The 57,671-nt window shown below is 55.2% G+C and carries 48 protein-coding genes, 1 tRNA gene and 1 other RNA gene (1 of these 50 cut by a window edge); 39 read left to right on the top strand and 11 right to left on the bottom strand.

Annotated features, from left to right (window positions below; translation table 11 throughout):
* Positions 1-121: 121 nt before the first annotated feature.
* A tRNA-Arg gene (locus tag KJS47_RS17220) sits at positions 122-196 on the bottom strand.
* A gap of 169 nt (positions 197-365) precedes the next feature.
* On the opposite strand from KJS47_RS17220, the gene KJS47_RS17215 reads away from it, so the two are divergent.
* The 14 genes from KJS47_RS17215 (at position 366) to KJS47_RS17150 (ending at position 18,869) form a co-directional block, all read left to right on the top strand.
* The gene (locus tag KJS47_RS17215; protein WP_249716474.1) at positions 366-914 is read left to right on the top strand and encodes a PCYCGC domain-containing protein; all 549 of its coding nucleotides are present in this window, start codon (positions 366-368) and stop codon (positions 912-914) included.
* A gap of 428 nt (positions 915-1,342) precedes the next feature.
* Positions 1,343-2,389 carry a sugar-binding transcriptional regulator gene (locus KJS47_RS17210; protein WP_213526290.1) on the top strand — a complete coding sequence of 349 codons (1,047 nt, stop codon included), beginning with the start codon at positions 1,343-1,345 and terminating at the stop codon, positions 2,387-2,389.
* Positions 2,390-2,510: 121 nt separating this feature from the next.
* Entirely contained in the window at positions 2,511-3,515 is a 1,005-nt protein-coding gene (gap, locus tag KJS47_RS17205) for a type I glyceraldehyde-3-phosphate dehydrogenase (RefSeq protein ID WP_213526289.1), read from the top strand.
* A 158-nt stretch (positions 3,516-3,673) separates the two neighbouring features.
* Positions 3,674-4,855 carry a phosphoglycerate kinase gene (locus KJS47_RS17200; protein ID WP_213526288.1) on the top strand — a complete coding sequence of 394 codons (1,182 nt, stop codon included), beginning with the start codon at positions 3,674-3,676 and terminating at the stop codon, positions 4,853-4,855.
* A 49-nt stretch (positions 4,856-4,904) separates the two neighbouring features.
* Positions 4,905-5,657, top strand: a complete 753-nt coding sequence (gene tpiA / locus KJS47_RS17195; protein WP_213526287.1) for a triose-phosphate isomerase — start codon at positions 4,905-4,907, stop codon at positions 5,655-5,657.
* 1 nt (position 5,658) lies between these two features.
* Positions 5,659-7,200 (top strand): 2,3-bisphosphoglycerate-independent phosphoglycerate mutase, encoded by a 1,542-nt coding sequence (gpmI, locus tag KJS47_RS17190; RefSeq protein ID WP_213526286.1) that lies wholly within the window; start codon positions 5,659-5,661, stop codon positions 7,198-7,200.
* A gap of 311 nt (positions 7,201-7,511) precedes the next feature.
* The gene (gene eno, locus KJS47_RS17185) at positions 7,512-8,804 is read left to right on the top strand and encodes a phosphopyruvate hydratase (RefSeq protein ID WP_213526285.1); all 1,293 of its coding nucleotides are present in this window, start codon (positions 7,512-7,514) and stop codon (positions 8,802-8,804) included.
* Between the two features lie 79 nt (positions 8,805-8,883).
* Positions 8,884-9,609, top strand: a complete 726-nt coding sequence (locus KJS47_RS17180) for a M50 family metallopeptidase (RefSeq protein WP_213526284.1) — start codon at positions 8,884-8,886, stop codon at positions 9,607-9,609.
* A 272-nt stretch (positions 9,610-9,881) separates the two neighbouring features.
* Positions 9,882-10,118: a preprotein translocase subunit SecG gene (secG, locus tag KJS47_RS17175; RefSeq protein ID WP_213526283.1), complete on the top strand. Its 237-nt coding sequence runs from the start codon at positions 9,882-9,884 to the stop codon at positions 10,116-10,118.
* A 157-nt stretch (positions 10,119-10,275) separates the two neighbouring features.
* Positions 10,276-13,008 carry a ribonuclease R gene (gene rnr, locus KJS47_RS17170; RefSeq protein ID WP_213526282.1) on the top strand — a complete coding sequence of 911 codons (2,733 nt, stop codon included), beginning with the start codon at positions 10,276-10,278 and terminating at the stop codon, positions 13,006-13,008.
* 78 nt (positions 13,009-13,086) lie between these two features.
* Positions 13,087-13,566 (top strand): SsrA-binding protein SmpB, encoded by a 480-nt coding sequence (gene smpB, locus KJS47_RS17165; RefSeq protein ID WP_213526281.1) that lies wholly within the window; start codon positions 13,087-13,089, stop codon positions 13,564-13,566.
* Between the two features lie 187 nt (positions 13,567-13,753).
* Positions 13,754-14,118, top strand: a transfer-messenger RNA (tmRNA) gene (ssrA, locus tag KJS47_RS17160).
* Between the two features lie 135 nt (positions 14,119-14,253).
* Positions 14,254-14,658 carry an HNH endonuclease gene (locus tag KJS47_RS17155; protein WP_213526280.1) on the top strand — a complete coding sequence of 135 codons (405 nt, stop codon included), beginning with the start codon at positions 14,254-14,256 and terminating at the stop codon, positions 14,656-14,658.
* 452 nt (positions 14,659-15,110) lie between these two features.
* A complete protein-coding gene (locus KJS47_RS17150) occupies positions 15,111-18,869 on the top strand; it encodes an FIMAH domain-containing protein (RefSeq protein WP_213526279.1) in 3,759 nt (1,252 codons plus the stop codon).
* Positions 18,870-18,991: 122 nt separating this feature from the next.
* On the opposite strand, the gene KJS47_RS17145 is transcribed toward KJS47_RS17150, so the two are convergent.
* Complete coding sequence (locus tag KJS47_RS17145) at positions 18,992-19,687, bottom strand: SGNH/GDSL hydrolase family protein (RefSeq protein WP_213526278.1); 696 nt, start codon at positions 19,685-19,687, stop codon at positions 18,992-18,994.
* Between the two features lie 385 nt (positions 19,688-20,072).
* On the opposite strand from KJS47_RS17145, the gene KJS47_RS17140 reads away from it, so the two are divergent.
* The 3 genes from KJS47_RS17140 (at position 20,073) to KJS47_RS17130 (ending at position 23,005) form a co-directional block, all read left to right on the top strand.
* Positions 20,073-20,765 (top strand): phytanoyl-CoA dioxygenase family protein, encoded by a 693-nt coding sequence (locus KJS47_RS17140; RefSeq protein WP_213526277.1) that lies wholly within the window; start codon positions 20,073-20,075, stop codon positions 20,763-20,765.
* Between the two features lie 32 nt (positions 20,766-20,797).
* Positions 20,798-21,643: an AraC family transcriptional regulator gene (locus tag KJS47_RS17135; protein WP_213526276.1), complete on the top strand. Its 846-nt coding sequence runs from the start codon at positions 20,798-20,800 to the stop codon at positions 21,641-21,643.
* Positions 21,644-21,742: 99 nt separating this feature from the next.
* Positions 21,743-23,005 (top strand): MFS transporter, encoded by a 1,263-nt coding sequence (locus KJS47_RS17130; protein WP_213526275.1) that lies wholly within the window; start codon positions 21,743-21,745, stop codon positions 23,003-23,005.
* Positions 23,006-23,136: 131 nt separating this feature from the next.
* On the opposite strand, the gene KJS47_RS17125 is transcribed toward KJS47_RS17130, so the two are convergent.
* Both KJS47_RS17125 and KJS47_RS17120 read right to left on the bottom strand, forming a co-directional pair.
* Entirely contained in the window at positions 23,137-23,532 is a 396-nt protein-coding gene (locus tag KJS47_RS17125; RefSeq protein WP_213526274.1) for a VOC family protein, read from the bottom strand.
* 100 nt (positions 23,533-23,632) lie between these two features.
* Positions 23,633-24,262: a YfbR-like 5'-deoxynucleotidase gene (locus KJS47_RS17120; protein WP_213526273.1), complete on the bottom strand. Its 630-nt coding sequence runs from the start codon at positions 24,260-24,262 to the stop codon at positions 23,633-23,635.
* Between the two features lie 515 nt (positions 24,263-24,777).
* Between KJS47_RS17120 and KJS47_RS17115 the strand changes: the two genes are divergently transcribed.
* Complete coding sequence (locus KJS47_RS17115; RefSeq protein ID WP_213526272.1) at positions 24,778-25,878, top strand: metallophosphoesterase family protein; 1,101 nt, start codon at positions 24,778-24,780, stop codon at positions 25,876-25,878.
* A gap of 509 nt (positions 25,879-26,387) precedes the next feature.
* Entirely contained in the window at positions 26,388-27,641 is a 1,254-nt protein-coding gene (locus KJS47_RS17110; RefSeq protein WP_213526271.1) for a mechanosensitive ion channel family protein, read from the top strand.
* A 420-nt stretch (positions 27,642-28,061) separates the two neighbouring features.
* Here the strand turns inward: KJS47_RS17110 and KJS47_RS17105 are convergent, their stop codons facing one another.
* The 3 genes from KJS47_RS17105 to KJS47_RS17100 form a co-directional block, all read right to left on the bottom strand.
* Positions 28,062-28,877 carry an alpha/beta fold hydrolase gene (locus KJS47_RS17105; RefSeq protein WP_213526270.1) on the bottom strand — a complete coding sequence of 272 codons (816 nt, stop codon included), beginning with the start codon at positions 28,875-28,877 and terminating at the stop codon, positions 28,062-28,064.
* Positions 28,878-28,906: 29 nt separating this feature from the next.
* Positions 28,907-29,218, bottom strand: a complete 312-nt coding sequence (locus tag KJS47_RS24420) for a DUF6220 domain-containing protein (RefSeq protein ID WP_374707043.1) — start codon at positions 29,216-29,218, stop codon at positions 28,907-28,909.
* Positions 29,219-29,312: 94 nt separating this feature from the next.
* Complete coding sequence (locus KJS47_RS17100) at positions 29,313-29,789, bottom strand: MarR family transcriptional regulator (protein ID WP_249716472.1); 477 nt, start codon at positions 29,787-29,789, stop codon at positions 29,313-29,315.
* Between the two features lie 298 nt (positions 29,790-30,087).
* Here KJS47_RS17100 and KJS47_RS17095 point away from each other — a divergent pair, with 298 nt between their 5' ends.
* From KJS47_RS17095 to KJS47_RS17070, 6 genes are all read left to right on the top strand, one after another.
* Positions 30,088-30,525: a LytTR family DNA-binding domain-containing protein gene (locus KJS47_RS17095; RefSeq protein WP_213526269.1), complete on the top strand. Its 438-nt coding sequence runs from the start codon at positions 30,088-30,090 to the stop codon at positions 30,523-30,525.
* A 13-nt stretch (positions 30,526-30,538) separates the two neighbouring features.
* Complete coding sequence (locus tag KJS47_RS17090) at positions 30,539-30,970, top strand: DUF3021 family protein (RefSeq protein ID WP_213526268.1); 432 nt, start codon at positions 30,539-30,541, stop codon at positions 30,968-30,970.
* Positions 30,971-31,150: 180 nt separating this feature from the next.
* Positions 31,151-32,476 carry an alpha/beta hydrolase family protein gene (locus KJS47_RS17085; protein ID WP_213526267.1) on the top strand — a complete coding sequence of 442 codons (1,326 nt, stop codon included), beginning with the start codon at positions 31,151-31,153 and terminating at the stop codon, positions 32,474-32,476.
* 211 nt (positions 32,477-32,687) lie between these two features.
* Positions 32,688-33,809, top strand: a complete 1,122-nt coding sequence (locus KJS47_RS17080) for a response regulator (protein ID WP_213526266.1) — start codon at positions 32,688-32,690, stop codon at positions 33,807-33,809.
* 430 nt (positions 33,810-34,239) lie between these two features.
* A complete protein-coding gene (locus KJS47_RS17075) occupies positions 34,240-38,004 on the top strand; it encodes an immunoglobulin-like domain-containing protein (RefSeq protein WP_213526265.1) in 3,765 nt (1,254 codons plus the stop codon).
* A gap of 81 nt (positions 38,005-38,085) precedes the next feature.
* Entirely contained in the window at positions 38,086-39,840 is a 1,755-nt protein-coding gene (locus tag KJS47_RS17070; RefSeq protein WP_213526264.1) for an S-layer homology domain-containing protein, read from the top strand.
* A gap of 114 nt (positions 39,841-39,954) precedes the next feature.
* Here the strand turns inward: KJS47_RS17070 and KJS47_RS17065 are convergent, their stop codons facing one another.
* Positions 39,955-40,224, bottom strand: a complete 270-nt coding sequence (locus tag KJS47_RS17065; RefSeq protein ID WP_213526263.1) for a hypothetical protein — start codon at positions 40,222-40,224, stop codon at positions 39,955-39,957.
* Between the two features lie 358 nt (positions 40,225-40,582).
* Here KJS47_RS17065 and KJS47_RS17060 point away from each other — a divergent pair, with 358 nt between their 5' ends.
* From KJS47_RS17060 to KJS47_RS17050, 3 genes are all read left to right on the top strand, one after another.
* Complete coding sequence (locus KJS47_RS17060) at positions 40,583-41,296, top strand: class I SAM-dependent methyltransferase (protein ID WP_213526262.1); 714 nt, start codon at positions 40,583-40,585, stop codon at positions 41,294-41,296.
* A 180-nt stretch (positions 41,297-41,476) separates the two neighbouring features.
* Complete coding sequence (locus KJS47_RS17055) at positions 41,477-42,403, top strand: DoxX-like family protein (protein WP_213526261.1); 927 nt, start codon at positions 41,477-41,479, stop codon at positions 42,401-42,403.
* Positions 42,400-43,080 carry a DUF4166 domain-containing protein gene (locus KJS47_RS17050; RefSeq protein WP_213526260.1) on the top strand — a complete coding sequence of 227 codons (681 nt, stop codon included), beginning with the start codon at positions 42,400-42,402 and terminating at the stop codon, positions 43,078-43,080. The genes KJS47_RS17055 and KJS47_RS17050 overlap by 4 nt, the downstream gene beginning before the upstream one ends.
* Positions 43,081-43,308: 228 nt before the next feature.
* Here the strand turns inward: KJS47_RS17050 and KJS47_RS17045 are convergent, their stop codons facing one another.
* From KJS47_RS17045 to KJS47_RS17035, 3 genes are all read right to left on the bottom strand, one after another.
* A complete protein-coding gene (locus tag KJS47_RS17045; RefSeq protein WP_213526259.1) occupies positions 43,309-44,835 on the bottom strand; it encodes a tripartite tricarboxylate transporter permease in 1,527 nt (508 codons plus the stop codon).
* A gap of 18 nt (positions 44,836-44,853) precedes the next feature.
* Positions 44,854-45,309, bottom strand: a complete 456-nt coding sequence (locus KJS47_RS17040) for a tripartite tricarboxylate transporter TctB family protein (RefSeq protein WP_213526258.1) — start codon at positions 45,307-45,309, stop codon at positions 44,854-44,856.
* Between the two features lie 74 nt (positions 45,310-45,383).
* A complete protein-coding gene (locus KJS47_RS17035) occupies positions 45,384-46,418 on the bottom strand; it encodes a Bug family tripartite tricarboxylate transporter substrate binding protein (protein ID WP_213526257.1) in 1,035 nt (344 codons plus the stop codon).
* 288 nt (positions 46,419-46,706) lie between these two features.
* Between KJS47_RS17035 and KJS47_RS17030 the strand changes: the two genes are divergently transcribed.
* From KJS47_RS17030 to KJS47_RS16980, 11 genes are all read left to right on the top strand, one after another.
* Complete coding sequence (locus KJS47_RS17030) at positions 46,707-48,308, top strand: ATP-binding protein (protein WP_213526256.1); 1,602 nt, start codon at positions 46,707-46,709, stop codon at positions 48,306-48,308.
* The gene (locus KJS47_RS17025; protein ID WP_213526255.1) at positions 48,305-49,000 is read left to right on the top strand and encodes a response regulator; all 696 of its coding nucleotides are present in this window, start codon (positions 48,305-48,307) and stop codon (positions 48,998-49,000) included. The genes KJS47_RS17030 and KJS47_RS17025 overlap by 4 nt, the downstream gene beginning before the upstream one ends.
* A 256-nt stretch (positions 49,001-49,256) precedes the next feature.
* The gene (locus KJS47_RS17020) at positions 49,257-49,691 is read left to right on the top strand and encodes an N-acetyltransferase (RefSeq protein WP_213526254.1); all 435 of its coding nucleotides are present in this window, start codon (positions 49,257-49,259) and stop codon (positions 49,689-49,691) included.
* A gap of 214 nt (positions 49,692-49,905) precedes the next feature.
* Entirely contained in the window at positions 49,906-51,699 is a 1,794-nt protein-coding gene (locus KJS47_RS17015) for an ABC transporter ATP-binding protein (RefSeq protein ID WP_213526253.1), read from the top strand.
* Positions 51,700-51,817: 118 nt separating this feature from the next.
* Entirely contained in the window at positions 51,818-52,330 is a 513-nt protein-coding gene (locus KJS47_RS17010; protein ID WP_213526252.1) for a hypothetical protein, read from the top strand.
* Positions 52,331-52,477: 147 nt separating this feature from the next.
* Positions 52,478-53,017 carry a hypothetical protein gene (locus KJS47_RS17005; RefSeq protein ID WP_213526251.1) on the top strand — a complete coding sequence of 180 codons (540 nt, stop codon included), beginning with the start codon at positions 52,478-52,480 and terminating at the stop codon, positions 53,015-53,017.
* A gap of 187 nt (positions 53,018-53,204) precedes the next feature.
* Positions 53,205-53,921 carry a sulfite exporter TauE/SafE family protein gene (locus tag KJS47_RS17000; RefSeq protein WP_213526250.1) on the top strand — a complete coding sequence of 239 codons (717 nt, stop codon included), beginning with the start codon at positions 53,205-53,207 and terminating at the stop codon, positions 53,919-53,921.
* A 209-nt stretch (positions 53,922-54,130) separates the two neighbouring features.
* The gene (locus KJS47_RS16995; protein ID WP_213526249.1) at positions 54,131-55,141 is read left to right on the top strand and encodes a LacI family DNA-binding transcriptional regulator; all 1,011 of its coding nucleotides are present in this window, start codon (positions 54,131-54,133) and stop codon (positions 55,139-55,141) included.
* 417 nt (positions 55,142-55,558) lie between these two features.
* Positions 55,559-56,629, top strand: a complete 1,071-nt coding sequence (locus KJS47_RS16990; protein WP_213526248.1) for an ABC transporter substrate-binding protein — start codon at positions 55,559-55,561, stop codon at positions 56,627-56,629.
* A gap of 108 nt (positions 56,630-56,737) precedes the next feature.
* Positions 56,738-57,667: a ribokinase gene (gene rbsK, locus KJS47_RS16985; RefSeq protein ID WP_213526247.1), complete on the top strand. Its 930-nt coding sequence runs from the start codon at positions 56,738-56,740 to the stop codon at positions 57,665-57,667.
* Positions 57,664-57,671: the beginning of an ABC transporter permease gene (locus tag KJS47_RS16980; protein WP_213526246.1), read on the top strand. It continues 811 nt past the right edge of the window; only the first 8 of its 819 coding nucleotides appear in the window; the start codon lies at positions 57,664-57,666; its stop codon lies beyond the right edge, outside the window. Before rbsK ends, KJS47_RS16980 begins: the two co-directional genes overlap by 4 nt.

Below are 57,671 nucleotides of genomic sequence, written 5' to 3'. Positions count from 1 at the left end.
AATTGTTTACCCTAAATACATGATAGCGAATAAATGGTCAAAGGTCAAGAAAGGTCAAACAGGAGAAAAAGAAAAATCAGTTCCGATGAACTGATCCGTTATTGTCGTTATAAAAACAAGATGGCGCGCCCGCGAGGAATCGAACCTCGATCTCAGGCTCCGGAGGCCTACGTCATATCCGTTGGACCACGGGCGCATAGTTCGCAATCGCTGCCGGCAGAAGGTTGTTCTGCGGAGCAAGCAAGAATTATTATATGACAGACCTCTTCAAAATGCAAGTGCCTAAATGAAGAAATAGAAATCCATGTTAAGGAAAGGTATAATGAGAGGCGACCTAAGACCAATACGCGCTAATGGAGGAACCGATGAAGCATTTCACCTATAAAAGATGGACCGCCCTTTCCGCTCTCTTGCTCGCGCTCGCGATGCTGACCGCCGCCTGCGGAGGCAAGCAGGCGGATAAGGAGGCGCACGCCGGGCACGAGCATGCCGCCGCGGCCTCCCAGACGCTCAAAGCGGGCCAGACCCGGCTGCCGAACGGGGACCTGCAGGAGACGACCGACTCGCTTAAGACGCTGCCGTCGTTCCTGAACGGCCAGCAGGCGGAGATTACGGCCGCCTACCGGGTTGCCGCCGCGACCGCGGACTTGCTGGATTATATTCCTTGCTATTGCGGCTGCGGCCAAAGCGCCGGCCACAAGAGCAACAAAAACTGCTTTATCAGCGAAGTGAAATCGGACGGCACGGTCGTCTGGGACGACCATGGAACCCGCTGCGACGTCTGCATCAACATCGCGGTGATGTCGGCCAAGATGAAGGAAGCCGGCAAGACGTACATGGAGATCCGGACAGAGATCGACAAGGCGTTCGGCAAAGGCTACGCAGCGCCGACCAAGACGCCGCTGCCGATGTAAGCCGCAAGAGGGAGAAGAACGAAAGGGAAGCCGGAGAGAAAGAGACGCGGGTGCGTCCTTTCCCCGGCTTTGTCGTTCTGCTTCCTCTTCAAGGCCGCCTTGCCGTTCTGCTTCCTCTTATATGGTAGTCTTGTCCGCTGATCCGCTCTGATGCCCCATTGCCGCCTCCTTTCTCACACCTTTGCCCCGGCAGTTATGTTACAGGAGCCGTTCCCTCGCCGGGACCAGGCCCGACAACTGAACCTGTCGAACGGTGGAGGAAACGAGCCATTCGTCAGTTGCAATTCCCTGTCAACTCCAGTACAATAATGGAAGAGGCGAATTCGCTTATTTTTTTTCACCGACCGGGACTTAAAATGTTTAACCGGGACATTTTCGGTCCATACTACCGGTTGAGAAGGAAAAGCCGTACCGCAGGAGTGATGGCTTTGCAAGCATTATTGGAAATTCAGAAGCAGCTGCTCCCTGACATGATCGACGTGCTGAAGAAGCGCTATACCATTCTTCACCACATTCAGGTGACCGGAATCGTAGGCCGCCGGACGCTCGCGTCCTCTCTGGATATGACCGAGCGGGTGCTGCGCAGCGAAGTGGACTTCCTTAAGGCCCAGGGACTGCTGGAAGTCGAGAGCTTCGGGATGCGGGTGAGCGAGGCGGGCAGCCGGCTGTTGGCCGAGCTTGAGCCGATGATCAAGGAACTGTTCGGGCTCTCCGATCTCGAGAAGACGATTCTCGAGACGTTCAAGCTCCAGCAGGTCATTGTCGTCCCAGGAGACTCCGACTCGTCGCCCTACACGAAGAAGGAGCTCGGCCGGGCAGGAGCAACGGCACTGCGGCGTATGGCCCAGGAGGCCGGCGTCATCGCAGTGACGGGCGGGTCGACGATGGCCGAGACTGCCTCGCATCTCGCACCGACCGGGCCGCTCAAGGCGAGCCTGTTCGTGCCCGCCCGCGGAGGGCTCGGCGAGAGCGTCGAAATGCAGGCCAACACGATCGCCTCGACGATGGCCAAGAAGACGGGAGGCCAATATCGGCTGCTCCACGTCCCGGACCATCTCGCCGAGGAAGCGTACCAGTCGCTTATCCAGGATCCGAACATCAAGGAGATTCTGGCGGTGGTGCGGGAAGCTCGTATCATCGTCCACGGCATCGGAGAGGCGATCGTCATGGCGAAGCGGCGCAAACTCGACGCGGAGACGACCCGCCAGCTGCAGGCCGACGGGGCGCTGGCCGAGGCGTTCGGCTACTACTTTGACCGCGAGGGGCGGGTCGTGCACAAGATGCCGACCGTCGGCCTCCGGCTCGAGGACATCCTCGGGACGAGGACGCTCGCCGTAGCGGGCGGCCGGAGCAAGGGCGAGAGCATCGCCGCGGTGCTCCGGTTCGGCCACCAGCACGTCCTGGTGACCGATGAAGCGGCGGCGGTGGAAATGCTGAAGCATGCCGGCCGCCGCGAGGACGGAATGTCCGGTTAGTCTTGGGCAAAACGTCCGATTTTGGGTAAGAATAGATTTGGGGTTTCATGCACCACTCGTGATCTTGATGTCCTCTATAGGACGTCTTGAGATATAAAGCGAAATATGGGAGGAATCATCAATGGTAAAAGTAGGTATCAACGGTTTTGGACGTATCGGTCGTAACGTATTCCGTGCAGCGTACAACAACCCGGAAATCGAAATCGTCGCCATCAACGACCTGACCGACGTGAAGACACTGGCGCACCTGCTCAAATATGACACGACGCACGGCAAGTTCCAAGGCGAAGTGAAAGCCGGCGAAGGTGCCCTGATCGTAGACGGCAAGCATGTAAAAGTATTCGCGGAGCGCGATCCTGGCAACCTGCCTTGGAGCGAAGTGGGCGCTGAGATCGTAGTCGAGTCCACTGGTATCTTCACCGCGAAGGAGAAGGCAGAAGCTCACCTGAAGGGCGGCGCGAAGAAGGTAATCATCTCCGCACCGGCTACCAACGAAGACATCACCATCGTTATGGGCGTCAACGAAGACAAGTACGATCCGGCTAACCATACGATCATCTCCAACGCTTCCTGTACGACGAACTGCCTGGCTCCGTTCGCCAAAGTACTGAACGACAAGTTCGGCATCGTGAAGGGCATGATGACGACCGTTCACTCCTACACGAACGACCAGAACGTACTCGACCTTCCGCACAAAGACCTGCGCCGTGCCCGCGCTGCCGCAGAGAACATCATTCCTTCGACTACCGGCGCAGCCAAAGCGGTATCGCTCGTTCTGCCGGAGCTCAAAGGCAAGCTGAACGGCATGGCCTTCCGCGTACCGACTCCGAACGTATCGGTAACCGACCTCGTGGTCGAGCTGAGCAAGGGCGTTACGGTTGACGAGATCAACAGCGCGCTGAAGGATGCAGCCGAAGGTCCGCTGAAGGGCATCATGAACTACTCCGAAGAGCCGGGCGTTTCGTCCGACTACAACGGCGATCCGGCTTCCTCGACGATCGACGCTCTGTCCACTATGGTCGTGGGCGACAACATGGTGAAGGTCGTTTCCTGGTACGACAACGAGTGGGGCTATTCCAACCGTGTCGTTGACCTGGCGATCTACGTCGCTGGCAAAGGCCTGTAAGACCTGCATCCATAGGGGAGAAGTGAGTGCTGCTTCTCCTCTTTTCAGTTTGCGGAGGCTGTGCGCCGCCGCAGGACAACCGCGCTGCCGGTAGAAAGCGGGAGCGGCGCCCGAGGCGCCGGCCTGACCGGCACGACGAACCAGAAGGAGGAGCTTGCATGAACAAGAAAAGCATTCGCGACGTCGAGGTCGCCGGCAAGAAAGTATTCGTCCGCGTCGACTTCAACGTGCCGCTCGAGAACGGAGCCATCAGCGACGACACGCGGATCCGCGAGACGCTGCCGACGATACGCTATTTGGTGGACAACGGAGCCAAGGTCATCCTCGCAAGCCATCTCGGCCGTCCGAAAGGACAAGTGGTCGAGGAGCTTCGCCTGACGCCAGCAGCGGAGCGTCTGTCCGAGCTGCTCGGCAAGCCGATCGCCAAGGCAGACGAGGCGACAGGCGACGCCGTCAAGGAGCAGATCGCCAAGATGAACGACGGAGACGTGCTTCTGCTCGAGAACGTTCGCTTTTATGCGGGCGAAGAGAAGAACGATCCGGAGCTGGCCAAGGCGTTCGCCGAGCTGGCGGATCTCTACGTGAACGACGCATTCGGAGCCGCTCACCGCGCACACGCCTCGACGGAGGGCATCGCCCACTATCTGCCTGCCGTGTCCGGCCTCCTGATGGAGAAGGAGCTCGACGTGCTCGGCCGTGCGCTCTCGAACCCGGAGCGCCCCTTCACCGCCATCATCGGCGGCGCGAAGGTCAAGGACAAGATCGACGTCATCGACAACCTGTTGAATCTGGCCGACAACATTATCATCGGCGGCGGGCTGTCCTATACGTTCCTCAAGGCACAGGGCTACGAGATCGGCAAATCGCTGGTGGACAACGAGAAGCTTGACCTGGCGAACGGCTTCCTGAAGAAGGCCGAGGAGAAGGGCGTCAACTTCCTGCTGCCGGTCGACGTCGTCGTCGCCGACGACTTCAGCGACAAAGCGAATACCCGCATCGTCGGCATTGACAGCATCCCGGCCGATTGGGAAGGCATCGACATCGGGCCGAAGACCCGCGAAAAGTATGCAGACGTCATCAAGAACTCCAAGCTCGTCGTCTGGAACGGACCGATGGGCGTATTCGAGATCGAGCCGTTCTCCCATGGCACCCGTGCGGTGGGCGAAGCATGCGCCGAGACGGCCGGCTATACGATCATCGGCGGCGGGGATTCCGCAGCGGCAGCCGAGAAGTTCGGTCTGGCGGACAAGATGGACCATATCTCCACCGGCGGCGGCGCGTCCCTGGAATTCATGGAAGGCAAGGCACTCCCGGGCGTCGTGGCGCTGAACGACAAGTAAACCGCCGTACGGAAACCGGAAACGAGAACGGAAGGAAGGGATGGCTCGCATGAGAAAGCCAATTATCGCAGGCAACTGGAAAATGTTCAAAACGGTGGAAGAGGCGAAGGCATTCGCGCAGGAGGTTAGAGGCAAGGCGGAGGTAGCGGGCGTGGATACCGTTATCTGCGCTCCGTTCACCCAGCTCGCTTCCCTAGTGGACGCTCTCAAGGGCTCTTCCATCGGCGTAGGCGCGCAGAACATGCACTGGGCCGAGAACGGCGCCTATACCGGGGAAATCAGCGGCACCATGCTGCAGGAGACCGGCGTGAAGTACGTGATCATCGGCCACTCCGAGCGCCGCGCGTATTTTGCAGAGACGGACGAGACGGTGAACAAAAAAGTGCTCGCCGCCTTCCAATACAATCTGACGCCGATCGTCTGCGTAGGGGAGAATCTGGAGGAGCGCGAGGGCGGACAGACCAAGGACGTCTGCAAGACGCAGACCGAAGCGGCACTTCAGGGGTTGAGCGCGGCGCAAGCGGCGCAGGTCGTTATCGCCTACGAGCCGATCTGGGCGATCGGGACGGGCAAATCGTCGACCGCCGAGGACGCGAACGACGTCATTGCGTACATCCGCGAGCTGGTCAAAGGCCAATTCGGCGAAGAAACGGCAGCGGCCGTGCGCATTCAGTACGGCGGCAGCGTCAAGCCCGGCAACATCCGCGAATACATGCAGATGAGCGACATCGATGGGGCGCTGGTCGGCGGAGCGAGCCTGGAGCCGGCTTCCTTCATTGAGCTGGTCGAGGGGGCGCGTTAAGATGGCTAGACCGAAACCGCTGGCGCTTATTATTCTGGACGGGTTCGGCCTTCGGGGCGATGTTCAGGGCAACGCGGTCGCTCAGGCGAACAAGCCGAACTTCGACAAGTACTGGGCGGAATATCCGCACACGACCTTGACTGCTTGCGGGGAGGCCGTCGGTTTGCCGGAAGGGCAAATGGGCAACTCCGAGGTCGGCCATCTGAACATCGGCTCCGGCCGGATCGTCTACCAGGATCTGACGAGAATCTCCAAGTCGATCCGGGAGGGCGAGTTCTTCGAGAACAATACGCTGAAGGAAGCCATGCTCCACGCGAAGAACAACGGCAAGAAGCTGCACCTGTACGGTCTCTTGTCCGATGGAGGCGTACACGCGCACATCGCGCACTTGTTCGCACTGCTGGAGCTGGCCAAGAAGGAAGGGCTGGACCAAGTGTATATCCACGCGTTCCTCGACGGACGCGACGTGGCGCCGGACAGCGCCAAGGATTACATGGCCCAGCTGCTCAACAAGATCGAGGAAATCGGCATCGGAAAAGTGTCCACCGTACAGGGACGCTACTACGCGATGGACCGTGACAAGCGGTGGGACCGCGTAGAGAAGTCGTATCGGTCGATGGCGTACGGCGAGGGACCGGCCTACACCGATCCGCTCAAGGCGATCGTCGACTCTTACGAGCACTCGGTCTATGACGAATTCGTCCTTCCGACCGTCATCGTGGATGAGGACGGCAAGCCGAACGGCCTCGTGGAATCGGGCGACTCGGTCATCTTCTTCAACTTCCGCCCTGACCGTGCCATTCAGCTGTCCCAGGTGTTCACGAACGAAGACTTCCGCGGCTTCGACCGTGGCGAGAACTTCCCGCGCGACATTCACTTCGTCTGCATGACTCTGTTCAGCGAAACGGTGGGCGGGTACGTCGCGTATAAGCCGAAGAATCTCGACAACACGCTCGGCGAAGTGCTGGCGCAGAACAACCTGACCCAGCTGCGGACGGCGGAGACGGAGAAGTATCCGCACGTGACGTTCTTCTTCAGCGGCGGCCGCGAAGCCGAGCTGCCGGGAGAAACCCGCGTGCTGATCAACTCGCCGAAGGTCGCCACCTACGACCTGAAGCCGGAAATGAGCGCATTCGAGCTCGCCGAGTCGACGGTGAAGGAGATCGAATCCGGCAAGCACGACGTCATCATCATAAACTTCGCCAACCCGGACATGGTCGGCCACTCGGGCCTGCTCGAGCCGACGATCCGCGCCGTGGAAGCGACGGATATCTGTCTCGGCCGCGTCGTGGATGCCGTACTGGCTCAGGGCGGCTGTGCACTCGTCACCGCCGACCACGGCAACGCCGATATCGTGCGCGACGAGCAGGACCGTCCGATGACGGCCCACACGACGCAGCCGGTGCCGTTCATCGTGCTGGACAAATCCGTATCGCTGCTCGAGGGAGGCATTCTCGCCGATATCGCGCCGACGATGCTGGACCTGCTCGGCGTGGGGCAGCCGAAGGAAATGACCGGACACAGTCTGATCGAACGCAAGTAAAGGCTGGTGCGGGGCTTGCCCCACAGCGGGAGAGTGACGTTCGGCGTCGCCTTAAGCGCGAACGGGGAGATTTTGGCCGCGTGAGGCAGGAGTTTGGGCCGGTGAAGGGGAAGTAAGATGGCAGGGCAATTCCTTCGCCGTCCGTCCCGTGACGGATCGGCCGACTCTCGACTGAGCCGGACTCCCCGGATCGAATGGGGGCCGATGCCGGCTGCGCCGCATACATGCGAGAACCGAACGATTGCGCAACAACCGAACGACTGTGCAAGATCTTAAGACAATCGAATAGAATAGAAGGAGAGCTGACTGCTATGACTATTATTGCTGACGTATACGCACGCGAAGTCCTCGACTCCCGCGGCAACCCGACCGTAGAAGTGGAAGTAACGCTTGAATCCGGCAACAAGGGGCGCGCAATCGTGCCGTCCGGTGCCTCGACCGGCGCTTATGAGGCGGTAGAGCTTCGCGACGGCGACAAGGACCGCTACCTCGGCAAGGGCGTACTGAAAGCCGTCCAGAACGTGAACGAAATCATCGCTCCCGAGATCATCGGCCTCGACGCCATCGAGCAAGTGGCGATCGACCACAAAATGATCGAGATCGACGGCACACCGAACAAAGGCAAGCTGGGCGCGAACGCGATCCTGGCGGTCTCGATGGCAGTTGCCCGCGCGGCAGCGGAAGCGCTGGACGTGCCGCTCTATACTTATCTCGGCGGATTCAACGCCAAGACGCTGCCGGTTCCGATGATGAACATCGTCAATGGCGGCGCCCATGCCGACAACAACGTCGACGTGCAGGAGTTCATGGTGCTGCCGGTAGGCGCTCCGACCTTCAAGGAAGCGCTCCGCATCGGCGCCGAGATCTTCCATAACCTGAAGTCCGTCCTGAAGGAAAAAGGACTGAACACCGCAGTAGGCGACGAGGGCGGCTTCGCACCGAACCTGAGCTCCAACGAAGAAGCGATCACGACGATCATCGCCGCGATCGAGCGTGCCGGCTACAAGCCGGGCGTCGATGTCTTCCTGGGCATGGACGTGGCATCCACCGAATTCTTCAAGGACGGCAAGTACCACCTCGAAGGCGAAGGCAAATCGTTCACCTCGGCGGAATTCGTGGACCTGCTCGCTTCGTGGGTCGACAAGTACCCGATCATCACCGTCGAAGACGGCTGCGCCGAGGACGACTGGGATGGCTGGAAGCTCCTCACCGACAAGCTGGGCGGCAAGGTTCAGCTCGTAGGCGACGACCTGTTCGTTACCAACACCGAGCGTCTGTCGCAGGGCATCGAGAAGGGCATCGGCAACTCGATCCTCGTTAAAGTGAACCAGATCGGTTCCCTGACCGAGACGTTCGACGCCATCGAAATGGCGAAGCGCGCCGGCTACACCGCCGTCATCTCGCACCGCTCCGGCGAAAGCGAAGACAGCACCATCGCCGACATCGCCGTTGCGACCAACGCCGGCCAGATCAAGACCGGCGCACCGTCCCGTACGGACCGCGTAGCGAAGTACAACCAGCTGCTCCGCATCGAGGACCAGCTCGGCGCCCGTGCAATCTATGCCGGCAAGAGCGCCTTCTACAACCTCAAAAACTTCAAATAAACCTTCAAAAGAAGCAGAGCCTCGGGACGGGCGGCGGCAGGCCGTCCGTCCTTGGGCCGCTTAAAAGGGGAGAGCCTTTATGGGAAAATGGATGATGACGATTCTGTTTCTGATCGTGTCTGCATTTTTGACGAGGGTTCTCCCTTTTTCCGATTATTTTCGGAACGTCGACACGATGATACACGAGTTCGGGCATGCGGTCGTGACGCTGCTTTTGTCCGGCAAGGTGTACTCGATCTCCCTGTTCTCGGACCACAGCGGCGTGACGCAGTCGGCGATCACGCGGGGGTGGGCGCTGATTCCCGTCGGGCTGGCCGGCTATATGACGGCTTCGCTCACCGCTTGGCTGCTGTTCCGCCTCGACGCCAAGGGACGTGAGGGCATGGGCATGAAGGCCGTGCTTCTCGTCGCCATCGTCTCGCTCCTCCTCTTCGTGCGCAACCAGTTCGGCGTGCTGTGGCTGCTTGGCTTTATCGTGCTGACGGCTCTCATCCTGCTGTTCGCCGGCCGGACAGTGGGCCGGATCTATTATCTGATCGTCGCCTTCCTGACGCTGGAGGAATCGGTGATGGGCCCATTCTCGCTCGTTCTGTACGCGCTGGAGAATCCGGCGCAGGCGGGAGACGCGACGCTGCTCGCGATCCACTCGCCGCTGCCTGCGGTCGTCTGGGCCTTGCTGCTCACTCTGTTCGCGCTCTGGTGCGCGACCAAGGCGCTGGCGGCGTTCCTCGCCAGCAGCAAGAGCCGGCCGGGACGCGGCGCCGGGCAGTCCAGCGGCATGCGGCTGCGGGGCGAGCGGTTCTAGTTCCGCTCGAAGTTTCCGGCGCTTGGTACTCGGTGTCATACGACGGAGGTCAACCAATTGCGGGGGCGCCGGAAGGTGTGAGCGGGCAGGGGGCCTCGGCCGCCCAACGCCGCGCGGGACCTGGGAAGATTGCCGGTTGGCAATTGTCGGATGAAGGCGTTTGTGATACAATGTTCATGCTGTGCCTGTACGGAACCTGGTATCCGTCTATCTATTAGACGACATGCCCCATCGAATGGGTGCTGCCTACCACAATGTAGGAGGTGGAGAGAATGGAAATCGCTTTGAAAATTCTGCTCGTGATTGTATCGTTAGGCCTGATTGCCGCCGTGCTGCTTCAGAAGGGCAAGAGCGCCGGCCTGTCGGGTGCCATCTCCGGTGGAGCGGAGCATCTGTTCGGCAAGCAAAAGGCCCGCGGCATGGACCTGTTCCTGGCCCGGATGACCATGGTGCTGGCCGCTTTATTCATTATTCTTGCACTCTTGATCGGCTTCTTCGTGAAGGGGTAAGCCACTCGGACGTCCATGCATACGAACCGGCAGCAGGAAGCGAATTTCCTGCTGTTTTTTTATGCCGGTGGGATTAGTCCCCGTTCTTTGGGTAAATACTTTCAAAAAAGAGTCCCCGCATGCATCAAGGGGAACTGCGGACAGAGAGGGGATGCCGATGGTAACCGCACAGCAGCTGCTGGACTTATTCGCGGGACCGGATTACCGGCCGATGACCTACCAGGAGATCGAACGTTATTTTGAAATAGACAATGCAGATGACTTCAAGGCGCTGCTCAAGCTCCTCAACGACATGGAGGAGAACGCCTCCATCTACCGGACCCGGAGCGGCCGCTACTCACTGCCGGACCGCCTCAACCTGATCCGGGGACGGCTGCAGGCCCATGCCAAAGGGTTCGGTTTCCTGCTGCCTGAGGATAAGGAGCTTCCCGACGTCTACATTAATGCCAATGATATGAACGGCGCGATGAACGGGGATACCGTGCTCGTGCGTATTACCGTGCGCGGCCCGGCGGGCGGCAAGCTCGAGGGCGAGGTCGCCAAGATCGTCGAGCGGGGGACGAGTCAGGTCGTGGGTTACTTCCAGGACAACGGCAGCTACGCATTCATTATTCCGGACGACAAGCGGCTGGCGCGGGATATTTTTGTGCCCAAGGAATCGTTCCACGGTGCGGTGGACGGCCAAAAGGTCGTCGCCAAGATCGTCAGCTATCCAGAAGGGCGCTCGGCGGCGGAGGGCGAGATCATTGAGATTCTCGGCCACAAGAACGATCCGGGCGTGGACATCTTGTCCATCATCCGCAAGTTCCAGCTGCCTGAGCAGTTCAGTGAGGAAGTAATGGCGGAAGCAGAAAAAGTGCCGGACGAGATTCATCCGGACGAGCTCAAGGGGCGCCGCGACCTGCGCGGCAAGCGGATCGTCACGATTGACGGCGAGGACGCCAAGGACCTCGACGACGCCGTCCAGGTGGAGCGGCTCGAGAACGGCAACTACCTGCTCGGCGTCCATATCGCCGATGTCAGCTATTATGTGCGGGAGAATTCGGCGCTCGACCGGGAGGCGTACAACCGGGGCTGCAGCGTCTACCTCGTGGACCGCGTCATTCCGATGCTGCCCCACAGGCTCTCCAACGGCATCTGCAGCCTCAATCCACAGGTGGACCGGCTCACTATGTCCTGCGAGATGGAGATTGATCCTAAGGGCCATGTCGTGCGCCACGACGTATTCACGAGCGTCATTAAGACGGCGGAGCGGATGACCTATTCGAACGTGCGCAAAATTCTTCAGGAGCCGGACGAGCATCCGGATCTGCTAGAGCGCTATGCGCCGCTTGTTGACGACTTCCGGCTCATGGAGGAGCTTGCCATGATCCTCCGCAGGCGGCGGATGGAGCGCGGCGCGATCGACTTCGACTTCCAGGAGTCGAAGATTCTCGTGGATGAGAACGGCAAGCCGACCGACATCGTCAAGCGAGAGCGCTCGATCGCCGAGATGATCATCGAGGAGTTCATGCTGAAGGCGAACGAGACGGTGGCGGAGCATTTCTACTTCCTGAAGATTCCGTTCCTGTACCGGATTCACGAGGACCCGGATGCGGAGAAGCTGCTGAACTTCGTCGGCTTCGTGGCGAACTTCGGCTATACGGTGCGCGGCAAAGGGAACCGGGTGCATCCGAAGGCGCTGCAGTCGCTCCTTGAGGAGATTAAAGGCGCGAAAGAGGAGACCGTCATCAGCACGGTGCTGCTCCGCTCCATGAAGCAGGCGCGCTACGACGCGGAGAGCACGGGCCACTTCGGGCTTGCGGCCGAATACTATTCGCACTTCACGTCGCCGATCCGGCGCTATCCCGACCTCATCATCCACCGGATGATCCGCGAGGTGCTGGAGAAGGGGACGCTGTCCGAGCAGCGGATCGAGCATCTGAAGGAGCGGATGCAGGACATCGCCCGGCAGTCGTCCGAGCGCGAGCGGGTAGCGGTCGACGCCGAGCGGGAGACCGACGCGCTGAAGAAAGCCGAATTCATGCTGGACAAGGTCGGCGAGGAATTCGAGGGGATCATCAGCAGCGTCACGAGCTTCGGCATGTTCATCGAGCTGCCGAATACGGTCGAGGGCCTCATCCGGCTGAGCGATCTGACGGACGATTATTACCACTACAACGACCAGCAGCATCTACTGCTCGGCGAGCGAACGTCCAAGATCTACCGGATCGGCGACGAGGTCAAGGTGCGCGTCACGCGCGTCAACCTGGACGAGCATACGATCGACTTCGAGCTCGTCGATATGAAGCCGCGCCGTGCCGGAGAGGGCGGCTTCGGCCGCGGCCGGAATGGCGGCCGCGGAGGTGACCGCCGCGAGGCCGCCGGAGGACGCGGGCGCAAGGGCGCCGCAGCGGCGGAAGGCGGCGGACGCGGCAAGGGCCGCAGCGCTGGCGCCAAGCGCGGCCGGGGCGCCGCAGCGGGCGCAGGCGGTGCGCAGCCGGCCGAGGGCGCAGCCGCGGCGGCGGCCCAGCCGGCCGTAGGCGCAGGCGGCGGCAAGCGCCGGAGCGGGCGCAAAGGCGCCGGAGCGCCGGAGGGCGCAGCGCAGGCGGCCCCGGCGGCCGGCGAGCGCGGCGCGGACGCTGCAGGCGCAGGCGCAGCCGGAGGCGGCGCGAAGCGCGGCAAGCGCGGGCGCGGAGGCGCGAGCGTGGACGCCGGGCGCGGCCCGGTCGGCTCCGCCGACGAGGCGCCGGCCGTGATCTGGCCGGATCGGCCAGGCACGTCCCGGCGGCGCCCGGGCGGCGGCGAAGGCGTCGAGGTCGGCGACTTCACCGTGCGCCCGGCCGGCAAGCCCCGCGGCAAGCGGCCGTTCTACGCCGGCGCGCCCAAGGGTGGCAAGCGGAAAAAATAGCTATAGCCAGGTACTCGCCTTGATTTCCGCTAGGGGAGTTGATACAATTCTCCTAGCGGAATGAAGGAGTGAGTCGTCATGGGCAAGAAAAGCGAGAACAAGGTGCTCGCCCAGAACAAGAAGGCTTCCCATGATTATTTTATAGAAGAGACGTATGAGTGCGGGCTGGTACTGACCGGGACGGAGATCAAGTCGATCCGTAACGGCAAGGCCAACCTGAACGACAGCTTCGCGACGATCCGGAACGGGGAAGCATTCATTCACAACATGCACATCAGCCCGTTCGAGCAGGGCAACCGGAACAATCCGTCGGACCCGACACGGGCCCGCAAGCTGCTGCTCAAGAAACCGGAGATTCACAAGCTGCTCGGCACGACCAAGCAGGAAGGCTACACGCTTGTTCCGCTCAAAATATACGTCCGCAATGGGTATGCCAAGCTGCTCATCGGCCTCGGCCGAGGCAAGAAGCAGTACGACAAGCGGGACACCGCCGCCAAGCGGGATGCACAGCGCGACATTCAGCGTGCGCTCAAGGAAAAGCAGAAGGTCGCCCGTTAAAGGCTCCTGGCGAGCTTCCGGCTTTCCAGTAGAACGAAGTGCAATTTTCTACACGATGTGATATACTAATGATGTAGCTGGTGGGCTGCGTGATTAGTTTGATCTTTAGTGGCTCATGACCGATCCGGTCCTCCCTGGACATACGGATCCCGGACATTGACCGCACTGATCCATACATCCCTATCTAGGGGGCGTTTATGGATTCGACGGGAATAGTTCGAGCATGGGTTGCGGGTAGTGGGGCTGCGTCCGCTTCATCAACGCGAAAGCCAATTAAATGGCAAACAACAACAAACCTACGCTTTCGCAGCTTAATAACCTGTGAGCGTGCTTCTACCCTCCATCGCCCATGTGGCGGGATAGGGGCTCAACTTTAGTGGGATACGCTGTCTAGTCTCCGCCTGGGGCTAGCTGAAGAAGACAATCAGGCTGACCTGTGAGATAGCCGGTTACGGGGCGCTCTTGCAGGTGACATCAAAACCGTGACTACACCCGTAGATGCCTGTGTGGCGTTATTTTCGGACAGGGGTTCAAATCCCCTCGCCTCCACCATGTAAATCCACAACCGCGTGAGGTTGTGGATTTTGCTTTTCTTGGATGTCTCGTCCCCGACATACATAACCACGAATTTCATATGCTTGTTGATTGTGGTTATTAAATAACGTAAACCTTGGGAGGCGATGGACGATGATCAACGTACTCAATGTGGATGGCCAAAAACTTTCCCCATGTCTCCTTCACCGGGCTTGGAGAGAAGTTAACCGAGCGCGTGCCGTATGGATTGACGAGCAGACCATCCAATTACTATACAATCCATTTCTATTTCGTGACTATCGAAAAGCCGCATTAAAACGGGATCATTACACATGTTTGTGGTGTGGACGTCCCGGAACGACGGTCGATCATATTATCCCCGCAAGTAAAGGAGGCTCGGATCTTCCCCCAAACTTACTTGCTGCTTGCATGGAGTGTAACACGAAGCGGGGAAGCCGTTCAGCGTTCTCTTATTTTAGAGAAAAAATAGGTTCCGCGCCGAATAGAATCAAGTTAATTTATCGTATCCTGCAAGCTAACTATCACCATTGCGAATAATTAACGTTTATTTCAAAATCATGGAGATTGGGAGTCTTTCCTGATCTCCTTTTTTGTACTGTCAGGTTTTTTTCATTTCCGGCACATACAGCTTTAAGACAAGGTCAACATGCTCTTTATATACAATCACGTATTCCCCGGCGCAGCTCGGGATTGCGGCAGGCCTTGCACTGGTCGTGATTGCCGCAGCAGTAGGTGACGTTTTTGAGCTTGTTGCGCCCGATAAGGCAGACCAGAAGGCACCCTGCACCAGGTTGCCTTTCTTATTTTCTCCATCTCCTAAATTTTACATAATAGGAAAATCCAGAAGGAGTATAGTAAAAGATGTAGAAAATGGATAACGTACGAAACGATCTTCAACTATTCTGTAAGCGGTTTCTTTAAGTCATGGAAGGTGCAGTTCACTTTTCGACTTGGCTATGTATTCGAATCTTTTTACAGGAGGGATCCATTTGAGAAGCGTATTAAACAAGATTATACCGGTGGCTCTTAGTCTGCTGGTTTTAATCACCGGAACGATTACGTGGAATGGAAAACAGGCTTTCGCCGCTGCTGAAGCTTCCTTGACGATTGTAAATGCGGGATTCGAAGAGCCGGTCGTGAACGGGGCGATCCCTGGATGGCGACAAATTTATGGGAAAAGCGGTGGATTTACAGTTGACGATTCCATTGCCTTTGAAGGCAGCCACAGCGTCAAAATGGTCGATCCCAGCGCAATAGACAATTACGGATTGCTGAGCAATAAAATTGCAATCCGAGGCGGGGATCTCATTAAAGTCTCAGCGCAGACATACATAACGCAAGGAACGCCGGGCATGTATCTATATTTTTACGACAGTGCCGGGAAAACCATCCAAACGTATTCCAAAGGATTCGATACTGCACCCAAAGGACAGTGGACGACAGTGGGCCTAGAAGGATTGACTCCCGCCGGCGCTGTGCAAATGGATATCCTTCTCTATTCGGGCGGGGGAAATATTACAACTGCGAATACTGACCTGATTACGGCAACTGCGATACCGCAAAACGCAGCGTCGGACAATTTCCTGAATCCCGGGTTTGAGCAGCCCGTTGTAAACGGTGCTATTCCGGGCTGGAGGCAAACGATCGGAAGCGGTGGTATTCAAGTTGTTAACACGACGGCTTTTGAGGGAAAGTCCAGCGTGCGGTTTCAGGACACAAGTACCTCCGACGCGCTCGGCCTGCTGAGCAATCGAATCGCGGTCACAGGCGGCAAAATGTACAAGATATCCGCTCAGCTCTATATGGACAGCGGAACCAACGGCATGTTTCTCTATTTCTACGATAATACAGGCAAGCAAATCAAAGCTTATTCCAGAGGCTTCGACGGTTTGCCGAAGACGCAGTGGGCTACAGCGAGCCTTGAGGGCTTGTCTCCGGCCGATGCGGTCAGCATGGAGGTCTTGCTGTATTCCGGGGCGGGCAATACGGGAACCGGTTATTTTGACAACTTGAGATTCTCCGAGGATGTACAGCTAGACATCGCCTTCGGGAATCCGATCAACCGCGGGGAAGTCGTGAAGGTCGCCCAAACGCCCGAAGCGGTATTCGGAGAAAATTCCAAAGGAGAACAATTTATTTCTTTTGTCATCAACGGAACCCCGGCCACGTTCTATGCAGCGGATGCCGTTACCGGGCAGATTGTGTTCTCCCAGAAGCTCACCGGAATCGATACCGTTTGGGCGCTGGCTAAAGGCTCCGACGGCAACATCTACTTCTCGGGAACGAGCACAGGCGTGCTGCAGCGATACAATCCGAATGAAAGGAAAATCGAAGACCTCGGAAAAAACCCAACACTGGATGTTTTCGTTTGGCAGCTGAAGGCGTCCCGCGACGGCAAAATTTACGGCGGTACGTATCCGGGAGGCAAGCTTTTTGAATATGACATCGCCTCCGGCACGTTCAAAAATTACGGAACGATGGTTGAAGGGGAAGACTACGTCAGAGGTGTAGGTGTATCCGACGACTATGTGTATGCGGGAGTGGGTGCGCGCACCTACTTGATCCAAATCAACCGAAAAACCGGTGAAAAAAGGGATATCGATATCCCGGGACGCCGGGATACTGGATTTATTAATACTGTCGAATTTGTCGGCGGCAAAGCGCTAGCGCGCGCTGCATCCGATAAATATCATGTGATCGATGAAAAGACGGGGCAGTATGAACGGACGATCACCCAGCTGTATGCTGACTTTTCTCCTCCGTCGCCGTATCACCCCGAGCTTTTCTACTATAAGAAGGGAGCCGACCTGTACGCGTATAATTGGACGACCGACACCGCGCAAATAATCGAGGGCGTATCGGGACTTGGAGAGAGTACTTCTCCGATTGTTTTTGATTGGGTGACCCCGAAGAGCGGGGAAAAGGCCGGTAAGACCGTGCTTGCCTTCATGATGGGGGCAACGGCGGAATATTACCTGTTTGATCCGGATGACCTCTGGATGCAGAGATATACGCTGGGAGTTGAGGAGAACGGCGTGAATCTCATTACACTTCTAACGGGTCCGGACGGAAAAATCTACAACGGGGGCATTTACCGCGGAATAAGTGTTTATAATCCGGAGACGCATCAGATTGAAATGGCGGAAAGCCGTGTGCCCCAGGCGGAAGGCATTGGATTTATGAACGGAAAGGTCTATTTCGGAACGTACAGCGGGGCAGTGATGTATGTATACGACCCGACCCAGCCGTTGCAATTTAGCTATGACAGCAGCGGCAATCCCGGCCTGCTGTATGATATCGAAGAATATCAGGACCGTCCTTCGGTCATGACCAGCGGAGACAACCGACTCTTCATCGGCTCGAAGCCCGGTTACGGGGAACTGGGAGGCGCCCTCACCATTTATGACGCAATGAGCGGCAAATGGGACGTACACAGGAATGTGGTGCAGGACCAGAGTGTCATCGGGCTGGCCTATCGGAACGGGAAGCTCTACGGCAGCACGCAGGTCTGGGGCGGACTCGGAATCGACCCGACCGCGGAGGAAGCGAAAATCTTCGTTTGGGATGTGGAGAAGGGACAGAAGATTGAGGAATTCACGCCAAAAATACCGGGCATCGACCGCAAAGTAAAATCAATTGGCACCCTGACCTTCGGTCCCGACGGACTGTTATGGGGCGCGACCGAGGGCGCAGTCTTCGCCCTGAATCCGGATACTTACGATGTGGTCAAGAGTAAGGTGTTCTATGACTTTTACGCAACGTATCCGATCTTCCTGCATTTTGGGGACGACGGCCTTCTGTATACAACGATTGCGAGGACACTCACCGTCATCGATCCGAATACGTTTGCTTATAAAATGATTCGGGACAACGTCCATATCATGACGCTGGCCCCAGACGGTAGTATCTATTACGTCTACGGCTCCGGCCTGTACCAACTTCCGGTTCCGCTGAAATCCGTTTCGCTTACGGCGGACCAAGTAGAGCTGAAGAAAGGCCAGGCGTCACAATTGCATGTCACGGGTACGCTTCGCAACGACAAAAACGCCAATCTCTCGGAGGCGGAGATCCAATATTTCAGCAGCGACCCGGCAACGGTGTCGGTCAACAACAGCGTTATGACCGCTCATAAGGTTGGTCAGGCTCAAGTTTGGGCGCGGGTAACCTTGAACGGGGTAACGGTGGAAACGGCAAAAATAGACGTTAGTATCCCCGTTGCCTTAGAAGGAGTGACCGTTTCTGTCTACAGCACCGAACTCATGCGATCCCAAACGATAAAATTGAATGTCACCGGCCTTACGAACACAGGGGAGCCGGCCGATTTGACAGGCGCAAGTATTGAATTTCTAAGCAGCAGTCCCCAAACGGTCGCTGTGCAGGATGGCGTGGCCACAGCCTACAATGTTGGAACGGCCGAGATTCGCACTAAGGTCACGTTGAACGGCACCGAAGTTTGGTCTGATCCCGTAACTCTCACGGTGACGACCAATCTGGGCTGGCTTCAGCAATTGGTCGATTTTTATGAAGCGGATGGCCAACTGGGTCATCCTCTGGCGGCACAGCTGAGCAATTCGCTGAAACAGGCTGAAAAGTTCTTGGCGAAAGATAAAGATCAAGCATCTAAACACTTGGATGATTTCCTCAAGCATCTTCACAATGATGCAATGAGCAAAGCGGTCACGGAAACCGTTAAGAAGAATTTGGATTCCGATGTCAAAGCCTTTTTGCAAACCTTGAACATAGAGTAGGTCATAAATGTCACGCGGGGGCAAATTGTGGGTTTAAATATCCACGATTCGCCTCCACCATGAAGAACCCCAACCGCAAGAGGTCGGGGTTTTTGCTTTATATCCTGAGGAAAGGGAACCCCCTACTTCCCGCACCACTCGTTCATCCGCCCCCACAACCGATCGGCTTCTGCCTTGATGTCTTCTGGAATTCGCAGATCGGGAAGACCAAGTTCGGCGGAGATGGACATGCCCATCAATAGATTTCCTAGATAGTTGACATGGAGTCTGTCCAGCATCAGTTTTTCGTAAGTTTCGGGTTCGTTTCGATAAAAGGGTTCGAATCGGCTATAGGTATCGAGCAGCGTTAGCTGCATCTCGGCGGCCAGCGCACGGTTCGTTTGCACTATGGTCTCGAACGATTGTTGAAAGCCTTCCTCAAACAAATGAAACAGCGGGCAATAGTACGTCTGCAGCACAGGCTCGGCTTGAATCCCCCTTAGCCCCACGCAAATTCGGCGAAGATTATCCGCATACTGTTCGATCGGCATGCCTCGTACGGCGTCGTTGCCCCCGATCGTGATAATGACGGCCGCAGGCTGTAAGGACAGCACGTCCCTCTCGAGCCGTCGTACAAGATCGTCGCTTGTTTCCCCTCCGATGCCTTGATTGACGATGCAAACATGCCGTCCGATTGTCTCCCGCAAATTGATACCGAGCCAATCCACCCAATTATGCCGTCCCGCGCTTGACCACGTCAGTTCGGTGTTGCTTGAGCCAAAGGCAATGATACGGTACGAGTTTTCCGGGTGATCCTGCCATTCCCTTATGTTAATCATTCCTTCACGCTCCGCTCCTTCATTTCCATATAGTTCGATTATAGCACCAGAATGGCCGCGCCGATCATCGGGACGATGTTCAAAATGAAGGTATAGGAGACAGGAGAATTTCCTATCATCTGGAACCTTTAGGCAAAATTTTTGGAACAGCAATGAAATCATCCCCTCACGCGGCGGCGAATTGTGGAGTTGCACAGTCACAGTTCGCCTCACCCATGAAGAACCCCGACTGCAAGAGGTCGGGGTTTTGCTTTGTTGGGGGTTTGCCGGAAAGGACGTGCAGGACATCCGATTCGTCCAGATCGGGGAACCGATTTCTCCATGGCGGGGCCGGAGAGCTAAGTGCTACAATGCATGCAGACAAGAAACAAGAGGAGGGAGCCAAGTGAGAAAATTGACGGTGGCAGAGAAACGCCATTATGAAGAGTTTGGCTTCGTAGTCGTGCCGAATGTATTTACGAGGGAGGAATTGTCCGAGATGAATGCGGAGCTCGATGGTTGCGAAGGACAGATTCGAACCACGGGAGAGCATGAAGGCTTCACCTACCAGCTTGCGATGCTGACGGACACGACGAAGCAGTTCGCTCAAGACGAACGCATTCTGAACTTAATCGAGGATATCGTGAAGCCGGGCATCTCCATCTTTTCCTCCAAGCTGTTGACCAAGCTGCCGCACAGTCCGTCGATCTGTCATTGGCACCAGGATGACGCTTATTATGCGGAAGTGGTGAACAGCGATACGCGCATGTCGATCTGGGTACCGCTGCAGGATACCAATGAACGGAACGGATGCTTATGGGTCGTTCCGGGCAGCCACAAGCAAGGCTTGCTCCCTTATTCGGTTCAGCCGGAGGGGACGTGTCGGAGGGCGCTTGCCGAGCAGCAGCTCGATTTGTCAAAAGCCGAACCGGTTCCGATGCAGGCGGGCTCCATGCTTTTGTTTCACGCGTTAACCTGGCATTCCTCGAGAGGAAATGAAACGGACCATGCCCGAAGGGCGTTCATCGTTTCGTACCAGGAAGCAACGGTACCGATTGGGCGGGGAAAGCAGCATCTGGTTCTCCGGCCAGCCAATTGAACTAATCTTCCCCCGCAAGGAGAGAGTCCATCATGCCCAGCGCAATTCAAGTAGCCGACCATCTCCATAAATCCGTCTTCTCGGTTCTGTTTGCCGGAAGAACCATTCTGCCGGCCGGAACGTATCAAGCGCCGTATCTTCACAAAATCCACTCTCTGCACTATGTGGTCAGAGGGTCGGGCTATTACGTGATGAATAACGTCAAATACGCGCTGCAGGCGGGAGCGATCCTGGTATTCGTCCCGGAGACGACGTTCGAATGGTCCATCTCGGAGAAGGAAGACGTGGAAATCTATCATATTCGGTTCGACTACCGGATGTGCTATACCGAGAAGAGCGAGTGGATAACCAAATCGGCAGACAGCTGGCTTGCCCCTTTGCGCGGCTTGATGACGCCTATTCGTCCAGCCGAGGTCCAGAGAGGCTTCGACCATGTGTTTCGGCTTTGGAAAGATTACGACCCTCTCTCGCAGTATCGGTGCAGCTTGGCGTTCCGCGAGCTTTGGCTTTCCTTGATCGAGAATCTGTACGACCAGCAGTGCAGCACCGATGCAGATTCGGCCATTCAATACACGTGCGGGTATATTGCCGATCATGTTCACTCGGCTTTGACCGTTGAACAGTTGGCCAGGCTGGCGGGACTTAGCACCGGTTATTACTCGAGGCAGTTCAAGCGTCTCACCGGATTCGCACCGAAAGATTACATCATCCGTCTGCGGATCGCGAGGGCGAAGGAACTGCTGGAGCAATCCGGCTTGGCTTTAACCGACATTTCCAAGCTGGTCGGCTATGAGGACGAATTTTATTTCAGCCGGGTCTTCAAACGGATAACCGGTATGACGCCTTCTTCCTACGCGAAGCAAGTACTCAAGCCATAAGCGAGATCTGTGACTTCCCCGTCCTGCCTGGGGGAACCAGTGAGCATGTGGTTAGGCCTCAAGACAGTTAATCATTTCCCAGCAAAGAAGGATCGCCCGATGAACGCCTGGAAACGCAATTTGTACATTTTATGGTTCGGCAACTTTTTTTGTACGGCGGGATTTAGCATGATCGTCCCCTTCCTGCCGCTTTACGTGCAAGAGCTCGGCATTCACGACGAGAAGCAGGCGGCACTATGGTCAGCGATGATCTTCGGGATCAATCACGTCATGGTGGCGCTTGTCTCTCCATTCTGGGGCAGACTCTCCGACAAATACGGAAAAAAGCTGACGATGATCCGTTCGGGGATCGGCCTTACCATCATCATCGTCTGCATGGGACTTGTCCACACACCGGTACAGCTCCTCCTGCTGCGCGCCGTTTTCGGAATGATGGCGGGCTTCTCGGCGGCGTCCGCCGCTCTTGTGGCAACGGAGACGCCAAGCAGCGAGGTAGGCCGGGCATTGGGAACGCTGCAAACGGGGCAAGTATCCGGGCAGCTGCTGGGGCCGCTTCTCGGCGGACTGATCGCAGAGTGGCTCGGTATGCGCCCTTCGTTCTTCCTTACCGGTCTGTTTCTCTTGATCGCTACGGTGTTGGTCCTGTTCGGCGTGAAGGAAACGGGGACTTATGAACGATTTCGCTTTCAGTGGCCCTTGTTTGCATTCAAGCCGAATCGGTCCAGGAATCTGGAGAGGCAAAGCAGTGCAAATCGTGAGCTGGTTAAGCAGTCGCCGGTCCTTCTCCTGCTGTTCGGATCTACGTTTTTCATCGCTGCCAGCTTTCAGAGCATCAGTCCGATTCTAACACTCTATGTGAAGAGTATGCAGATTGAGGAGCATGTTGAGCTAATGGCCGGTCTGCTATTCGCCTCGAGTGCTCTTGGCACGGTCCTATCGGCACCCTATCTGGGAAGATGGGGGGATCGCCACGGGCATCTGCCCATCCTTCTGGTCTGTCTCCTCCTAATTTCGCTTCTCTATATCCCCCAGGCCACCATCTCGAATCCGTGGCTGTTGATGGGCACACGATTTTTGACCGGATTATGCGTCGGAGGCTTGGTGCCCTCGATCAGCTCGTTAGTCCGTCGTCTCGTGCCCTTGGACAGCCAAGGCCGTGCCTTTGCGTACAATACGAGCGCCAATTCAATGGGCAACGTAGCAGGTGCGTTATTCGGCGGGCTAATGGCAAGTCAGTTTGGCATTCCCATGGTGTTCTATAGTATAGCGGGCTTGTATCTCCTTCATTTACTCTTGCTCGCTTCGTTATACGGGAGGGTCGATCCCGTTGTGAAAACCCGGGAGATTCGTGTCAAATCCTAAGCATTACACTCCAGCGAACCGCGGATTTGCCTGCCGGTTCGGCCTCCAGCATGAAGAACCCCGACCGCAAGTGGTCGGGGTTGTTGTTTTGTCTGCAATGGGGCGGGGGGATCTTGGAGTTTGCCGGCAATCTATTTGGCGTTTTTATCGGGTTGATGAATCCCAAATAGATTTCCTTCGGGGTCCAGATAATACCCCTGCCACGCCATTCCTGGGAGCGCATATTTGGGCAACGCAACTTTGCCTCCATGCTGAAGAATGGCGGCCTCCGTAGCATCGTAATGGTCCACTCCGATCGTACAGGCATAGCCATTCAAGGCTTGGCCGGGCTCGGGGGAAGGTCCTTGCCGCTGCATCAAAGCCCCGTTGATGCCGGGCTCATCGGCATGGCCGGTCACAGCTCCAAAATAGGGCATGCCGGCATACTCGCTCCAATCCTCGAATGTCCAGCCAAATACCTCTCCGTAAAACTTCTTGGCGCGCTCCATATCGCCTACATGAATTTCAAAATGCACTAATCTGCTCATGTTCTCCTCCTAATGTTCGGCATCTCTTAATCTTTTCCTTTTGTTAGGGATTCTCCTTCTTCATTAGGATGAGAAAGATAGAACCTTATTCGATTTCCCCTTAAGAAGCCAGCGCTTCCTTCGTGATCTGTTCAATATCGATAGGAGATCTTGACCCCTCATGAACGAGATCCGGCAAAATATTATGAAGAAAATAGTGAACGCAATGAAGCTTGATTCCTTTAATCTTTATAAGAGCATTTCGATACATCAGGATGAATTCTTTTTCTGTATTCCCTCGCTGCAGCTCTGCAAAGGCCTCATAGATTTGATCGAGTTTATCAGCAACTTCCAATATTTGTCCTTCCACGGAATCGTCTTTGCCTTCCCGCAGTTGTCTGCGAAAGATGAGCTGAAATTCTTTTGGAATATGCTCGTCGATGAAATGAGCGACCATGCCCTCTTCTACTTTTTGCAGCATGGCTCGAAGCTCCAGCGAATAGTGCTTCACGGGTGTTTTAATATCTCCAATAAAAATCTCGCCGTAATCATGACTGCTGGTTATTTCGTATAGCTTTTTCCAATCTACAACGACTCCATTACTTTCTTCGATATCCGCCAATGTCTTGGCATATTGAACGACCTTCCAGGAATGAGCGGAGACACTATGCTCCTGAAATTTAAATTTCCCCGGGCAACGGATAATTCGCTCTAAATCGGTTAGCGATTGGAAATAAGCATGAATACCCATATTGTGAACTCCTTTCTTGGAGGAATGGCGTGTTGTTACAAGTACAGTATAGAATCGATTTGTTAATGGACCATTAACTCCACTAGGAAGTTATGTCATTTCCTAATTCGTATGAATCGTAGTGGTAACATCAAAACGGAGACTACACCCGTAGATGCCTGTATGGCGTTATTTTCGGACAGGAGTTCAAACCCCCTCGTTTCCATATGCTAAATCCACAACTGGAGTGGATATTTTCTTTTTTTATTAGAAAGTGATCACCAAGGATTTAAACTTTTTCACTAAGAGGAAAGATCTCTTAAAATAACTATGAAGGAATTATTTGGGGTTTGTCGAATAATTACTTTGGGCCTGGACACGTGCATCGGGACAACCTTACCGGGAGTACGGGGGCCTAGATGATAATTGATGAGAGGTTTGAATTCAGCCGGGCTTGATCATCCCAAAGCATGATAGGTTGTTTTTAGCTCATGTATCTTTATATTAATGTAAAGTTACTGACGGGAGTGTTTAACATGAACTTACCAGAACTTTTAAGAATGACCCCGACCGTATTTGCCGTAGGGGATGAATATCAGATTATGGTACCTGTTTCTGCAGAGTGCCTTATGTGGGTTGAAATAAAAGAAGAATGCTATTATGACGATTCTAACGGTATTCTTCGTTCTCATACTACACTGCACCGCATAAGTGTGCCATGCCTGGCATTGGACGATGCTAAAGAATATACCGTATGCTATCGGAAAATGATTGAACGCAAGCCCTATCACCCCGAAACGGAGGAGGTTGTACGTCATCGGTTTTCTTTCCGTCCCGTTCAGGGTGACAGAATCCGTATTTTTCATATTGCCGATGCACACAATCGTGTAGAATCCCCGGTTCTGGCCGCACAGGCAATGGAGGGTGATATCGATTTGCTAGTGCTGAACGGGGATATTCCGGATCACAGTGGAAAACTTGAAAACTTTGACGCCATTTACCGCATCTGCGCTGAAGTTACACAGGGCTACATTCCTTGTGTTTTTTCCAGAGGAAACCACGATACCCGTGGAATCTATGCCGAGAACATTGCCGAGTATACCCCTACGCAGCATGGAAATTCCTATTTTACCTTCCATGTGGGAAAGCTTTGGGGTTTGGTATTGGACTGCGGTGAGGACAAGGATGATTCCCATGCAGAATACGGCAACACCATCTGTTGCCATGCATTCAGAAAGCGGCAAACGGAATTTTTGAAAAAGGTGGCACAGACACAGGAATACAATCATTACGAATATAAAGTTGTCATTGTACACCAGCCATTTTCTTATGTGCAGAAGCCTCCCTTTGATATTGAGCAGGATATTTATAAAGAGTGGTGCTATGTCCTTAAGAATGAAATTAAGCCGGATCTTATGCTGAGCGGTCATCTGCATAGAACCGCGGTCTGGATGCCGGGATGTCCTGAAGATCATTTGGGTCAACCATGTCCTATTGTAGTGGGTGCAAAGCCTCTTCCGAAGGGGGAAGATGGAAGGGAAGGCTTTATCGGTGCGGCAATTACGTTGGATGAAGGCCAGATATCGGTACAGTTTGTGGACGATAAGAAGAATATTCTGGAAGAGATTCGATTCTAACACTTATGTTTTTGTAAGCAAAAAGCGATTAGTGCAATCCATCCTTTACTTCATTACAGCACGTTCACTGCTCCGTAGAACGATTTGATTCGGATTCCCTTCCGACGCATTTTTCTTCAAACGCGTTACGTAGAAGATACCCTGATCGCAGTATCGGTCGAAGGCGGAATAATCGACATAGCCGCGGTCAAACACGTAAGTGGCTCCGGTCTCATTGATGAGGTACGATGTCTGCGGTGTACGACATCCGTTATCTGTTCTATATAACCATGAGCATACTTTTCGCCAATGCATGGATGTTACTGTTCAATCGCAAGTTAGAACTAACCATCGTTAATAAAGCCCGCTCATGACTGCCTTCACGCTGCGACGGATTGTGGATTTGTCCATCCACGGCTCGCCTCCACATGAAGAGGCCCCGACCGCAACAGGCCGGGGTTTTTGTTTGTTTTCTAAATCACGAAGTAAAATATGTTAAAATCAAAATACAACATGGATTGGAGGTTACAATGGAATTCATACAAGAACAGCTAACAAGATACGGAGTAAACCCTCAGCACGTTGGTAGTCTATCTACTGTTATTATGATTTTATTTATAGCGGCAATTAGTATTGTAGCAAATTTGATCGCGAAAAAAGTAGTTCTACGAATTATTGCCCATATTATCACAAGTAATAAGGTGACGTGGGCTAATGTTATTTTGGAGAATAAGGTTTTTCATAAATTATCTCATATCGTTCCTGCGACAATTGTTTACTTTGCGGGTTCTATATTTTCTATTTATCAAACCCTGATTGAGAAGGCCGCATTAACATATATTATTGTCGTTTCATTAGTGGTGATTAATTCGTTACTTAATGCATTTGATGTTATATATCGAACATTTCCCGTTTCCAAGGTTAGACCGATAAAAGGATATATTCAGGTTGTAAAAATAATACTGTTTATTGTTGGTGGCATTACTATAATCTCGAATCTTATTGGTCAAAATCCGTTCATTATTTTAAGTGGTCTTGGTGCGTTGTCTGCAGTTTTGATGCTAGTCTTTAAAGACTCGATACTAGGTTTAGTCGCCGGAATACAGTTGTCATCGAATGATATGGTACGCGTAGGTGATTGGATTGAGATGCCAAAATACAATGCTGATGGTGATGTTGTTGATATTTCATTGAACACGGTTAAGGTTATGAATTTTGATAAGACAATTACGATGATTCCTAGTTATGCTTTAATTTCAGATTCTTTCAAAAACTGGCGTGGTATGCAGACTTCGGGCGGTAGAAGAATTAAACGTAGTATTTTTATCGATACAGGTAGTATCCGCTTCTGCTCTGAGGATATGATCGAAAAGTATAATAAGATTCATTATTTGAGTGACTATATTGCGGCAAAAATAAGTGAAATTAAACAATATAATAAGGAGCGTAACATCGATACATCCAGTAAAGTAAATGGCAGACAGCTAACAAATATTGGCGTATTCCGTTTTTATATCCAGCAATATCTAAGGCAACATCCGAAAATTCATCAGAATATGACGCTTATTGTTAGACAGTTAACTCCTGGAGATAGTGGGTTACCGCTTGAAATTTACGCATTTACTAACGATACAAATTGGGTCGTATATGAATCCGTACAATCAGATATCTTTGATCATATTTTTGCTGTTGCTCCTGAATTTGGGCTTCGTGCTTTCCAAAATCCAACGGGATATGATATTGCTCATAGCATTGAACGCAATGCAATAGATTACATAAGATGAGCTTAATAAAATAAGCAGACAGCTGAGGAGGCTGGATAGGACATCTTAAACCCCTATTTGATACTCTTCCTTGGTTCCTCCAGCCGTGGCGCCGTGAGCTGTTTGGCGCAGGAATACCCACTTAAGCGGCTCCTGGAGCCTGCGGGAGTTTCACGCAGTGGGTATTCCAAGTGAGGATCCATGCACGCAGACAGCAAGAACAACTGCTGGAAGTGCATATCATGGCCATCCACCGGCTGCCCCCTTATCGGGTACTTGCGCAAGACGGCAGGTTTAAAGCGGGAAGCTAGGCATCCGCCCGTCATACGGAGGAAACGACGCTCCTACCGCAAACAAGTCTCACAGAGCAGAATTGCTCAACTTGGCAGCGGCCCGGACTTCACAGATGGAAGATAAGGAATCAAAAGGGGGCATGTTTCCTTATATCCGATGAAGGATATCGCGCAACACGGTCGCCCATTCCCTGGGCATATCGAAAAAGGAAAGGTGATGGCCCGGAAAAGTAACCATTTCGCAGCCAAGTTTCTCCGCTAAGAGGGGAACAGTTCGTCCGTAATATTTCTTTTTATCCAACGTCATCTTGCCAGCGGCCACGACTATTTTTACGCCGTTTTGCCTAATCTTCTCGATATCGGGCATATAATTAACGCTAGGGATCATCTCATGCCGGATTAAGAACCACTCATTGTTCGTTTCCGTTACCCGCTGTTGAAAATCTTTCGGAACCGTCTTAAAAGCGCTAAACGGGATAGACAAGGATAAATTGAATCTAAAGCTGGCTGCTTGAACACCAAATCGGAATGAGGTCTGATAAACGTTCGCAAAAAACCTCTGCCATTTCTCGGAGTCCGGCAGCAGCCTTACGACAGGAGGTTCGTGGACAACCATCGCTTTGACGACTTGTGGATGCCATGCCGCCATTTCCAGTGCGAAGATTGCACCTCCGCTATTCCCGAATACATAAGCCGACGGATGACCGACTGCTTCTAATACCGCAACCGCATCCCGAGCCTGCTGGCTGACCTCGAAATTAAGCGGCTCGTTACGAGTGCTTCGTGAATTACCTCGGCGATCGTATGTGATTACCCGGTATTTGTTGGCGAGAAGATCAGCAACATATGTGTAAAATCCCGCGTCCCCATTCCCACCGGGAATCATGAGGAGAGGCTCTCCTTCTCCCCGCACTTCGTAATAGAGTTCGTCTCCTTCGGTTTTTACGTACCCCGAACTTACCATACTAACTTCCTCCTGTATTGAAGTCATCCTTATTTCTTCAAAAATGGATACGAGCCTCGTACCAACGCAAGAGCTCCCCAAAACAACACAAGCGCTAGAACGGGATGAAGGGCACCCGCGATCCCATGTGCCGTATAGTATTGAATGTTGAAAAGAAGGAATAAACCGAGACTCCCCCATATCATCCTCCGGGACAGCTTCCCGACGATACCGAGGATAAATAGAACAACCGAAAAATATTCAAACATGTGAACGAACGTTCGATGCCATTTCCAAGCTTCCGAGTTGCCGAACAACGCCATCCCAGCCAGATAGACCTGTACAACGATACATATGAACAATACCAAAGCGAGAATGGAGTAGGTCGCCCTACATACTCTAACTCGAGAAGGCTCAGTATGATTGGAATCCGCTCTCAAATGCAAACTCCTCTCCTCAAACGTAATTGTCCAAGCCCATTTTTTTTAGCTCTTCGGCGATTTGACCGTAGATTTTGTGTAACATCCGAATCATTTGATCCTTCTCGGCTTCGTTTAACGGACTGAAGAATCCACTATCTCTTTCGATTCTCGCTTCATGCATCTTTTCGTGTTCCCAGTAAATCTCTCTCCCGATGTCCGTAAGCCTGAAGTAGATCTCTTTTTTATTTCCAGGTTTCTGGTACCTTTCGATCGCCCTAATCTCGATCAATCGCTTTGTCACCTTGCTTATCGCGCCTCTGGTGACTCGAAAGGCCTTCGCCAATTTAGACACGTTAGGGTCCTGCATGTTTTCGATGAGATCGATGCAGTGAACTTCCATAAACGTATTCTCGCGCATGAATTTGTAGGTTTTCTCTTCCATCGTTTTGAGCAAATTATGCCTTTCTGAAACGCGATTGAAAATTCGACTTAATTCTTCATCAACTGCCATTAGCTCACCTCAAAATCGTTTACCTTGGAAACAATATGATCGTAAAGCATTTTGTTTCCTGTGTCAACTAAATGCGACTTGTCAAAATGCTCTAGAAGTATAGAAGCTTCACGCACTGGTGAATTGTGGTTTTGCCAAGAGATGGTCCGCCTCCACCATAAAGCAAAAACCCCGACCGCAAGAGGTCGGGGTTTTTGCTTTATGCCTAAAGAAAGATTTGATAAACTGAACTCGCAACGTGATTCCTATCCGCTAGCACGAAGGAACCTCCCTAATTTCGTCAAAAGCGAGTGAGACCATGAAAGTATCTGTGGAAGTGATTAATAGAGTCCAAGAAGAGGAAATCCTCATCAGGTGCCATGAGGTAAACAACAATATATATAAAATTGTAAATACGTTAAAAACGGAAGACCTTATTCTTCTCGGCTACCAAGAAGATAGTATTCACCGAATTAAACTAAGCGATATTTATTATTTCGAAGCCGTTGACGGTAAAGTTTTTATTTACTGCAAGGACACCGTTTTTGAGGTGAAGTACAAGCTTTATGAGTTAGAGGAAATATGCAGAGAAAAGAACTATTTTCGTGCATCCAAGTCAACGATATTGAATATAGCCAAAATTTCATTTGTACATCCGTCGATAAGCGGCAGGTTTGAAGCAGTGCTTGATAACGGGGAGCGTGTCGGGATATCCAGGCAGTACGTGCCCACGCTTAGAACTATGCTTGGCTTGTGAGAGGAAGGACTATATGATGAAGGAACTTGTAAAAAAAGTGTTTCAAAATTTTTTAGTCATCTTCGCATCCATCATTATTCTTCTAACCATTTTGCGTCAGATTTTTTATCCCGATTTGGCCTTCGATTTGAAGTCGATTTATATCATAATGGCGTTTTCCTTCCTAAGCGCGTTGATTGGATTGGTCTTGTATGCTTCTCTCGGTACAAGCGAGAAGAATATGCGAGTAAGAGTGGCCATTCATTTTTTTGCTTTAGAAGCGATGCTGATCTCCCTTGCCGTTATGTTTGGTCTAGTCAATAGTATATCAAGCGCACTCCTATTGGCATTGGAAATAGCGGTCATCTACACGATCGTACGTCTGCTCTCCTGGCAAAACGATAAAAAAGTGGCTAACCAAATCAACGAAGGACTCAGGGCATTAAAGAAAGACAAGACAGAGTAAGATCTTGCAGCAGCAGTGCTTCGAACCGATCATGGGCGGTGAGCTAAAGGGCTCACCGCCTTTTTTTGCAACTTACTTGCCTGTAGATACAGCTTATTGATTTTCTATATAAATTGTATCCATAGTTTTGTATGCTGAAGCCATTAAAAAACGGCAAGAAAAAGAGAAGGAGAAACTGGTGTGGAAACTCTAATAGTTGTTATCGCGTTGTTAGTCGAAGTTGCTTTTACTTGGTTCGGTATTGTTACGAAGCAATACCAGCAAAAGGCTAGAAATTGGCTGAGAATTTCCGGGTTCCTGATATTCGTCATTCTCGTAAGTTCAACCGCGATTGTCTGGAGTTTCCGGTGGATGCTGCTAGCCGGTCTGCTCTTCCTTTTAGCGGGGATCGGCACCGTTTCCCTTATTCGGAATAAAGAGAGTAAACGTGATTTCCGCCCCTCCCGTATGGTCATAAAAGCAGTCATGATGACTGTACTGCTGATCGCTGCGCTTGTGCCTGCCCTTGTTTTTCCGCAGCACAAACTGCCAAAAGTTACGGGCCAATATGAAGTCGCTACTGCAGCATACACATATATAGACGAGAACCGCATCGAGGAATTGGCCGATACCGGTAAAAACAGGTTTGTTAATGTACAATATTGGTATCCCGAAAAAATCGATGGTACCTATCCGCTATTGGTATTCTCACACGGGGCCACTGGTATTAAGACAAGCAACGCCTCTACTTTTAGGGAGCTTGCAAGCCACGGGTATGTAGTCTGTTCTATTGATCATCCTTATCATTCCTTTTATACAGTTTCAGACGACGGGACCTTTACCTTAATGAACTCGGACTATAAGATGGAATTCGACAATGCCAACAAAGAGGGCATTTACACAAGGGAGCAGATCTACGGGCTCATTCAAAAATGGATGAAGCTGCGGACAGATGACATGAATTTTGTAATAGATACTATCCTTAAAAAATCTCCGGACGAGAAAGACCCGGTCTATCAGCTTATTAATAAAGAGAATATAGGCGTGTTCGGGCACTCTATGGGCGGTGCGGCAAGTGTTTGGCTCGGCAGAGAACGGAAAGATGTGAAAGCAGTTGTTAATATTGATGCCCCGTTTTTTAGTGAGCTTGTTTACAATAAAGGATCTGATGATTTCGAAGCAAGCGGCAATGCCTATCTGACGCCAACGCTTAACATTTATTCTGACGATGTTTGGAACCAGCTTGGAGTCAACTCTACTTATGCGGCAAACTCCAACGCGGATAAAATGTTCAAGGAAGCATACACCGTTCATTTTCAAGGCGCCAAGCATTTAAGCCTGACCGATTTGCCGCTGTTCTCCCCTCTGCTCGCAAATATGCTGCAGGGTGGAAAAGCGACTATTGACCCCTATTTCTGTATAGAAAAGGAGAATGAGCTTATACTTAATTTTTTTGATTCTAAACTGAAAGGCAAAGGCCGTTTCACATCCGAACGGGTTTATGGATCAAATTTGAATGGAAGGTAAGCAAGGAACAGACCTCCGAAGGAGTGTGCTCCAGAGAATTGTGGATTGCTAATCCAGGGTTCAACCCCACTATGAAGTACCCCCGACCACAAAAGGTCGGGGGGTTTTTGCTATCCCTACTTTACAAGAGGCGCATCGCTGCCGATAAAGTAAATGCTTGGTTTCTAGGAAGCGGTTGCTGGAACGCAGCCCTTCAACGAAGGAGTGCATCATGTTAAGAGCAGTCTTGGTCGATGATGAAAAGCCCGCGTTAAAAGTGTTAACCAGGGTGTTAGAGGAGCTTGGCCATGTACAGGTAGTCGGCGCGTACACCGATCCTTCGGAGATGCTGAAGGAGGTAGAGGCACTCAAGCCTGATCTTGCCTTCTTGGATATCGAAATGCCGGAGATGAACGGGCTGGAGCTGGCCTCCCGCCTGCTGGACCTGGAGGAAGACGTCGAGGTCATCTTCGTGACCGCCTACAGCCAGTATGCGCTGGAAGCTTTCCGCGTGAATGCGCTGGATTATCTGTTAAAGCCGGTGGAACCGGATCTGCTTCATCGTACCGTGGATAGAGTGTGGAAGAGAAGGAGAGGGACGACGCCCGCAAAAGCACCCATGGCGGCTTCCCGAATCGTCTGCTTCGGAAGCTTCGAGATCTACCGGCCGAATCTGCTCGAGCCCATTCGCTTCCCAAAGGCTAAGGCGGAGGAACTGTTTGCTTATTTGCTGGTACACCGGAACACGAACATTTCCAAGTGGACGCTATGCGACAGTCTGTGGCCGGAGGTGCACTCGTCGGAGAAGAACGATCATAATTTGCACACGACCGTCTATCGGATGAAGAAGACGCTGCGCGACTGCGGGATTGGCGTGAAGATCTCTTCCCAGCGGGGGTTCTACCGGATGGAATGCGAGGAATCCAGCGATTACGTGGCGTTCGAGCAAGCCGCCGCGAATGTGGCTCCCTTGAATCCTGGCACGATTGGCGAGTGGACGAAGGCGATTCAGCTTTACAAAGGGCCGCTTTTCGGCAATAAGGATTATCCGTGGTGTGAGGCGGAGCGGGAGAGAATGTCCCGCTATTTTGCCAGTCTCTCCAAACGATTGGCCCACTGGCATTTGGAAGCCGGGCACTGCCATGAGGCGATCGAGACGATTCTGCCCTTGCTCCGCTATGCCCCATTTGATGAGGAAGCACATGAGCTTGCGCTAACCGCGTATAGGGGTTTGCAGGACCGTTCGGCCTTTCAATCCCATTATGCCAAGATGGAAACAAGCTTTAGGGAGGAGCTGGGTGTAGACCCGCCCCAAGCGTTGCAGCAGTTATATGGGAGTAGTGTCAAGTCGTAAAGGGATCCATCCTCGAGCTGAGGAGGGATCCTTTTTTTTTTTGTTTCCCGTGCCTAAAGTCCCTGTGTCCCTTCTTGCCTATCCAGGTCAAGCGATGACGAACGGTGTCGTTTGTTAGCGTTTTGTGAGAATAGGTCGGTAGGATTAGAGGTGGTTTGGTGCTAAAGGAGGAGAACTATGTAGGAAAATGGCAAATAGGGACGGTTGTCCGAATCTCATTTGCCGCTCGCCACAGACGTAATTGGTCTTTCTTAACGGAAGCCGGAACGTGCAACTCGAGAGCGAGCGGAACCGATGCTGGCTGCACCTGAGTACAACTTAACACGCCGTAGTCATTGGGTCCGTTCTCCGAGCGGGGCGGGTCCTGCAGAGTTCACTGATAACGCCGATGTCCATATGATTAATAACGAGTTTCTTGGAGGACGATAGAATGAATAATTTTGCGGAAAGCAGGACAAGGCCGCTTAGACAAACGGTAGCCGTCTTCCTCGTCTTGTGCCTGCTGTTGGTTCCCTTCTGCTCTAGCGTGGAGGCGGCTCCCTCTGCACCGATATCCATAGAGGTTGGCAGTATAACGGGTGCTCCGGGGGAAGTAGTCGATGTGCCGGTTACCCTGGATCCAGGGGGCAGTTCTATTTATCAATACTATCTCGAAATGTCTTTTGATCCGAATGCTCTGGAGCTGGTATCCAACAAACCACCCGTAACCGATCGAGCGGGATCCAGTTTTTTTAGTTTTGGGTACGATACTTACATGCCTGGGAAGCTCAATGTAGACGGAGGCGACTTTGGCAACCAGCGCTACTTGAAGGACAGGCAAGAGATCTTTGTTCTTCATTTCAAAATTAAAGAGACAGCGAGTCTCGCAGACGCAAATGTCAAGGTCGTTTTCGGCGAGTGCTGGGATGAAAATTGGTTCTACCCGATTGATAACCTCATTCCTGGAAAGGTCAGTATCCGCAATCCTGTTTCCGAGCTTACAGTCGGGATCGGCACAGCATCCTCCCTTGCCGGAGAAACGGTAGAGGTGCCGGTCTCCATTCTGACCTCCTCGGCCGGTGCAGGCGCGTATGGGATGCAGCTTGATTTTGATCCGGCCGCACTTGCTGTGCAGAACGTCCGGGGAATGTCCGGCGATTATTTTATGTGGGGCTCCGATAATACGGAGGGCTGGTTGAGGACTGTCTGGGTGGATGAATCCGGCGGCGACCGTGCGGTGAAGGCGGGAGACCAGCTCTTCGTGGTTACCTTCAAAGTGAAAGACAATGCATCCTTAGGTGCCAAAGCGATCACGGTAACCAATCCAACGGATCTGCTCAATTTGACCTTTACGGATACGCAAGGGGCCGAAATGGCGAAAACCGTCCATGCCGGCAAGGTCACCGTTCAGCCGCAGGCACCGCAAACGCTGTTTGCCGTTCCCGGCAACGGGCAGGTCAAGCTAAGGTGGACGCCTGTCCCAGGAGCGACGGGCTATTCCATCTACCAAGGCCTCACGCCCGATATCGTTGGCATCCCGAATTCTTATGCAGTGGCGACGCTCGGCGAGACAGAAACTGCCTTTGTTGCGACGGGTCTCGCCAACGGCACCACTTATTATTTTGTCGTGGAATCTACGAGTCCTTCGGGAGAAAACCTTTTCTCGAGCTTGGTTAGCGCTAGACCGGATCCGATGTCGGTCGCCGATCTTCAAGAGATGCTGGATGGCATTACGACGAAGGTCTCGGAATGGGAAGACAGCAATGCGAAGACGGCTCTGCTGGCGGATGCGGGGGAGCTGCAGACAAAAATTGACGTTCTTTCGGAAGAAGAACAGCGTGTGAACGACCTCGCTTCGTACACGATTCTTTACCAGAAGATGACGCAAACGGGGAAAGACTTGTTCCAATTGCAGATTCGTATGATGCAGAGGCAGCTGGCAGGTTTGGAAGAGGGAATAGATTCGCTGAAAGGCGACAAGTCGGCGCTGCAATCGACGATTAACACTCTGAATGAGCAGATCGGGACCTTGCAGGGGCAGGTGAACAGCTTGTCCGGCGATAATGCGAATCTCAGAGAGCAAATCGCTACGCTGACCGGGCAGATCTCCGGGCTGCAAGGGCAGATTATCGCATTGATCGAGAGAATTGCCGATTTGCAGCAAGAAAACGATACGCTGAAGCAGGAGAAAGCCGCTCTGCAAGAGCAAATCTCCTCTCTGCAGGAGCAGGTTGCCGACCTGCAAACCGATGTAAATGCGCTGAAAGGCGACAAGAGGGTGCTGCAAGGAACGATTGACAGCCTGAATGAGCAGATCGGCAGCTTGCACGACCAGGTAAACAGCTTGTCCGGCGAGAAGGCCAATCTCGCGGAGCAAATCGCTACGCTGACCCAGCAGATCTCCGGGCTGCAAGGGCAGATTATCGCATTGATCGAGAGAATTGCCAGTTTGCAGCAGGAAAACGACACGCTGAAGCGGGAGAAAGCCGCTCTGCTAGAGCAAATCTCCTCTCTGCAGGAGCAGGTTGCCGACCTGCAAACCGATGTAAATGCGCTGAAAGGCGACAAGAGGGTGCTGCAAGGGACGATTGACAGCCTGAATGAGCAGATCGGCAGCTTGCACGACCAGGTAAACAACCTGACCGGCGAGAATGCCAATCTCGCGGAGCAAATCGCTACGCTGACCCGGCAGATCTCCGGTCTGCAAGGGCAGATTATCGCTTTGACCGAGACGATTGCCGATTTGCAGGAGGAAAACGACACGCTGAAGCAGGAGAAAGCCGCTCTGCAAGAGCAAATCTCCTCTCTGCAGGAGCAGGTTGCCGACCTGCAAACCGATGTAAATGCGCTGAAAGGCGACAAGAGGGCACTGCAAGGGACGATTGACAGCCTGAATGAGCAGATCGGAACCTTGCACGACGAGGTGAACAACCTGACCGGCGAGAATATCGATCTCGCAGGGCAAATCTCCTCGCTGAACCGGCAGATCTCCGGGCTGCAGGGCGAGCTGGTTCAGGCTAATCAGTTCATGCAGGCCTTGCTGGGGATTCTAATCGGGTATGCCGCGGGAGAAGACGCGGGGCACGTGTCTAAAGACCTCGTGTTGTCTCAGTCGGGTGCGCATGGCGCCACGATCGAGTGGCAGTCCTCCAACGAAGCCTATATTGGGATTCACGGCAGCACAGGCACGGTGAAGAGACCGTCCTATACCGAAGGCGATGTGCTTGTCACGCTGTCCTCTACCGTGAAGCTCGGTTCGTTAGAAGGAACCGTCACCCATCTTATTCGGGTCGTGAAGGACAATCCGAACGATCGGGAAGCGGCAGCCCTCGCCAAGAAGAACCTGGACATCCGATACTCCGTCGGCGATACGATCCATAGTGTGACGCAGGATGTATATCTCGATGTAACGGGCGATCATGGCACCACGATTTCGTGGACATCGAGCGCTCCGGAAATCGTTGACGAGACGGGTCATGTGACACGGCCCAGCTATCTGGAAGAGAACGCCCTCGTCACCCTGACAGCCCGGATTCAGCGTGGCGATGCTGTCGAGACCAAATCGTTCGTCGTCCAAGTGCTGAAGCGCGTGCAGACGGCCCAAGAGGCGGTCGACGCGGCAAAGCAAGCATTGGAAGTAGGCTATGCCCCTGGTGAAACGCAGGATGCTGTGAAGTCGCCTGTCCAGCTGGCTGCAGCGGGACCGGATGGGACGACAATTCGCTGGGCCTCGAGTCATCCGGAGCTTATCTCCAGTCAGGGGACCGTGAATCGTCCGTCCGCCTCGCAGGGAAGCCAAGCGGTCACCTTGACCGCAACGATTGAGAAGGATGGCGTTACGGCGGCCAAAACATTCCAAGTAACCGTACGCGCCTACGACGCCGGGAAACCGGTCCAGCTTCTCACCGAGGGAGAAGGATTGGGGATTCGCCGTGATGCGTCCGGCATCCAGGTCACCGTTAAGGCAGAGCGCAGAGATACAGCGCAGCAGCCCGAAAAAGCGGTCGTGGTCTTCCAGCTGCTGAAGGGCACGGAAGCCGTAAGCATCTTGGCGTTTGAGAAAGAAGCCCTCTCGAGCGAAAAAGTAACCGCCGGATTCTTTAGATTGAATGGCACCGACGACACTTACCGGGTTCAAGTCTTCGTATACGACGAGCTGTCGGCCGATCGAACGAAAGTTCAAACAAGCCTGGCGGATCCGAAGGAACTGCGCTAGTCCCACGCATACCGAGAAAGAAGAGAACGAGACTGTCTGCACGGACAGTCTCTCGCTCTTGAAGAAAGGAATCAGGAAGAGATGGGAAAACGATTAACGATTATCTTGACGGCGGTTCTGCTCGTGTTCGGATGGGTGCAGCCGGCAACAAGCCTGGCACGCGAGTCTGCCGTTCAATTGAATGAACTCTCGGACCATTACCGTGGGGACAGCGTAACGATCACCGGTACGACGTCCTTGAAAGAACTGAATGTGAAAGTCGTCAACAGCCAAGGGACGATCATCTATGTGAATACGCTTCAGCCGCAGTCCGGCGGAGCTTACAGCGATCTGTTCACTCTGTCGGCAACAGAGGCGCTGGGCAAAGCGACGGTTGTCGTCGGAGAAGGAAACGTCACGGCAGTTAGAGAGTTTCTGATCATCGCCCCATCTTCGGGTGGCGGCGGTGGCGGTGGCAACGGAGGCGGCGGTGGCGGTGGCAACGGAGGCGGCAGTGGCGGCACCGGTGGCAGCGGTAGCGACAACGGCGGCAATGCCGGCGGCTCTGGAAGCGGCGAGAGCGATGGAGGCACGCCTAGCACTCCGGGCACCGGAGTCGAGGTTTACGTGAATGGCAAAGCCGAAACGGCCGGATCGGCAACGACCGCTACCGTGAGAGGCCAGCTCGTGACGACGGTCTCGATCGATCCGGGCAAGCTTGCCAAACGGCTCGCTGCGGAAGGCCAGCATGCGGTGATTACGATCCCGATGAATACCGCATCGGATGTCGTAGTCGGACAGCTGAATGGACAGATGGTGAGCAGCATGGAGCGGCAGCAGGCCACCGTGGAGCTCCAAACGGCGAATGCCACCTACCGGCTGCCTGCGGAGCAGATCAATATTCAGGCCATATCGGCTCAGCTTGGAAAAAGCATCGAACTGGCGGACATTGCGATCCGGATCGCCGTCGCCAAACCGACGGGCGACACAGCAAAGCTAGTGGAGGATTCGGCCGTGTCCGGCGGGTTTAAGCTTGTTGCGCCGCCACTTAATTTCACGATCCAGGCGGTTCATGGGAATACAACCATCGACGTCACGCGTTTTCACGCTTATGTGGAGCGGACGATCGCCCTTCCTGCAGGAGTGGAACCCGGCCAAGTGACGACCGCGGTTGTCATCGATCCGGATGGTTCGGTGCGTCATGTGCCGACTCAAGTCGTGGTCATCGGCGGGAAGTATCATGCCAAGATCAACAGCCTGACGAACAGCACGTATTCGGTCATCTGGAATCCGACTTCCTTCCGGGATGTGGAACGTCACTGGGCCCAAGACGCGGTTAATGACATGGGGTCCCGAATGGTCATCAACGGAGTGGGGCAGGGAGAGTTTGCGCCCGACCGTGCCATCACCCGCGCAGAGTTCGCCGCCATTATCGTTCGAGGACTGGGACTCCAGACGGAGAAGCGTACGAATTCCTTCTCGGATGTGAAGACGACCGATTGGTATAACGGTTCTATCAACACCGCTCAATCGTACGAGCTGATCAGCGGGTTCGAGGACGGTACCTTCCGGCCGACGGAGAACATTACCCGGGAGCAGGCGATGGTCATGTTGTCCAAGGCGATGAAGATGACAGGGCTGCAAGCTAAGCAGCAGCCGAACGAGGGAGAGCCGCTCCGCTCTTTCTCGGATGCCGGTCAAGTATCCGCCTGGGCAGCGGCCAGCATTGCCGATTGTTTGAAGGCGGGCCTGGTTTCCGGGCGTGCCGATCAACGGCTTGAGCCTGTGGCCCCTATCTCGAGAGCGGAGGTCGCCATCCTGGTGCAGCGGCTTCTGCAAAAGTCCGGTCTCATCTAGGGACCGAGTTTATCGCTGCTGAGGTGGATGGCGGCGGGAACAGCCACGGTACGTCTCCATTAGAAAGAACCCCGACCCTAGCAGGTCGGGGTTCTTCTTTATGAGGAAGCAGGCTTATAGTTTAAATCCTCCCAGCAGCGGCATGATGAATCGCAGCATGCCCCAGCCGAGCTTCATGCCCGCTCCCAAACTGCCCAGCATGCCGGCAAAGCCTCCCCCGGATTTGGCGGGTCCGCCGCCGAAAGCAGGAAAACCGGCTCCCTGTTGAGGAAAGCCCGCTCCCTGCTGAGAGAAGCCAAGTGGATTCCTCCCCAATCCCGGCAGCATCTGCAGCAAACCGGACACGTTCGCTTTTTCGGCCTGGTCCATGGAGGATTTGCTCATTTGGCCGGGCCCCCTCTGTCCGGAGAAGGTCAAGTCCTCATCATCCACCTTCGTGATCCACCCTACATAATAGCTCCCGTCGTTTAACACGATACAAACTGGCTGTCCGATCGCTTGATTCGCATGCTTGCGAAGAATATCTTGTTGAGCGGTTATGGCAATCCACCTCTTTTCCCCTTCTTTGTCTTACCTTATTCAGGCAGAGGCGTCGCGGCCTGTACCTCTACCCGGTAAGGACATAGGACTGTTTAGTTGCCGGAAAAGGGCGAGAGAACAGGCGTGGCACTGCTTTCGGACATAGGGTATCGTGACAGGCGGGCGACACGTCTGGAAACCTAAGTGGAGAGGAAGTAGCGCCGTGGATTACATCGATCTCTTAGCCAGATTGGGTGTCGCTTCCGCTCATCCGGGCGGGTTTCGGGCAACGAAAACGTTATTGGCCGGCATTCCCGATTCCTCCGGGCTGCGGATCTTGGAGGTGGGGTGCGGAACGGGGAAAAGCGCCTGTTACCTGGCGCAGAAAGGCTATCAGGTCGTGGCGTTGGACCGCCATCCCCTGATGCTCGAGAGGGCAAAAGAGCGGGCCGAAAGAGAAGACATAGAGGGCATTCATTGGGTGGAAGGAGATGCCGAAGCACTGCCGTTTGAGGACGAATCGTTTGATCTCGTGCTCGCGGAGTCCGTGACTTTGTTTACCGACATTCCGCGAACCCTGAGGGAGTACTACCGGGTTCTCAAACCAAACGGCCGGCTTCTGGATCGGGAAATTGTCCGAGCGGCCGCTATCCCGGAACCCGTCTACAAGGAGCTGGCCTCGTATTTTCGGTTCCGATCCATCCCTTCTCTCGACCAGTGGCTCACGTTCCTGCATGAAACGGGATTTCGCTGCGACAGGCCGGTACTCGAGGATTTCGTGGACCAAGAGCCTCCGGTTCTTCCCGAGGATATGCAGGAACTCGATTTGGCCGCCCTCTTCGATCCGGAAGTAGGAGCCGGCCTGGCGGAGTATACCGAGCTCATGATGACCCAGCAGTCCTTCCTTAGGGCGTGCAGTTTCTCGGCAACCAAATGATGCTTGTTTTATAGCAAAGAAACGGGGGAGATCAGCCGGCGGCAAGCCGGTTGATTTTTTTGTGTATTGGAGCAGTCAGGGGCGGAGACAGGCAGGGACATCGGCTGTAGGCTCGACTTTCCTTCCTATAAAAAGGGATTTGCTGGAAATTGTCGAACTAATGGGAAGGAGGGGACGGCCATGACGAAAACGAACCCTATCTATGTGGAGCGTTTGATAAACGCACCGTTGGACGCCTTGTGGACCTATACCCAGACGCCCGAGCTGCATCAGCAGTGGGACTTGAGGTTCTCGGAGATTACTTATCTCCCCAAGTCCGGGGAAGAGCAGCCCCAGCGCTTTCTATATAAAACCCGGATCGGCTTTGGCCTTGCCATAGCCGGAGAAGGCGAGACGGTTGGGACGAAGGAGAAGGACGGCGTCCTGACCTCCAGTCTGAAATTCAGCTCCGCCCAGCCGATTTCGCTTATTGAGAAAGGGGCCGGCTATTGGCGCTATGTGCCGACAGAGGGCGGAATCCGTTTCTTAACGAGATACGATTACAAGACTCGTTTCGGCCCGCTTGGCAGCTGGATCGACCGGGTCTTGTTCCGGCCGGTTATGGGATGGGCGACCGCCTGGAGCTTTGACTGTCTGAGGCTGTGGCTGGAGGCGGGGGTCCCCCCGCGTCTATCGATTAGGCGGTCGCTGATCGAACTGCTGCTAACCGTTAGTTTGTTTGCCATTTGGGTGTACCAAGGCCTGGTGCCCAAACTGCTGGTGCCGGATTCGGGCGAAATGGAGATGTTAGGAGCGGTTCCCGGGTTTGCCGGTTACGAACGGCCTCTCTTGACTCTGCTAGGGCTGGGCGAAATCGCATTCGGCCTTCTGTTCCTTCTTCTGCGAGGCAGGGCGCGGAAGAGACTGCACCAGACGAATCTCATCCTCCTGTTCATTCTGGCCTTAAGCGCGGCGGCTCACCCTGCGGCGTATGTCGCGCCCTTTAATCCGGTCACCTTGAACCTGGCGATGATCGCCTTGTCTGTGATCAGCTTGTTAAATGCGGAGGAGCTGCCGAGCGCTGCCAATTGCCGGCGCCGGCCGCCGGAAGGGGGAAACCGAGGATGACCTCCATTTATCAACGGGTGCTTGGCGAGGATTTTGCCAAGCTCCATCCCCGGATTCAGAAGCGATTCGGCTTCAGCAGCGAAGATCAAATAGCCGCTATCGGCAAAGGGGTTATGAATAAGGTGTGGTATGGCAGGTGGTATACACTGCCGTTCCTGTATGTGGGCACATGGCGGAACATTCTGTTCCCGCAGCGGGGAGAAGGCATCCCGTTCACCATCGAGAATTATGCCTACCGGGATAGCTTGGGGCGGGAGACGGTGACCTGGGTCCGCACATACTTGTTTCCCAAACAGATCAGGCGATTCGATGCCACGATGATCTACAGCGAGAAGCGGGGGACCATCATCGACTATCTGGGCACACACCAGCATCTTGCCGTGGAGATCGATATGTCCGTGGCGGAGAATGGCGGCATGAGGCTGCGGTCGGGGCAGCAGTATTTTTATGAGGGACCATTGGGCTTCCGGTTTCCCATGCTCTTCTCGGGCTATGCGGACGTCTGCGAATGGTATGACGAGGAGCAGGAGAAGTACCGCATCGACGTGAAGGTGGCGAACAAGCTTTTCGGCCCGCTCTTTGGGTACAGCGGTTCTTTCGATGTCGAATACATTTCCGTAACAGAACGGGATATTCCGCACTATGTGAAGCCGAAGCGGGAAGAGAGACGAGAATAGAGGCGCGATAGGAATAGAATAAGCGTAAGAGGCTTCAGCCGCATGGCACCATCCCCTCCAGGCAGTCACGATCGATGACCTGCCGGCGGGGATTTTTTATGGGCAAACAGGACATACACGACAGCCATCCGGAGGAACGCGATTCCCAGATGGCACTGTCTGACCTATTCTATCCCGCTGATTCCCTCTAGAAAAAGCAGAAACCCCCGGCAATCGGGGGCTATTCCCTTACCCTTCCTCGTTAATAATCACCTTCCGGCCCCGCAGCTTGAGCAGCAGCGGGATGACGAGCCAGAGGACGGCGGCGATCAGGAAGACGGCGGAGAGAGGCCGCTCGAAGAAAATCGAGAAGTCGCCGTTCGAGGTGGTCAGCGCCCGCCTCATGTTGTTCTCGATCATCGGGCCGAGCACCAGGCCGAGCACGAGAGGGGCGAGCGGAAAGTCGTTGCGGGACAGGAAGTAGCCCGCTACGCCGCAGCCCATCAGGAGCAGAAGGTCAAACGTGCTCGCCTGCACGGCATAGACGCCGAAGACAGAGATGGCGACAATGATCGGCAGCAGGTACTTGGCCGGTGTCTCGATGATCTTGGCAAACACCTTGACGAGCGGCATGTTGAGCACGAGCAGCATCAGGTTGCCGATGAACATGCTCGCGATGAGGCCCCAGGCGACCTGGGGGTGCTCTTCGAACAGCAGGGGGCCCGGCTGGATGTTATACATGATGAGCGCGCCCATCAGGATCGCCGTGGTGCCGGAGCCGGGGATGCCCAGCGTGAGCAGCGGAATCATCGCGCCGCCCGAAGCCGCGTTGTTGGCCGATTCCGGCGCGGCTACGCCCTCGATGGCGCCAGTGCCGAATTTGGCCGGCGTCTTGCTGATCTTCTTTTCCATGATGTAGCTGAAGAAGGAGGCGAGCGTCGCCCCGGCCCCGGGCAAAATGCCGATGAAGAAGCCGAGCACCGAGCCGCGGGCGATCGGGCCGGCGCTGTCCTTCAAGTCCTGGCGGGTGGGAAGAATCCGGCCGACCTTGGTCACTTCCCCTTTGGCGTAGTCCCGCTCCAGAATCGTCTTGAACACCTCGCCCAAGGCGAACAGGCCGACGGCTACGGTCAGAAACTCCAGACCGGAGTAGAGCACCGGCTGGTCGTACGTAAACCGGGCCACGCCGGAGACGTTGTCCATGCCGATAGTGGCGAGGAGCAAGCCGAGGACGGTCATGATAAGCGCCTTGGTCATCGACTTGCCTGCCAGGCCGCTCACGGCCGCGAGGCCGAGCAGCATGAGCGAGAAGTAATCCGCCGGACCGAACCGGATGGCTGCATCCGACAGCGGCTGGGCGAGGAAGACGAGCGCGACGAGGGAGAACAGGCCGGCCGCGAACGAACCGATGGCCGAGATGGCGAGGGCGGGGCCGGCTCTTCCCTGGCGCGCCATCTGGTAGCCGTCCAGGGTAGTCACGACGGACGACGATTCGCCCGGCGTATTCAGCAGGATGGAGGTAGTCGAGCCTCCGTACATGGCGCCGTAGTAGACGCCGGCGAGCAGGATGATCGAGCTGGTCGCCGCCGCTTCGGGGCCTAGCCCTCCCGTCATGCTGGCGGTGACCGGGATGAGCAGGGCGACGCCGCTCATGGGGCCGATCCCCGGCAGCACCCCGACCGCCGTACCGATCAGCACGCCGACGAAGGCGAACAACAGATTATGCCACTGAAAGGCAGTAGCGAAGCCATTGGCTAGAAAGTCGAGTACACCCATGGGGACACCTCCTGATGATTAGGAAAACCAGACCGGCCAGCCGGGCAGGGACCCTTCCAGCAGGACGACGAACACGTAATAGACGACCACCGAGAAGGCGGCGGATATCGCAAGCGACCGCAGGCGTTTGCCCGGTTCAATGACCTGGAAGCCGATGAACAAGAACAGTGTCGTACCGATCAGGTAGCCGATCTCCTCGAGAAAAAATGCATAAAGCACCGCAGCCGCCAGAATGATGCCGAACCGTTTGTAATCGTATATTTGCTTCTCGCCGGAGGCGGCTTTGGAGCGGAACACCTCGTAAAACAGGCGTACACTGAGCAGCATCATGAGGATGCCGAGCCCCATCGGGAAGATGTCCGGTCCCACGCTGCTTCCGTAGGACGTGGCGCTGATCTTGCGGCTCTCCCAGACGAAGACAGCACCGATCAGGAAGAATGCCATGCTGGCGTAGCGGTCGAAGGGTTTGTTCACTTGCAGTTTCCTCCTTTCGGTTTGGAACAAGAAGGAGAAGAGAGGGCTCTCTTCTCCGGTAAGGACTCCCTAGTTTACTTGGCCATATTGAGGGCGGTCAGCAGGTCTTTGACAAGCTTTTCCTGCTCCCCGAGGAACTTGGTGAAGTCGGCGGAATTCTTGTAGTCGCTCTCCCAGGTGTTGGCCGCGAGCTCCTTCTTCCACTCTTCTTTCTCGGTAAGCGCCTTGAGCGTCTTCTCCCAATATGCGAGCTCATCCTTGCTCATTTCCTTCGGCCCGAACACGCCGCGCCAGATGTTGAACTCCGCATCCAGGCCAAGCTCCTTGAGGGTCGGCACATCCTTGAACGTGCCTTTCAATCTCTCGCTGGATGTGACGGCAAGCACCTTTACCTTGCCGGACTTCAGGTAGGACTCCAGGGAAGAGGCGTCCGTGCCGATTGCCGTCGCGTTATTCCCGAGCAGCGCGGCTACCGCTTCGCCGCCCCCGTCATACGAGACGTACTTGACCTTCTTCGGGTCGATGCCGGCTTTGAACGCCGGCAGGATCGCGACCAGATGGTCCATCGACCCCGGGGCGGAGCCTCCCGCCATCGTGATTTTGCTCGGATCCGCCTTCAGATCGGCCAGCAGTGTCTTGAGATCGCTGTATTTGGAATCCGCCTTGACGGCGATGGCTCCATAATCCTTGGTCAGCTGGGCGAGCGGCGTCGTGTCCTTGTAGCCGTATGGGCTGCTGCCTTCCTTCTTCAGGTTGTTGATGAGGATAGGAGGGGAGCTTACCATAAGCGTGTAAGGATTCTTCTTTTCCTTGGTGGCGAACTCCGCCATGTACACCGTCCCGCCGCCGCCCGGCTTGTTCTCCACGGTCATGGTGGAGTTGACCAGCTTCGTCTCGGCCAGCACCTTCGTCAGGGAGCGGGCCGTCTTGTCCCAGCCTCCGCCGGCTCCGGAAGGAGCGACGACGGTAATGGGCTTTTGCGGGTAGGCAGACGCTTTATTGGAATCGCTTTCAGATCCTTGCGTGGATTTGGATGTTCCGCAGGCTGTGAGGCTAACGGCCATCAGTACGGCAAGGGGCACCGCTGCCCATTTTGCTCTTGCTTTCATTGTCTATTCCTCCCACTCGTTGTTAGCGCTTTCTTACTCGCAGAGTAGCACGGCTGGCAAGCGCTTGAATAGCTTGCGGATATAAGTTGAATACTGGCCATAGTGCCCATTTTGTTCATTAAAATCACGGGTAAAAGCGCTTTCTTTCCTATACAATGAAAAGGCGCTGGAGGCTGGAGGCGTTCCAGCGCGGCTGCCGGGGCAGCTGGAGCAGGTTTAAGCGACCCACTCTTGCCAAAGAACAGCAACGAACAACATTAATAGTCTCGGCGAGAAGGAGAAACGGCTATGAAGCTTAAGCTGCAAACCAAACTGATCCTGCTGATCGGATCGCTTCTGCTACTTGTCATTATCGTACTGGCCCTGTCCTTTCAGCGAATGTGGGTGAATTCTCTCAAGGAACATATCGGGGCGACGGCCCTTAACATAGCGAAGACCGTGGCGAGAATGCCGGAGATTCAGGAGGCCTTTGACGACCCGGATCCCGCCCGCTTGATCAATCCGATCATCGAGCCCATCCGGGAGGAGACGGGGGCGGAGTTCATTGTAGTCGGCAACCGGGAGGGCATTCGTTATTCCCACCCCGATCCGCTCCGGATCGGCAAGACCATGGTGGGAGGAGACAACGGCCCCGTGTTCGAGGGGCGCTCGATCACCTCTGTGGCGGCAGGCTCGCTGGGGCTTTCCCTGCGGGGCAAGACCCCTATTTTCGACGACAACAACCAAGTGATCGGCGTCGTCTCTGTCGGTTTTCTATTGGAAGACATTAACGAAAAGGCGGAGGACTACCGGGATACGGTCCTCTTGATCTCCCTTGTCACTTTGGCAGGAGGAGCCGCAGGGGCGATCTTGATCGCGCGCGGAGTGAAGAAGAGCATTCTTGGGCTGGAGCCGGAGGAGATCGGGCATCTGTACCAGGAGAAGAAGGCCGTGCTCGAATCCATCCGCGAAGGGATTCTGGCGGTGAACCGGGCGGGGACCATCACGCTTGCCAACCAGACCGCCCTGCAGCTCCTCGGCGTCCCCGAGCACGAGAACGTGACGGGGCGCTACATGCTCGACGTGCTGCCGACGTCTCGCCTGATGGAGGTCGTCGAGTCGGGGCGGGCGGAATTCGATCAGGAGATGGTCCTCGCTGGTGAAGCCGTTGTGGTCAACCGGGTTCCGGTGCTGGATGACGAGAACCGGGTCATCGGGGCGGTAGCGAGCTTCCGGGCGAGGTCCGAGCTGTACCGGCTGAACGAAGAGCTCGCACAGGTGAAGCTGTACGCAGGCGGACTCCGGGCGCAGACGCATGAATACTCCAACAAGCTGTATACGATCTCGGGCCTGATCCAGCTCGGTCTCTATCAGGAGGCGCTCGAGGTGATCACGCACGAAACGGACGTGCATCAGAATTTTATCCGGTTCATTATGGAGGAGATCCCGAGCCGCCTCATCGGAGGGCTGCTCGTCGGCAAGTTCAATCGGGCCAACGAGCTCAGGGTCGAGCTGGTCGTCGACCCGGACAGCACCTTCCGGGATATTCCCGCCGCCATCAACCGGTTCCATCTTGTGACTATTCTCGGCAATCTGATCGACAATGCGATGGATGCGGTGCTGGAGCAGGAGGAAGGCCAGCGGCGCGTCACCGTCCTGCTCACCGATCTGGGAGAGGATTTGATCATGGAGGTCGAGGATACGGGGAAGGGCATCCCGGACGAAGTGGCGGAGAGGATCTTCGAGACCGGCTTCTCCACCAAGAACGGAGAGAGCCGGGGAGTGGGCCTGGCCTTGGTCCGGCAGGCGGTGGATCAGCTGGGCGGCTACATTACGTTTGCGCGCGGCGAACAGGGAGGAACCGTCTTCACGGCGGTCGTGCCCAAGCAGGGAAGGGGGAGACCGGCATGATACGCGTGCTCATCGTGGAGGACGATGTCCGCATTGCGGAGATTAACCGGCGTTTCACCGAGAAGGTGCCGGGGTTTCAAGTGGTGGGAATCGCCACCGACGGGAAGCAGGCGAGGGAGCAGCTGGAGGTGATGGAGCCGGATCTCGTTCTCCTCGATCTGTACTTTCCCGACATGAACGGGCTCGACCTGCTTAAGCTCATTCAGAGCGACTACCGGCGGACGGACGTCATTGTCATCACGGCGGCCAAGGAGATCGATACCGTCCGGGAGGCGATCCGGGGCGGTGTCGTCGACTTCGTCATCAAGCCGGTCATCCTGGAGCGATTTCAGGAAAAGCTGCAGCAGTACAGCCAATACCGCGGCCGCCTTGCCGCTCTCGAGGAGAGCAGCGGAGAGGTGGGGCAGCAGGAGGTCGACGAGCTGCTCCGCGGCGCTTCTCTGGGTAGCAAAGCCGGCGGCTCGGCCTACCTGCCCAAAGGAATCGACCGGCTGACGATGGAGAAGGTTTCGGCCTTCCTCCGCGGAACGAAGGAAAGCTTGACGGCGGAGGAAGTCGGCCGGCGCATGGGCGTCAGCCGCTCCACCGCCCGCCGATATCTGGAGTATTTCGTGTCGACGGGAGAGCTTCATGCCGATCTGGCCTACGGCACCGTCGGGCGCCCGGAACGGGTTTACCGCAGCAAGAAATAGCACTCGGAAAGGGGCTCGGCCTCGGCCGGGCCGGGAAGGCCCGCTCTCTTTCAGCCCCGCGCGAAGCTCCCGGCGCGCGGGGCTCGGTGTCACATGACGGTGGCCAACTACCGTTCGGGTAGGCGGATCGCATGCCGGCGTTGGATAGAGTAAGATAGAGCTTGGTGCCGGTGATCCTTTCTCGCTGGAAGCGAAAAGGGGCACAGCCGGAACGATGGCTATCGGATAGAAGAGAGAATGGGAGTGGAAGCAAGAAATGAGGATAAGGCCATATACAGAGCAAGACCTGGAGAGAATGGTGGACATTTGGTTCGAGGGGTCTAAACAAGCCCATAGCTTCATACCGGAAGAATACTGGGCCTCCAACCGGGAAGCTATGAAAACCGTCTATCTTCCGATGGCACAGTCCTTTGTGCTGGAGGAGAACGGCATGGCGGCTGGGTTTGCTTCCATAATCGATGACTACTTGGCCGCCTTGTTCATCCGTCCTGCGGAGCAAGGGAAAGGATATGGCGGGCTCCTGCTTAATTACGTGAAGGAGCGGACGGGCCGGCTCCGCTTAAAGGTTTACCAACAGAACGAAAACGCCGTTCGGTTCTATCAAAGGAACGGCTTTCGGCTTGCGTCCGAAACGATTGATGAACTTACGTTCGCTCCCGAATACGAACTGATCTGGCAAGAAGAGCAGTAAACAAGTCAGGGTCTCTCTAACCAATCAAGCAAGCCGGCTGCCGCCCCGCTGCGGCCGGCTTTTTCTTGTGGGTTTCCTGGGTTTTACCCGGCCTACAGTTCCGTCAAGTCGCCCCCAAACCCGGTTCTCTTTAACCGGTTCTTTCGACCTAAATTTCGTTTACAGCCATTTTTAAATACGGTAATGTATGGATATTGAAGGGCGGAGATGCCGATTGAAGTTTGTAAAAACTGTGCTGCGTTATATGAGCGGCGCCAGAGGGTGGCTCGGTCTCGTTCTCGTTTGCATGGCCGTCGAGGTCGGCTACACCGTGGCCGCTCCCTTGAGCCTGAAATATCTCGTAGACGAGGCGTTTCTGCCCAAAAACGCTCCTGTATTCGTTCTTATCCTCAGCCTGTTGATCGGCTGTGGAGCGCTCAATATTCTGGCGGCACTCGGCGGGGATTACGGAATCGGCAAGCTCAGCGGTGAGGTGATCCGGAGGCTTAGGCTCGAGCTGTTCGCGCATTTGCAGAAGCAATCGCTTCCGTTCTATCGGCGCTACCAAGCGGGAGACCTGGTCACCCGCTTCATCTCGGATATGGCCAGTATGGAGACGGTCGTCCGGGGCTCGTTTCCCTTCACGGTGAAGGAGACGCTGAGCATGCTGCTCGGGTTGGCGATGCTATTCGCCATCGAGTGGAAGCTGACGCTCGCCCTGCTGGCGGGCTCGGTCCTCCTGTTCCTCGGCCCCAAGCTGCTCCAGAGACGGGCGGAAGCCTCGAACGCGAGCTACAAGGAGGCCCAGGAGCGCTTCGCCAACCTGATCGAGGAGAGAGTTCGGGGGCACAGGACGATCCAGAGCCTGCATCAGCAGCCGCGGTTTCAGCAGCTCGCCCATCGGCACATCCGGGAGCTGTTCACCCTCGGGCTTCGCCTGCATGTGACGAACGCGCTGATGGAGCGTCTACCGCTGACGTCGCTGCTGCTGCTGAACGGCATTCTGCTCGGCTACGGCGGGTATCTGATCTTCGGGGACGAGCTGACGGTGGGGGGCTTCATGGCCTTCTTCACCCTGTTCCTAAGCGTAGGACAAGCCGTCTCCAATCTGACGCTGCTCATCCCGAGTCTTATCGAATCGAGCGTCAGCTTCCGGCGTGTCGGCGAGGTGCTGGACCACAGCCCCGACGTCCCGGAGGCGGCGGACGCCGCCGAGCTTCCGGCTGCCATCGGCTCGCTTCGCATGGATGGAGTCAGCTTCGGCTACTCGGACGATGCCGATCAGCTGCACGAGGTCAGCCTGCAAATCGAAGCGGGGAGCTACGTCGCTTTTGTCGGACCGAGCGGCTCGGGCAAGAGCACCGCATTGCAGCTGCTGGCTCGCCTCCAGGATCCGCGGCGCGGGACGGTGGCTGCCGGCGGACTGGACCTGCGCCGCGTGAGCGAGGCATCTCTCCGCAGAGGTGTGACGCTGGTGACGCAGGACACCTTCTTGTTCAGCGGCACCATCCGGGAGAACCTGCTGCTGGACAGCGGGGAGGCGGGCGAAGAGGAGATGCTGGAGGCGGCGCGGCAGGTGAACCTGCACGCAGTCATTGCCAGCTGGCCCGCCGGCTACGACACATGGGTGCAGCCGGGGGGCGACTCGCTGTCGGGCGGCGAACGGCAGCGTCTCGCCATCGCCCGGGCGCTGCTGAGGAAGCCGGCGGTGCTGCTGCTGGACGAGGTCACCTCGGCGCTCGATCCGGTCTCGGAGGCCGCGGTGCATCAGCTGCTGGAGCGGCAGAGAGGCAGCCGGACGATTGTCTCCGTCACCCACCGGCTCGCATCGGCCGCCGGCGCAGACCGGATTTATGTGTTCCAGGAGGGCCGGATCGTAGAGTCCGGCACCCATGAGGAGCTGCTTTCGCGCAGGGGCCTGTACCGGACGCTTTGGGACAAGCAAGCCGGCCTATCCCGCCGGAATGAGGACACAATGAATGACGGCAAACCAATTCCACGGGAAGCCGATCCGGCAGGCGTTTCGTAAGCGGGTGGCCTCCCCGGATGATTGACAGGAGAAGATACGGCAGCCGCTGAATCGGCAGAAGTGCATGCGAGCGTATGCACGACCGATCGGCCAGCAGAAGAAGAGAAGGAGAACCGCCATGACGTATTACCTGCGCTGTACCGAAGAAGAGGAATACGCACAAGTCAGTTTGTTCGCGCTCAAGAACCGGCACGAGCTGCACCGGGCTTTCGGCACCGTGGACATGGTCACTTTGCTGTACGACTATATGACGCTCGGCCATCTGCTTTACATAGCGGATGAGGACCGCCGGGTGATCGGCGTCACGGCCTACTACCATGGGACGCCCGAGGCGGACTTCCGTGATAAGGAAGTCGCCCACGCCGAAATCGCCATTCTTGATCGGGCTTACCGGGGGACGCGCCAATTTCTTAAAGGGCTGAATTTCCTGGTAGAGGAAATTATGAAGACCCACCCGGAGGTCCAGGACCTTCGATTCACCGCCTTTTCGGAGAATAAATACTTATGCAGGCTCTACTCCAAATTCTCCAAGATCAGCCATACCAGGGAGGGACTTTTGGGGGAGGAAACGATCTTTTCTGTCAATGTCTACCAACTTAGGACTAGTCTAGACACCGTTTACAAGGTATAGTTAGGAAGAAAGTAACAACTTTCCAAAAACTAGCAGAGGAGGTTCTGATCCCATGATCATCGTCCCCCCAACCCTTAAGAAGGGCACGAGTAAAATTCTCAAGTCGATCGCAGCAAACGATGTCCTGCGCGCGCAAGCAGCGAAGTAATGTCCTTTGAATTTCGGCATTGTACATTCGAGATGGACTACGAGTCCTACATAAGCTTCTTGCTCCAGCATCATGCGGAACTGAATTTGCCGTACCCCTTTGCCTTGAAGCTTAGCTTCCTCAGCAGCCCGCTGCTGCTAGGCAAAGCGATGCTGATCCTATCGGAGGAGCCTTACGAGATCATCGGTGCCGCCGGCTTTGTCTATGGAACCGGCGCGAACGATTACAAGGACCGTCAGATTTGCCAGGTGGAGGTTGCTTATCTCCTGCCGGCCTATCGGCGGACCTTGCTGTTCGGATATGCGCTCCAGGCTCTCCTGGACGCCATGAAGGCAGGGAATCCGGACGTCGAGACTGTTCAGTTTTGGTCTCCCCAGGAGAATGCCGATTTGGAGAAGCTCTTCTCCAAATTCGGGTCCCTGCCGGGGGCGGAGCGCTCCGTCGTCAACCAGCTGGTTTGCTACCGGATTCCCTATGCCGAGCTGCAGAAGGCGGGCCGCCGTCCGGAGAATCGGCACTTGGTCCAGCAGCGCTCCTAACGAGCCGGTTCCGTGCATGGAGCCGAAAGAAAGAACCCCGACAATTGTCGGGGTTCTTTCTTTCGCGAAGAGGACTCGAGCTAGCTCTCCGGCTAGATTAAAGAACTCGAATCGGCGGTTGGAGAGAGATTCTCGATTGGTTATAATAAGAGGTTAGAATCAAGTTCCGTAAGGAGGCGATCCTGTCGTGGAGAACTGGTTGTTGTTAACCGGGATTGTGTTTTTCGCCGCCCTGCTGCAGGCGAGCACAGGGTTCGGCTTTTCCATTATCGGAACCCCGTTCTTGTTCCTGCTTTACCCGGCTCATGCCGCTATCCAAATCAATATTCTCCTGTCGCTGTGCCTCTCCCTAATCATGATCTATCCGGTACGAAGGGAGATCGAGAAGGGGCTGCTGGGCAGACTGGCGGCGGGCAGCATCGTCGGGCTGATCCCCGGGATCGGGATCTATCTCTATGTGGAGGTAGAGTGGCTAAAAGCGGTGGTAGGCGGGCTGATTCTCCTGTTGACGGTCCTGCTGATGGTCAACGTCACCATTCGGCGAACGAAGGGCCGGGATCTGCTGACCGGCGGAATCTCAGGAGCGTTAACGACGAGCATCGGGGTACCAGGACCTCCCTTGCTGCTCTATTTTGCCGGAGCAGGGACCGCAAAGGAGACGCTGCGCGGGACCACGCTGGCCTACTACCTGTTGGTGTATTCGGTAAGCTTGGGCCTGCAAATCTCATTGGGCGGGACCGGGCAAGAGGTCTGGGTTTCGTCCGGAATCGCGCTCCCCGCTCTTATTTTGGGGATCCTCGCTGGGCAATGGCTGTTTAAGCGAATGAGCCAGCGGCTCTTCAAACGGATGACTTATGTTATTCTCCTGTTTACGGGCACCTATCTGCTCGTGACGAGCGTCTAGCATCGGGCGAGCGACAGGAGGGCCTGAACAAGCGGGCTTCCCTTGCGGGGATACGGGCACAGCCAGGCTTCCGCTGCCTTTGCAGCAGCCGGAATGCCTATTCAAAATGCGGTCAGCCAATTTGACATCCGGCGGGACGCTCGGTAAGATGAAAGCAGAATGTGTAACCGATACCATATTTAGATTTTGATAAACGGCAGAGGTGCGGGATGGCGACGATAAGGGATGTGGCCAAGCTGGCGGCGGTTTCTGTCGCCACGGTGTCACGGGTGCTTAACAATAACGGGTATGTCAACAAAGAGACGAAAGAAAAGGTCCAGCAGGCGATCCAACTGCTGCAGTATGAGCCCAATACAATGGCCAAGGGGCTGGCCGGCAAGAAGACGGAGACGCTGGCGCTCGTCCTGCCGGACATTTCGAACCCCTTCTTTTCGGAGGTGGCGCGGGCGGTGGAAGACGTCGCCCAGCTGTACGGCTATACGGTGGTGCTGTGCAATACCGACAGCGATACGGACAAGGAGCAGACGTACATTCAGGTCATGAAGAGACGGTACGTCGACGGCATGCTGTTCGCCAGCAATACGCTGCGGGCCGCCGATGTCCTCATGCTGAACAAAGCGAACATTCCGCTCGTCGTGCTGGACCGGGCGCCGGCGAACGTTCCTTGTCTCGTAGTGCGCTCCAAAAACAACGAAGGGGCGAAGCTGGCCATCCGCCATCTGCTCGATACCGGATGCCGAAGAATCGCCCATATTTACGGCCCGCAGGAGACGGCCACGGGCAAAGAGCGGCTCATCGGGTATGAAGAAGCCGTCCGCTCGTTCCCCTGGTACTCGCCGACGCTCATGGAGCCGGGGCAATTCAGCATCCAGGGAGGAATGGCCGCTGCCGAGAAGCTGATGGAGCGTCACCCCGACATCGACGGGATCTTCGCGGGCAATGACCTGATGGCGCTTGGCGCGCTCAAGAAGCTACAGCAGCTCGGCATCCCGGTGCCGGGCCGCGTCTCCCTGATCGGCTTTGACGGAATCGAGCTGACGCGAATTACCGAGCCGGAGCTATCGACAATCGCGCAGCCGATCTACGAGATCGGCGCGACGGCGACCCGGCTATTGATCAAAAAAATCGAAGGTGTCCAACTGGAAAACGAGACGTACGAGTGTGAGGTCGAGCTGATGGCGAGAGGCTCGACACGAGGAAACGCGGAAGCCGGACGGTAACGGAAGTGTACTTCGAACTAGTAAGCCAACCGTTCCATAAGCAAGAGCAGGCAACCCTTTTACGGGGGAGCCTGCTCTTTTTTTTTTGGGAGCTGTGAGCGGCCGGCGCCGCGGCCTGGAGTTCCTGCTGCGGCAGCCGAAAGCCCTCAGCGGAATGGAGCCCAGGAAGAATAAGGGGGCCGCCTTCGTTCAGATCGCCATTGACAAGGAGAGGGAGCCAAATTATTATTTATGTAACCGTTACCGGAAATTATCACAATAACCGTTAAATCAATCGTTATTGGATTATGTAACAGGTTTCCTAAAAATGCCCTTCTGGGATTTTATGGAGAAAAAACCAGATGTGATAAGGGAAGATAGCGGTTACAGGAAAGAGGCAGGGGAGCAAGACAACAACTTGTTGGGAGGAAACAGGCAATGAAAAAGGGATGGACGATCTCTCTCGCCGTGCTGCTGCTGACAGGGGCACTGGCGGGATGCGCCAGCAAGAACGAGGCAAGTGGAACGGATGCGCAAGGAAACGGCAAGCCGAAAGAGCTGGTGGTGTCGACATGGGGCTTCAGCGAGGACCTGCTGAAGAAGAATGTATTCGAGCCGTTCGAAAAAGCCAACAACGTCAAGATTAAGCTGGAGGTCGGCAACAACTCGGACCGCCTGAACAAGGTCAGAATGAAAGCGCATCAGGTCGATGTGATCATGCTTGCCGAGCAGTTCGCCGCTCAGGGGATCGAGGAAGGGCTGTTTGAAAAAATCGACCGCTCCCATATCCCGAACATCGACAATCTGTTCGATGTCGCCAAAGCGCCTAACGGCACCGATTACGGCCCGGCCTACACGGTCGGCAGCTCGGGAATCATTTACGACAAAACCGCCACTTCGCAGCCGGTCACGTCCTATGCCGATTTGTGGCGGCCGGAGTTCAAAGGAAAGCTATCCCTTCCCGACATTACGACGACCGACGGCGCCTTCCTCGTCGATTTTGCCTCCAAGGTAGGCGGCGCCCAGGCGATGGATACAGAGAAGGCGTTCGGCCAGCTCAAGACGCTCGGTCCGAGCGTCGTGAAGTTCTACACCAAAAGCTCCGATTTGGCGAACATGTTCAACCAGAAGGAAGTCGCTGTCGCGACGGTGCAGAATTTCGTCCTGGCTACGATCAAGAAAGCGAATCCCAACGTGGAGTGGGTGACGCCGAAAGAAGGCTCCTACGCGGTCCGCAATACGATGAACCTGGTCAAGGGAACCAAGAACAAGGAGCTGGGCGAGAAGTTCATCGACTGGTGGCTCAGTGAAGAGGTTCAGAAGGCGAACGCGCTCGATAAGGTCGACTCGCCCGCCAACAAGAACGTGAAGCTGACGCCGCAGGAAGCGGAGGGGCTCACCTACGGGGCCGACACGATCAACAATCTGAAGACGCTCGACTGGAACGCCGTGAACAAGAACATGAAAACATGGATCGATCGCTGGAACCGGGACGTAGTTTCGAATTAAAGAGGTTGGGAGAAGGCGGCCTCGCAACGAAGGGCCGCTTTCTCGCTGGTTAGGACTGCATGCCGCCGACAAGGGCTGCAGCAAAATTTCGACCAAGGAGCGCTAGCTATGAAGAACGGATCAGTTTTGGTGATCGGAAGTCTCAACATGGATTTGGTAGCGCAGGTCGGCAGCATGCCGCGTAGAGGGGAAACGATCCTTGGGCACAGCTTTGCCGCCATGATGGGGGGCAAGGGCTCCAACCAAGCCGTAGCCGCAGCGCGGCTTGGCTCGCAGGTCGCGCTGATCGGCTGTCTGGGATCCGATGAGTTTGGAGAGAGCATGCAGGCAGTGCTGAGGCAGGAGCGCATCGAAACGGGCGGCATCAGCCAGGTGGAGAATGTGCCGTCCGGCGCGGCGCTGGTCTGCGTCGACCCGGACGGAGACAATTCCATCGTGGTCGTCCCCGGTGCGAACAGCCATCTGACCGCACGGGACATTGACCGTCATGCGGACCTGTTCCAGGCGTGCGATGTGGTCGTTCTGCAGATGGAAATTCCTGTGGAGACCGTGGTATACAGCATGGCGGAGGCCAAGAGGCTCGGCAAAACCGTCATTCTGAATCTGGCGCCTTCCCGGCGGATGCCGGTGGAAGCACTGCGCCATGTAGATTATCTGGTCGTGAACGAAGTGGAGGCCGAGGAGCTGACCGGCGTCTCCATAAACCAATTCGACAGGCTGGTCGAAGGGCTAGCCGGGCTTCCATGCCGTCACGTCATTCTGACGCTTGGAGCGGAAGGCGTGGCCTATCTTGCCGACGGGCGAGTTCTCCGCCTGCCCGCTTACCGGGTACAGGCGGTGGATACGACCGGAGCGGGCGATTCCTTCGTCGGCGCTTTCGCCAGCCGCCTGGCACGCGGCGATGAGGCCGAGGAAGCCGTCGCCTACGCCGTCAAGGTCGCAGCCATTACCGTAACCCGGCTCGGGGCGCAGGCTGCGCTTCCGACCGAGGAGGAGATCCGGCAATTCGAACAAGTATGGGGGGTGGAGCAACCATGAAAAA

The organism is Paenibacillus sp. J31TS4, assembly GCF_018403265.1.
In the GTDB taxonomy this organism is placed as follows: Bacteria; Bacillota; Bacilli; order Paenibacillales; family NBRC-103111; genus J31TS4.
The sequence above is the reverse complement of the archived record's forward strand: the minus strand, read 5'-3'. Positions and strand labels throughout refer to the sequence as shown.

Coding starts and splice junctions, on each gene's coding strand:
- KJS47_RS17215 (WP_249716474.1), top strand. CDS start 366: ATGAAGCATTTCACCTATAAAAGATGGACCGCCCTTTCCGCTCTCTTG.
- gap (WP_213526289.1), top strand. CDS start 2,511: ATGGTAAAAGTAGGTATCAACGGTTTTGGACGTATCGGTCGTAACGTA.
- KJS47_RS17200 (WP_213526288.1), top strand. CDS start 3,674: ATGAACAAGAAAAGCATTCGCGACGTCGAGGTCGCCGGCAAGAAAGTA.
- tpiA (WP_213526287.1), top strand. CDS start 4,905: ATGAGAAAGCCAATTATCGCAGGCAACTGGAAAATGTTCAAAACGGTG.
- gpmI (WP_213526286.1), top strand. CDS start 5,659: ATGGCTAGACCGAAACCGCTGGCGCTTATTATTCTGGACGGGTTCGGC.
- eno (WP_213526285.1), top strand. CDS start 7,512: ATGACTATTATTGCTGACGTATACGCACGCGAAGTCCTCGACTCCCGC.
- KJS47_RS17180 (WP_213526284.1), top strand. CDS start 8,884: ATGGGAAAATGGATGATGACGATTCTGTTTCTGATCGTGTCTGCATTT.
- secG (WP_213526283.1), top strand. CDS start 9,882: ATGGAAATCGCTTTGAAAATTCTGCTCGTGATTGTATCGTTAGGCCTG.
- rnr (WP_213526282.1), top strand. CDS start 10,276: ATGGTAACCGCACAGCAGCTGCTGGACTTATTCGCGGGACCGGATTAC.
- smpB (WP_213526281.1), top strand. CDS start 13,087: ATGGGCAAGAAAAGCGAGAACAAGGTGCTCGCCCAGAACAAGAAGGCT.
- KJS47_RS17155 (WP_213526280.1), top strand. CDS start 14,254: ATGATCAACGTACTCAATGTGGATGGCCAAAAACTTTCCCCATGTCTC.
- KJS47_RS17145 (WP_213526278.1), bottom strand. CDS start 19,687: ATGATTAACATAAGGGAATGGCAGGATCACCCGGAAAACTCGTACCGT.
- KJS47_RS17135 (WP_213526276.1), top strand. CDS start 20,798: ATGCCCAGCGCAATTCAAGTAGCCGACCATCTCCATAAATCCGTCTTC.
- KJS47_RS17130 (WP_213526275.1), top strand. CDS start 21,743: ATGAACGCCTGGAAACGCAATTTGTACATTTTATGGTTCGGCAACTTT.
- KJS47_RS17125 (WP_213526274.1), bottom strand. CDS start 23,532: ATGAGCAGATTAGTGCATTTTGAAATTCATGTAGGCGATATGGAGCGC.
- KJS47_RS17120 (WP_213526273.1), bottom strand. CDS start 24,262: ATGGGTATTCATGCTTATTTCCAATCGCTAACCGATTTAGAGCGAATT.
- KJS47_RS17115 (WP_213526272.1), top strand. CDS start 24,778: ATGAACTTACCAGAACTTTTAAGAATGACCCCGACCGTATTTGCCGTA.
- KJS47_RS17110 (WP_213526271.1), top strand. CDS start 26,388: ATGGAATTCATACAAGAACAGCTAACAAGATACGGAGTAAACCCTCAG.
- KJS47_RS17105 (WP_213526270.1), bottom strand. CDS start 28,877: ATGGTAAGTTCGGGGTACGTAAAAACCGAAGGAGACGAACTCTATTAC.
- KJS47_RS17100 (WP_249716472.1), bottom strand. CDS start 29,789: ATGGCAGTTGATGAAGAATTAAGTCGAATTTTCAATCGCGTTTCAGAA.
- KJS47_RS17095 (WP_213526269.1), top strand. CDS start 30,088: ATGAAAGTATCTGTGGAAGTGATTAATAGAGTCCAAGAAGAGGAAATC.
- KJS47_RS17090 (WP_213526268.1), top strand. CDS start 30,539: ATGATGAAGGAACTTGTAAAAAAAGTGTTTCAAAATTTTTTAGTCATC.
- KJS47_RS17080 (WP_213526266.1), top strand. CDS start 32,688: ATGTTAAGAGCAGTCTTGGTCGATGATGAAAAGCCCGCGTTAAAAGTG.
- KJS47_RS17075 (WP_213526265.1), top strand. CDS start 34,240: ATGAATAATTTTGCGGAAAGCAGGACAAGGCCGCTTAGACAAACGGTA.
- KJS47_RS17070 (WP_213526264.1), top strand. CDS start 38,086: ATGGGAAAACGATTAACGATTATCTTGACGGCGGTTCTGCTCGTGTTC.
- KJS47_RS17065 (WP_213526263.1), bottom strand. CDS start 40,224: ATGAGCAAATCCTCCATGGACCAGGCCGAAAAAGCGAACGTGTCCGGT.
- KJS47_RS17055 (WP_213526261.1), top strand. CDS start 41,477: ATGACGAAAACGAACCCTATCTATGTGGAGCGTTTGATAAACGCACCG.
- KJS47_RS17050 (WP_213526260.1), top strand. CDS start 42,400: ATGACCTCCATTTATCAACGGGTGCTTGGCGAGGATTTTGCCAAGCTC.
- KJS47_RS17045 (WP_213526259.1), bottom strand. CDS start 44,835: ATGGGTGTACTCGACTTTCTAGCCAATGGCTTCGCTACTGCCTTTCAG.
- KJS47_RS17035 (WP_213526257.1), bottom strand. CDS start 46,418: ATGAAAGCAAGAGCAAAATGGGCAGCGGTGCCCCTTGCCGTACTGATG.
- KJS47_RS17030 (WP_213526256.1), top strand. CDS start 46,707: ATGAAGCTTAAGCTGCAAACCAAACTGATCCTGCTGATCGGATCGCTT.
- KJS47_RS17025 (WP_213526255.1), top strand. CDS start 48,305: ATGATACGCGTGCTCATCGTGGAGGACGATGTCCGCATTGCGGAGATT.
- KJS47_RS17020 (WP_213526254.1), top strand. CDS start 49,257: ATGAGGATAAGGCCATATACAGAGCAAGACCTGGAGAGAATGGTGGAC.
- KJS47_RS17010 (WP_213526252.1), top strand. CDS start 51,818: ATGACGTATTACCTGCGCTGTACCGAAGAAGAGGAATACGCACAAGTC.
- KJS47_RS17005 (WP_213526251.1), top strand. CDS start 52,478: ATGTCCTTTGAATTTCGGCATTGTACATTCGAGATGGACTACGAGTCC.
- KJS47_RS16995 (WP_213526249.1), top strand. CDS start 54,131: ATGGCGACGATAAGGGATGTGGCCAAGCTGGCGGCGGTTTCTGTCGCC.
- KJS47_RS16990 (WP_213526248.1), top strand. CDS start 55,559: ATGAAAAAGGGATGGACGATCTCTCTCGCCGTGCTGCTGCTGACAGGG.
- rbsK (WP_213526247.1), top strand. CDS start 56,738: ATGAAGAACGGATCAGTTTTGGTGATCGGAAGTCTCAACATGGATTTG.